Source organism: Microbacterium sp. NPDC055357, assembly GCF_053644835.1.
The window spans coordinates 1-57,671 of record NZ_JBSHLZ010000004.1 but is presented as its reverse complement, the minus strand read 5'-3'; the positions used below and the strand labels follow the sequence as shown (position 1 = coordinate 57,671).

General features: G+C 69.6%; 52 protein-coding genes (1 of these 52 running past the window's edge). 14 read left to right on the top strand and 38 right to left on the bottom strand.

Translation table 11 applies throughout. From position 1 onward, the window contains the following. The 13 genes from ftsZ to ACWICD_RS07155 form a co-directional block, all read right to left on the bottom strand. Nucleotides 1-1,127 carry the 5' portion of a cell division protein FtsZ gene (gene ftsZ, locus ACWICD_RS07215; protein WP_376126219.1) on the bottom strand. The gene continues 28 nt to the left of window position 1, outside the view, so the window shows 1,127 of its 1,155 coding nt (coding positions 1-1,127); its start codon is at nt 1,125-1,127; its stop codon lies off the left edge, out of view. Between the two features lie 167 nt (nt 1,128-1,294). Continuing rightward, nucleotides 1,295-2,239, bottom strand: coding sequence for an FtsQ-type POTRA domain-containing protein (locus ACWICD_RS07210; RefSeq protein WP_454139781.1), 945 nt, complete (start codon nt 2,237-2,239; stop codon nt 1,295-1,297). Nucleotides 2,240-2,241: 2 nt separating this feature from the next. Next, nucleotides 2,242-3,651, bottom strand: coding sequence for a UDP-N-acetylmuramate--L-alanine ligase (gene murC / locus ACWICD_RS07205; RefSeq protein ID WP_454139780.1), 1,410 nt, complete (start codon nt 3,649-3,651; stop codon nt 2,242-2,244). Between the two features lie 55 nt (nt 3,652-3,706). Continuing rightward, entirely contained in the window at nt 3,707-4,795 is a 1,089-nt protein-coding gene (gene murG / locus ACWICD_RS07200; RefSeq protein ID WP_454139779.1) for an undecaprenyldiphospho-muramoylpentapeptide beta-N-acetylglucosaminyltransferase, read from the bottom strand. After that, nucleotides 4,792-6,039 carry a putative lipid II flippase FtsW gene (gene ftsW, locus ACWICD_RS07195; protein WP_376126209.1) on the bottom strand — a complete coding sequence of 416 codons (1,248 nt, stop codon included), beginning with the start codon at nt 6,037-6,039 and terminating at the stop codon, nt 4,792-4,794. The genes murG and ftsW overlap by 4 nt, the downstream gene beginning before the upstream one ends. Beyond that, the gene (gene murD / locus ACWICD_RS07190; protein WP_454139778.1) at nt 5,990-7,540 is read right to left on the bottom strand and encodes a UDP-N-acetylmuramoyl-L-alanine--D-glutamate ligase; all 1,551 of its coding nucleotides are present in this window, start codon (nt 7,538-7,540) and stop codon (nt 5,990-5,992) included. Before murD ends, ftsW begins: the two co-directional genes overlap by 50 nt. Next, nucleotides 7,537-8,646 carry a phospho-N-acetylmuramoyl-pentapeptide-transferase gene (gene mraY, locus ACWICD_RS07185; protein ID WP_454139777.1) on the bottom strand — a complete coding sequence of 370 codons (1,110 nt, stop codon included), beginning with the start codon at nt 8,644-8,646 and terminating at the stop codon, nt 7,537-7,539. Before mraY ends, murD begins: the two co-directional genes overlap by 4 nt. Next, the gene (locus tag ACWICD_RS07180; protein WP_454139776.1) at nt 8,643-10,055 is read right to left on the bottom strand and encodes a UDP-N-acetylmuramoyl-tripeptide--D-alanyl-D-alanine ligase; all 1,413 of its coding nucleotides are present in this window, start codon (nt 10,053-10,055) and stop codon (nt 8,643-8,645) included. Before ACWICD_RS07180 ends, mraY begins: the two co-directional genes overlap by 4 nt. A 26-nt stretch (nt 10,056-10,081) precedes the next feature. Beyond that, on the bottom strand, nt 10,082-11,869 hold the full coding sequence (locus ACWICD_RS07175) for a peptidoglycan D,D-transpeptidase FtsI family protein (protein ID WP_454139775.1): 1,788 nt from the start codon (nt 11,867-11,869) through the stop codon (nt 10,082-10,084). A 4-nt stretch (nt 11,870-11,873) separates the two neighbouring features. Further along, the gene (locus ACWICD_RS07170; protein ID WP_454139774.1) at nt 11,874-12,458 is read right to left on the bottom strand and encodes a hypothetical protein; all 585 of its coding nucleotides are present in this window, start codon (nt 12,456-12,458) and stop codon (nt 11,874-11,876) included. Further along, nucleotides 12,455-13,408, bottom strand: a complete 954-nt coding sequence (rsmH, locus tag ACWICD_RS07165) for a 16S rRNA (cytosine(1402)-N(4))-methyltransferase RsmH (RefSeq protein ID WP_454139773.1) — start codon at nt 13,406-13,408, stop codon at nt 12,455-12,457. Before rsmH ends, ACWICD_RS07170 begins: the two co-directional genes overlap by 4 nt. A gap of 108 nt (nt 13,409-13,516) precedes the next feature. Then, entirely contained in the window at nt 13,517-13,948 is a 432-nt protein-coding gene (gene mraZ / locus ACWICD_RS07160) for a division/cell wall cluster transcriptional repressor MraZ (RefSeq protein ID WP_376126190.1), read from the bottom strand. 199 nt (nt 13,949-14,147) lie between these two features. Beyond that, nucleotides 14,148-14,519: a DUF3040 domain-containing protein gene (locus tag ACWICD_RS07155; protein WP_454139772.1), complete on the bottom strand. Its 372-nt coding sequence runs from the start codon at nt 14,517-14,519 to the stop codon at nt 14,148-14,150. A gap of 64 nt (nt 14,520-14,583) precedes the next feature. Between ACWICD_RS07155 and ACWICD_RS07150 the strand changes: the two genes are divergently transcribed. After that, a complete protein-coding gene (locus ACWICD_RS07150) occupies nt 14,584-15,681 on the top strand; it encodes a polyprenyl synthetase family protein (protein ID WP_454139771.1) in 1,098 nt (365 codons plus the stop codon). Nucleotides 15,682-15,687: 6 nt separating this feature from the next. Here ACWICD_RS07150 and ACWICD_RS07145 read toward each other — a convergent pair whose 3' ends face one another. Next, on the bottom strand, nt 15,688-16,038 hold the full coding sequence (locus tag ACWICD_RS07145) for an Rv2175c family DNA-binding protein (protein WP_376126182.1): 351 nt from the start codon (nt 16,036-16,038) through the stop codon (nt 15,688-15,690). A 142-nt stretch (nt 16,039-16,180) separates the two neighbouring features. Between ACWICD_RS07145 and ACWICD_RS07140 the strand changes: the two genes are divergently transcribed. Both ACWICD_RS07140 and pknB read left to right on the top strand, forming a co-directional pair. Further along, complete coding sequence (locus ACWICD_RS07140; RefSeq protein ID WP_454139770.1) at nt 16,181-17,341, top strand: LysM peptidoglycan-binding domain-containing protein; 1,161 nt, start codon at nt 16,181-16,183, stop codon at nt 17,339-17,341. Between the two features lie 67 nt (nt 17,342-17,408). Continuing rightward, entirely contained in the window at nt 17,409-19,352 is a 1,944-nt protein-coding gene (gene pknB / locus ACWICD_RS07135) for a Stk1 family PASTA domain-containing Ser/Thr kinase (protein WP_454139769.1), read from the top strand. 85 nt (nt 19,353-19,437) lie between these two features. Here the strand turns inward: pknB and ACWICD_RS07130 are convergent, their stop codons facing one another. Genes ACWICD_RS07130 through ACWICD_RS07120 form a run of 3 tightly spaced genes read right to left on the bottom strand, consistent with a single transcriptional unit; the run spans nt 19,438 to nt 22,461 of the window. Further along, the gene (locus ACWICD_RS07130) at nt 19,438-20,775 is read right to left on the bottom strand and encodes a class II 3-deoxy-7-phosphoheptulonate synthase (RefSeq protein ID WP_376126173.1); all 1,338 of its coding nucleotides are present in this window, start codon (nt 20,773-20,775) and stop codon (nt 19,438-19,440) included. Between the two features lie 50 nt (nt 20,776-20,825). Further along, nucleotides 20,826-21,512 carry a lysophospholipid acyltransferase family protein gene (locus ACWICD_RS07125; protein ID WP_454139768.1) on the bottom strand — a complete coding sequence of 229 codons (687 nt, stop codon included), beginning with the start codon at nt 21,510-21,512 and terminating at the stop codon, nt 20,826-20,828. A gap of 4 nt (nt 21,513-21,516) precedes the next feature. After that, complete coding sequence (locus ACWICD_RS07120; protein WP_376126169.1) at nt 21,517-22,461, bottom strand: ROK family glucokinase; 945 nt, start codon at nt 22,459-22,461, stop codon at nt 21,517-21,519. Between the two features lie 104 nt (nt 22,462-22,565). On the opposite strand from ACWICD_RS07120, the gene ACWICD_RS07115 reads away from it, so the two are divergent. Then, nucleotides 22,566-24,392, top strand: coding sequence for an AMP-dependent synthetase/ligase (locus ACWICD_RS07115; RefSeq protein WP_376126166.1), 1,827 nt, complete (start codon nt 22,566-22,568; stop codon nt 24,390-24,392). Between the two features lie 270 nt (nt 24,393-24,662). Here the strand turns inward: ACWICD_RS07115 and ACWICD_RS07110 are convergent, their stop codons facing one another. The 3 genes from ACWICD_RS07110 to ACWICD_RS07100 are packed head-to-tail and all read right to left on the bottom strand — an operon-like array spanning nt 24,663 to nt 30,083. Next, nucleotides 24,663-25,154, bottom strand: coding sequence for a peptide deformylase (locus tag ACWICD_RS07110; RefSeq protein ID WP_376126162.1), 492 nt, complete (start codon nt 25,152-25,154; stop codon nt 24,663-24,665). 1 nt (nt 25,155) lies between these two features. Further along, nucleotides 25,156-26,628, bottom strand: coding sequence for a MinD/ParA family ATP-binding protein (locus ACWICD_RS07105; RefSeq protein ID WP_376126159.1), 1,473 nt, complete (start codon nt 26,626-26,628; stop codon nt 25,156-25,158). A gap of 47 nt (nt 26,629-26,675) precedes the next feature. Next, complete coding sequence (locus ACWICD_RS07100) at nt 26,676-30,083, bottom strand: pyruvate carboxylase (RefSeq protein WP_376126156.1); 3,408 nt, start codon at nt 30,081-30,083, stop codon at nt 26,676-26,678. A 73-nt stretch (nt 30,084-30,156) separates the two neighbouring features. Between ACWICD_RS07100 and ACWICD_RS07095 the strand changes: the two genes are divergently transcribed. After that, complete coding sequence (locus ACWICD_RS07095; RefSeq protein ID WP_376126153.1) at nt 30,157-30,957, top strand: ParA family protein; 801 nt, start codon at nt 30,157-30,159, stop codon at nt 30,955-30,957. Nucleotides 30,958-31,396: 439 nt separating this feature from the next. Here ACWICD_RS07095 and ACWICD_RS07090 read toward each other — a convergent pair whose 3' ends face one another. The 4 genes from ACWICD_RS07090 to ACWICD_RS07075 all read right to left on the bottom strand — a co-directional run bounded on the left by ACWICD_RS07090 (nt 31,397) and on the right by ACWICD_RS07075 (nt 35,097). Further along, complete coding sequence (locus ACWICD_RS07090; protein WP_454139900.1) at nt 31,397-32,635, bottom strand: IS256 family transposase; 1,239 nt, start codon at nt 32,633-32,635, stop codon at nt 31,397-31,399. A 653-nt stretch (nt 32,636-33,288) separates the two neighbouring features. Beyond that, entirely contained in the window at nt 33,289-33,834 is a 546-nt protein-coding gene (locus ACWICD_RS07085) for a MerR family transcriptional regulator (protein WP_376126147.1), read from the bottom strand. 88 nt (nt 33,835-33,922) lie between these two features. Continuing rightward, nucleotides 33,923-34,609, bottom strand: a complete 687-nt coding sequence (gene ftsR, locus ACWICD_RS07080; protein ID WP_376126144.1) for a transcriptional regulator FtsR — start codon at nt 34,607-34,609, stop codon at nt 33,923-33,925. Next, nucleotides 34,609-35,097, bottom strand: coding sequence for an FHA domain-containing protein (locus ACWICD_RS07075; protein ID WP_376126141.1), 489 nt, complete (start codon nt 35,095-35,097; stop codon nt 34,609-34,611). Before ACWICD_RS07075 ends, ftsR begins: the two co-directional genes overlap by 1 nt. A 229-nt stretch (nt 35,098-35,326) precedes the next feature. On the opposite strand from ACWICD_RS07075, the gene ACWICD_RS07070 reads away from it, so the two are divergent. Beyond that, on the top strand, nt 35,327-35,617 hold the full coding sequence (locus ACWICD_RS07070; RefSeq protein WP_376126139.1) for a hypothetical protein: 291 nt from the start codon (nt 35,327-35,329) through the stop codon (nt 35,615-35,617). A gap of 1 nt (nt 35,618) precedes the next feature. Here the strand turns inward: ACWICD_RS07070 and ACWICD_RS07065 are convergent, their stop codons facing one another. Continuing rightward, nucleotides 35,619-36,011, bottom strand: coding sequence for a hypothetical protein (locus ACWICD_RS07065; protein WP_376126136.1), 393 nt, complete (start codon nt 36,009-36,011; stop codon nt 35,619-35,621). 103 nt (nt 36,012-36,114) lie between these two features. On the opposite strand from ACWICD_RS07065, the gene ACWICD_RS07060 reads away from it, so the two are divergent. Beyond that, on the top strand, nt 36,115-36,771 hold the full coding sequence (locus ACWICD_RS07060; protein WP_454139899.1) for a copper resistance protein CopC: 657 nt from the start codon (nt 36,115-36,117) through the stop codon (nt 36,769-36,771). Between the two features lie 10 nt (nt 36,772-36,781). Beyond that, entirely contained in the window at nt 36,782-38,179 is a 1,398-nt protein-coding gene (gene lpdA / locus ACWICD_RS07055; RefSeq protein WP_376126133.1) for a dihydrolipoyl dehydrogenase, read from the top strand. Nucleotides 38,180-38,471: 292 nt separating this feature from the next. Here lpdA and ACWICD_RS07050 read toward each other — a convergent pair whose 3' ends face one another. Then, nucleotides 38,472-39,110, bottom strand: a complete 639-nt coding sequence (locus tag ACWICD_RS07050; protein ID WP_376128096.1) for a CYTH domain-containing protein — start codon at nt 39,108-39,110, stop codon at nt 38,472-38,474. After that, a complete protein-coding gene (locus ACWICD_RS07045) occupies nt 39,094-39,321 on the bottom strand; it encodes a response regulator (protein ID WP_376128098.1) in 228 nt (75 codons plus the stop codon). Before ACWICD_RS07045 ends, ACWICD_RS07050 begins: the two co-directional genes overlap by 17 nt. 67 nt (nt 39,322-39,388) lie before the next feature. Here ACWICD_RS07045 and glgP point away from each other — a divergent pair, with 67 nt between their 5' ends. Beyond that, nucleotides 39,389-41,947 (top strand): alpha-glucan family phosphorylase, encoded by a 2,559-nt coding sequence (glgP, locus tag ACWICD_RS07040; protein WP_454139767.1) that lies wholly within the window; start codon nt 39,389-39,391, stop codon nt 41,945-41,947. Here glgP and ACWICD_RS07035 read toward each other — a convergent pair. The 3 genes from ACWICD_RS07035 to ACWICD_RS07025 form a co-directional block, all read right to left on the bottom strand. Beyond that, nucleotides 41,934-42,998: a YihY/virulence factor BrkB family protein gene (locus ACWICD_RS07035; protein WP_454139766.1), complete on the bottom strand. Its 1,065-nt coding sequence runs from the start codon at nt 42,996-42,998 to the stop codon at nt 41,934-41,936. The two genes, glgP and ACWICD_RS07035, sit on opposite strands and share 14 nt — an antisense overlap. A gap of 29 nt (nt 42,999-43,027) precedes the next feature. Continuing rightward, nucleotides 43,028-43,534, bottom strand: coding sequence for a prepilin peptidase (locus ACWICD_RS07030; RefSeq protein WP_454139765.1), 507 nt, complete (start codon nt 43,532-43,534; stop codon nt 43,028-43,030). Between the two features lie 103 nt (nt 43,535-43,637). Beyond that, nucleotides 43,638-43,937, bottom strand: a complete 300-nt coding sequence (locus tag ACWICD_RS07025) for a DUF1905 domain-containing protein (protein WP_376128105.1) — start codon at nt 43,935-43,937, stop codon at nt 43,638-43,640. A gap of 171 nt (nt 43,938-44,108) precedes the next feature. Between ACWICD_RS07025 and ACWICD_RS07020 the strand changes: the two genes are divergently transcribed. Further along, a complete protein-coding gene (locus tag ACWICD_RS07020; RefSeq protein WP_376128106.1) occupies nt 44,109-44,768 on the top strand; it encodes a hypothetical protein in 660 nt (219 codons plus the stop codon). Here ACWICD_RS07020 and ACWICD_RS07015 read toward each other — a convergent pair. From ACWICD_RS07015 to ACWICD_RS07000, 4 genes are all read right to left on the bottom strand, one after another. After that, entirely contained in the window at nt 44,716-46,062 is a 1,347-nt protein-coding gene (locus ACWICD_RS07015) for an acyltransferase family protein (RefSeq protein ID WP_454139764.1), read from the bottom strand. The genes ACWICD_RS07020 and ACWICD_RS07015 overlap by 53 nt on opposite strands. Nucleotides 46,063-46,172: 110 nt before the next feature. Then, on the bottom strand, nt 46,173-46,841 hold the full coding sequence (locus tag ACWICD_RS07010) for a response regulator (RefSeq protein ID WP_454139763.1): 669 nt from the start codon (nt 46,839-46,841) through the stop codon (nt 46,173-46,175). 1 nt (nt 46,842) lies between these two features. Next, nucleotides 46,843-48,027 carry a sensor histidine kinase gene (locus ACWICD_RS07005; RefSeq protein ID WP_454139762.1) on the bottom strand — a complete coding sequence of 395 codons (1,185 nt, stop codon included), beginning with the start codon at nt 48,025-48,027 and terminating at the stop codon, nt 46,843-46,845. Between the two features lie 123 nt (nt 48,028-48,150). Next, nucleotides 48,151-49,230: a linear amide C-N hydrolase gene (locus tag ACWICD_RS07000; protein ID WP_454136546.1), complete on the bottom strand. Its 1,080-nt coding sequence runs from the start codon at nt 49,228-49,230 to the stop codon at nt 48,151-48,153. Nucleotides 49,231-49,586: 356 nt separating this feature from the next. Here ACWICD_RS07000 and ACWICD_RS06995 point away from each other — a divergent pair, with 356 nt between their 5' ends. After that, nucleotides 49,587-50,453, top strand: a complete 867-nt coding sequence (locus tag ACWICD_RS06995) for an oxygenase MpaB family protein (protein ID WP_376128115.1) — start codon at nt 49,587-49,589, stop codon at nt 50,451-50,453. Next, complete coding sequence (locus ACWICD_RS06990; RefSeq protein WP_454139761.1) at nt 50,450-52,312, top strand: glycerophosphoryl diester phosphodiesterase membrane domain-containing protein; 1,863 nt, start codon at nt 50,450-50,452, stop codon at nt 52,310-52,312. The genes ACWICD_RS06995 and ACWICD_RS06990 overlap by 4 nt, the downstream gene beginning before the upstream one ends. On the opposite strand, the gene ACWICD_RS06985 is transcribed toward ACWICD_RS06990, so the two are convergent. The 3 genes from ACWICD_RS06985 to ACWICD_RS06975 are packed head-to-tail and all read right to left on the bottom strand — an operon-like array spanning nt 52,309 to nt 55,744. After that, complete coding sequence (locus tag ACWICD_RS06985) at nt 52,309-52,704, bottom strand: DUF2809 domain-containing protein (protein ID WP_376128118.1); 396 nt, start codon at nt 52,702-52,704, stop codon at nt 52,309-52,311. The genes ACWICD_RS06990 and ACWICD_RS06985 overlap by 4 nt on opposite strands. 11 nt (nt 52,705-52,715) lie before the next feature. Beyond that, nucleotides 52,716-53,702, bottom strand: a complete 987-nt coding sequence (locus ACWICD_RS06980) for an aldo/keto reductase (protein WP_376128120.1) — start codon at nt 53,700-53,702, stop codon at nt 52,716-52,718. A 23-nt stretch (nt 53,703-53,725) separates the two neighbouring features. After that, complete coding sequence (locus ACWICD_RS06975; protein ID WP_454139760.1) at nt 53,726-55,744, bottom strand: BTAD domain-containing putative transcriptional regulator; 2,019 nt, start codon at nt 55,742-55,744, stop codon at nt 53,726-53,728. Nucleotides 55,745-55,837: 93 nt separating this feature from the next. On the opposite strand from ACWICD_RS06975, the gene ACWICD_RS06970 reads away from it, so the two are divergent. After that, entirely contained in the window at nt 55,838-56,365 is a 528-nt protein-coding gene (locus tag ACWICD_RS06970; protein WP_454139759.1) for a hypothetical protein, read from the top strand. A gap of 62 nt (nt 56,366-56,427) precedes the next feature. After that, nucleotides 56,428-57,018 (top strand): hypothetical protein, encoded by a 591-nt coding sequence (locus tag ACWICD_RS06965; protein WP_376128124.1) that lies wholly within the window; start codon nt 56,428-56,430, stop codon nt 57,016-57,018. 12 nt (nt 57,019-57,030) lie between these two features. Here ACWICD_RS06965 and ACWICD_RS06960 read toward each other — a convergent pair whose 3' ends face one another. Beyond that, on the bottom strand, nt 57,031-57,423 hold the full coding sequence (locus ACWICD_RS06960; protein WP_376128126.1) for a hypothetical protein: 393 nt from the start codon (nt 57,421-57,423) through the stop codon (nt 57,031-57,033). Between the last annotated feature and the right edge of the window lie 248 nt (nt 57,424-57,671).

The following is a 57,671-nucleotide window of genomic DNA, read 5'->3' as shown; positions in this document are numbered from 1 at the left end:
TCGTCGTCGCCGAACGCCGAGTCGTAGGCGTCGGGCACCGAGACGCCGACCGAGACCGGCTCGGCGGGAGCGGGTTCGGGCGTGTCGAGCTCGCGGGCGGCGTCCTGAGCGGGCGTCGCCGGCACGACCGGTGCCGAGAAGTCGCGCGACGCCGTGATCGGCTCGATGCGCGCCTGCGGCTGTCCGCCGTCGAAGCCCGCCGCGATGACCGTGACCCGCACCTCGTCTCCGAGCGTGTCGTCGATGACGGTTCCGAAGATGATGTTGGCCTCGGGGTGTGCCGCCTCTTTGACCAGCTGCGCGGCGTCGTTGATCTCGAAGATCCCGAGATTCGACCCGCCCTGGATCGACAGCAGCACGCCGTGCGCGCCTTCGATGGATGCTTCGAGCAGGGGCGATTCGACCGCGAGCTCGGCGGCCTTGATGGCGCGGTCCGCTCCGCGGGCGGAGCCGATGCCCATGAGGGCGGAGCCCGCTCCCTGCATGACCGACTTGACGTCGGCGAAGTCGAGGTTGATCAGACCGGGCGTCGTGATGAGGTCGGTGATGCCCTGCACACCGGCCAGGAGCACCTGGTCGGCCGTGGCGAACGCCTCGATCATCGAGATGCCGCGGTCGCTGATCTCGAGGAGTCGGTCGTTCGGCACCACGATGAGGGTGTCGACTTCTTCCTTGAGCTTCGCGACGCCGGTCTCCGCCTGCTGCTGCCGGCGGCGACCCTCGAACGAGAACGGCTTCGTCACGACACCGATGGTGAGCGCTCCGATGGACTTCGCGATCTTCGCGACGACCGGCGCACCGCCGGTGCCCGTGCCGCCGCCTTCGCCCGCCGTGACGAAGACCATGTCGGCACCGCGCAAGGCCTCCTCGATCTCCTCGGCGTGGTCTTCCGCCGCCCGGCGACCCACCTCGGGATCGGCGCCCGCGCCGAGTCCGCGCGTGAGTTCACGCCCGACGTCGAGCTTGACGTCCGCGTCGCTCATGAGCAGCGCCTGCGCGTCGGTGTTCACCGCGATGAACTCCACGCCGCGCAGTCCGAGCTCGATCATGCGGTTCACGGCGTTCACGCCGCCCCCGCCCACTCCGACCACCTTGATGACTGCGAGGTAGTTCTGGTTCTGGCTCATGCCGGCCTCCGTCTTTCGAACCAAACCTTCAACCTCATCTAGAGGTTTAAAGAATTGCTCGGTATGCAATTCCTGATTCCGAACGTAGGCGGATGCCGCGCCTCGGGCCGGAGGAGGACGGCGTGTCGCGACATCGCCCGTGAAGTTGCCGTCGGAAGTCGGGATCGTCAGCGGATGACGACGGCGGCCGGCGACGAGACGTCGTATTCGACGACCGTGTCCGGCGGGCGCGCCGCCATCGCCGTCTCGAGCACGACGGCCTTCATCGCAGAGTCATCGGCGCTCCCCCACACGACCATCGCGTTCGAGCCGCCCAGCGACAGGCGCACATCGTCCGGGGAGGTCGCCGTGACGGCCGTGACCTGCGCGCGGATGGATTCGGGGAGCGTGCGCATGACCAGGCCCACGGCCCGGAACGCCGACGAGTCGGCACCGCCCCGCACGGTCAGGACGGGGGCTCCCTCGCCGGGCGAGGGCGCGGTCGACAGCGCCACCCCCGCGGCATCCACGAGGGTGAATCCGGCTGAGGTCTCGATGTAGCCGACCGGTGTGCGCTCGACGATCCGCACGACGAGCTCGTGCGGGGGGCGCGCCTCGAGCGTGTACGTCTCGACGAGCGGGAAGCCCACGAGCGCCGCCTTCACCCGGCTCTCGTCGACCGAGGCGAGAGGTGTGCCGATCTGGCCCGACAGCGCGTCTTCGACAGCGGCGGCATCGAGCTGCGACGCGCCGACGACGGTCACCTGCTCGACGGCGAAGAGGGGACTGTATGCCGCACCGACGGTCGCCGCCGCGAGCAGCACGACCGAGGCCACGGCGCTGATCCACACCGCGCGTCGCCTGCGCTGCCGCGCCGTGAAGCGGCGCACTTCGGCGCGCAGCGCCCGACGGCGCGCCCGCGTGGCGGCCCAGACGTCGCGCACGCCGATGCCGTCGGGCGCGTCGCCCGCCGACTCGCGATCCGACGGCGGCAGGGCGGCAGCATCCGGATCGGGCCCCGCGAACGTGATCGGCACGATGGGTGCCGTCGCATCGGGCTCGGCGCCGGTCGCCGGGCGCTCGGGCCGAGGTGGGGCCGTGCTCGGCTGCGGCAGCGGCGAGGGCCGGCGCATGCCTACTCCGCCGCGGGCGCCGCGCGGCCGAGGGCCTCGAGCACCTGCGGCACGATCAGGTTGACGTTGCCGCACCCGAGCGTCACGATGAAGTCGCCCTCGCGTGCCACGGACGCGGTGTAGTCGGCGGCATCCTGCCAATCGGCGACGAAGTGGACGTGCGCCGGGTCGGCGAAGGCCTCGCTGACGAGGGCGCCCGTGACGCCGGGAACGGGATCCTCCCGCGCGCCGTAGACGTCGAGGACGACGGTGTGGTCGGCGTGGGACTCGAGGACGTCGGCGAACTCCTGGAACATGTCCGCCGTGCGCGAGTAGGTGTGCGGCTGGTGCAGCGCGATGATCCGCCCCCCGCCCGCGACGGTGCGCGCGCCGGCGAGGGCCGCGGCGACCTCGGTGGGGTGGTGCGCGTAGTCGTCGAAGACGCTCACGCCGCGGATGACGCCGTGCAGTTCGAAGCGGCGGGCGGTGCCCGCGAAGCCCTCGACGGCACGCGCCGCGTCGAGCACGTCATGGCCGAGGGCGATGAGCACGGCGACCGCACCGGCGGCGTTGAGCGCGTTGTGAGCACCCGGCACGGTCAGCTGCACGGCCGCCGCCGCGACGCCGTGCCGGATCGTGAAGGCGACCGGACCATCGGTGACGATGTCGGTCACGCGCACGTCGGCGTCCGGTGCCGTGCCGAAGGTCAGCACGTTCGGGTGGGTGATGCGCTCGCGCACCGACACGGCGCCAGGGTCGTCGGACGAGAGCACGACGGCATCGCGCGCCTCGTCGGCGAAGCGGGCGAACGCCGCGTCGAAGGCGTCGCGCGAGCCCCAGTGGTCGAGGTGGTCGGGGTCGACGTTCGTGATGAGGGCGACCGCCGTGTCGTAGAGCAGGAACGTGCCGTCGGACTCGTCGGCCTCGATGACGACGAGATCGTCGGCTCCGCTGCCGCTCGAGACGCCGAGCTGCTCGATGACCCCGCCGTTGACGAACGTCGGGTCGGCGCCCAGCGCCTGCAGCGCCGTGACGATCATGCCGGTCGAGGTCGTCTTTCCGTGCGCTCCGGCGACCGAGACGAGCGGCCGGCCGCCGATGAGCCAGTGCAGGGCCTGCGAGCGGTGGATGACGTGCAGCCCGCGCTCCTTGGCGAGCACGAACTCGGGGTTCTCGGGCCAGATGGCCCCCGTGTGCACGACGGTGTCGACGTCGTCTGCGAGGTTCGCGGCGTCGTGACCCACGTGGACGATCGCTCCGAGCTCGGCGAGCTGGCGCAGCCCGGGGCTGTCGGCACGGTCGGAGCCCGACACGCGGATGCCGCGTTCGAGGAACATGCGGGCCAGCCCGGACATGCCCGAGCCGCCGATGCCGATGAAGTGCGCGGCGTCGATGGTCTCGGGGATCGGAAGGCTCAGGTCGGGTCGGATCATGGCCCGTCAATCCTAAGTCGGGCCCGCAGGCGCCGGCTCTCGCCGCGCGGGACGATCAGGTCAGCGCCTCGTCGACGAGGGCGACGACGTTCTCGGTGCCGCGGCGCGTGCCGATGCGGGATGCCGCCTCGCGCATCTGCTCTCGCGTCGCGCCGTCGGCGAGCAGCGGCACGATCTCCGACCGCACCCGGTCGGGGGTGAACTCGGCGTCCGCGATGAGGCGTGCCGCGCCGGCCCGCACGGCCGAGCCGGCGTTGAGCGCCTGCTCGCCGTTGCCGACGGCGTACGGCACGTACACCGCGGGGATGCCCAGTGCGCTGATCTCGCTCACGGTCGCCGCACCGGCGCGCGCGACGATGAGGTCGGCCATCGCGAAGGCGAGGTCCATGCGGTCGACGTAGCGGCGCAGGGCGTAGCCGGATGCACCGGGATCGGCGAGGTCGGAGCGCTCGCCCGTGACGTGCACGAGCTGCCATCCGGCGTCGAGCACATCGCGCCAGGAACCCTCGAGGGCCGCGTTGAGCCGGGCCGCCCCGAGCGAGCCGCCGAACACGAGGAGCGTCGGCCTGTCGGGCTCGAGCCCGAAATGCGCGGCCGCTTCGACGCGCAGCGCGGAGCGGTCGAGCTCGACGACCTCGCGCCGCAGCGGCATGCCCACGACACGGGCGCGCTTGATGGGCGTGCCCTCGAAGGCGACCCCGACCGACGCCGCCGAGCGGGCGCCGAGGATGTTCGCGAGCCCGGGCCGGGCGTTCGCCTCGTGCACGACGACCGGCACGCGGGCGCGGCGTGCCGCAACGTAGGCCGGTGCCGACGCGTAGCCGCCGAAGCCGACGACGACGTCGACGCCGCGGGCGCGGACGATGTCGCGCACCTGCCCGACGGCGCGGCGGAAGCGCAGCGGGAAAGCCGCGGCATCCCGATTCGGGCGGCGGGGGAAGGGGACCTTGTCGACGAAGACGAGCTCGTACCCGCGCGCCGGCACGAGCCGGGCCTCGAGCCCCTCGCGGGTGCCCAGGACGAGGATCTGCGCGTCGGGCTCGCGCTCGCGCAGGGCGTCGGCGACGGCCAGCAGCGGATTGACGTGACCGGCGGTGCCGCCGCCTGCGAGCAGGTAGGTGCGGGGCGGGGGCGAAGAACTCACCGAGAGATCTTCGCACGCCCCGCTGGGACGACCCGGGATGCCGGGGGCGGCAGCGAGCGGGCGAAGGACAGCAGCACGCCGCAGGCGATGAGCACGGACAGCAGCGAGGTTCCGCCCTGCGACATGAACGGCAGGGGCACGCCGAGCACGGGGAAGACCCGGAGCACGACGCCGATGTTGATGAGCGCCTGCCCGACGATCCACACGGTGATCCCGCCCGCGACGATGCGCACGAAGGGGTCGTCGGTCTTGCGGATGACGTGGAACGCGCCGACCGTGAACAGGGCGAACAGGGCGAGCACGACGATGCACCCGATGAGTCCGAGCTCCTCGCCGACGATCGCGAAGATGTAGTCGTTCGCCGCGGCGGGGAGCCAGTCGTACTTCTCCCGCGAGTTGCCCAGGCCCAGCCCGAAGATGCCGCCGCCCGCGAGGCCCCACATGCCGTGCAGCGGCTGATAGCAGTCGTTGAGGTAGTCGTCGAGGCAGTTCGGGTTGAGGAAGCTCATGAACCGGCGCACGCGGTCGGGGCTCGTGACCGCGAGGAACGCCACGGCGGCCGCCGCACCGATCGCCGGCAGCAGGAAGATCCGCAGCTTGACGCCGGAGAAGAAGAGGGCTCCGAGCACGATCAGCACGAGGATCATGGCGGTGCCGAGGTCGTCTCCGGCCATGACGGTGCCGATGACGAGGATCGAGACGGGCACGAGCGGGATGAACACGTGACGCCAGAGTCCCAGGAGCGTGCGCTTGCGGTACAGCACGTAGCCGACCCACAGGGCCAGGGCCAGCTTGAGGAACTCGGAGGGCTGCGCCTGCACTCCCCCGATCGAGATCCAGTTGCGGTTTCCGTACGCCTCGACGCCCAGGCCCGGCACGAAGACGAGCAGCTGGAAGATCGTCGCCCCGATGAGTGCCGGCCACGCGACGCGCTTCCAGAAGGTGATCGGGAACCGGCTCGCGATGAACATGAGCGGCACGCCGAGCATCGCGAAGATGCCCTGCCGGATCATCGACTCGAAGGGCGATTCCCCGATCGCCGCCGAGTTCGCCGATGTCGCCGAGAGGATCATGACGAGCCCGAAGATCGTCAGCAGCAGGGCCGTCGACGAGATGAGCAGGAACTCGCTCGGAACGGGCGCGAAGACCCTGCCGAGCGACACGCGCGCGGACAGCCCGCGCTTGGAGGGGCGCTCAGGCTCGCTCGGTCGCGGGCCCTTCCGGGTCGACGTCGTGTCCGCCATCGGTCCCCCTCCCGAGCCGTTCTCTCACCGCATCGGCGAAGCGCCGGCCGCGGTCGGCGTAGGACGAGAACTGGTCGAACGACGCGGCGGCGGGGGCGAGTAGGACGACGTCCCCGTCACGCGCGATCTCGGTCGCCAGCTCCACGACCCGCGCCATGATGTCTTCAGTCTGAGCGGCGTCGACCTCGAAGACGGGCACCCCGCTCGCGTGTCGTGAGAACGCCTCGACGACCGACGTGCGCTCCTCGCCGATCACGATCGCGGCCTTGACCGACACGCCGCGCTGCGCGACGAGATCCGAGATGTCCACGCCCTTGAGCACCCCGCCGACGACCCACACGGCGCCCGGATACGCCGCGAGAGAGGATGCCGCCGCATGCGGGTTCGTCGCCTTCGAATCGTCGACCCACGTGATGCCCGCCACCGACGCGACGACCTCGATGCGGTGCGGGTCGAGACGGAAACGGGCGAGAGCGTCGCGGATCGCCGCGGGCGGCACGTCGAGCGAGCGGGCCAGCGCCGCGGCGGCGAGGATGTTCGCCGCCATGTGCGGAGCGGCCAGGCCCATCGCTGCGAGGTCGGCCACCGTCGTCAGCTCGAGCGCGCTCGTGCGGCGGTCCTCGAGGAAGGCACGGTCGACGAGGATGCCGTCGACGACGCCCAGATCGCTGGGGCCGGGGACGCCCAGGTCGAATCCGATGGCGCGCGCCCCCTCGACGACGTCGGCGTCCTCGACCATCTCGCGCGTCGCGACGTCGCTCTTGTTGTAGACGCACGCGACCCGGGTCCGGTCGTAGACCCGCGCCTTCGCGGCGCGGTAGTCCGCCGCCGTGCCGTGCCACTCGAGGTGGTCGTCGGCGAGGTTGAGGCATACGGCGGCGTGCGGCGAGAGCGGCTCCGGCCCCGTCTGCAGCCCGAGATACCACAGCTGGTGGCTGGAGAGTTCGACGACGAGCGCGTCGAAGCCTGCCGGGTCCCGGACGGCGTCGAGCACGGGCGTGCCGATGTTGCCGACGGGAGCGGCCCGCAGCCCACCCGCGACGAGCATCGTCGCGGCGAGCCGGGTCGTCGTGGTCTTGCCGTTCGTGCCCGTCACGAGGATCCAGTCGGAGGCCGAGCCGTCGGAGCGCACGACCTTGTCGCGGACCCGCCAGGCCAGCTCGATGTCGCCCCACAGCGCGATGCCCTGCGCGCGCGTCCACTCGATGAGCGGATGCCGCGGCGAGAAGCCCGGCGAGGCGATGACGAGCTCGGGGGCGAACTCGATGAGCGGCTGCGGGGCGCTGCGCAGCGACCCTTCCCACAACCGCGCCCCGATGACGGGCACGAGCCGTGCGTATTCCTCGTCGGCCTGCTCCGTGAGCACGAGCACGTCGGCACCGAGCTCGGCGAGGGTGTCGGCGACCGAGAAGCCCGTGACCGACAGGCCCAGCACCGCGACGCGCAGTCCCTTCCAGTCGGCGTGCCAGCTCGTGAGGGATGCGAGGCGATCCGCGGTCATGTGCGTGAGAGCCATTCGACGTAGAAGAAGCCGATGCCCGAGACCGCCAGCATCCCCGCGATGATCCACATGCGCACGACGATCGTGATCTCGGACCACCCGCGCATCTCGAGGTGATGGTGGAACGGGCTCATCAGGAAGAGGCGTTTGCCGCGCGTCACCTTGAAGTACAGCCGCTGCAGGATGACCGATCCCGGGCCGATGATGAACACGCCCGCGACGAGCACGGCGAGCAGTTCGGTGCGCGTGAGGATCGCCATCGCGGCGATCACGCCACCGATCGCCATCGATCCGACGTCACCCATGAAGACCTTGGCCTTGGGGGCGTTCCACCACAGGAAGCCGACGAGGGCGCCGACGAACGCGGCCGAGATGATGGCGAGGTCGAAGGGGTTGCGCACCTGGTAGCACGCGGCCCCGAGATCGGGCGAGAGCGCGCCGCCGCCGCAGGCCTGGTTGAACTGCCAGAAGGCGATGAGGCTGTAGGCGCCGACGACGAAGATGCCCGCGCCCGCGGCGAGGCCGTCGAGGCCGTCGGACACGTTGACGCTGTTCGAGAAGGCCACGCCGATGAACGTGATCCACAGCAGGTAGACGATCCAGCCCACGATGAGCCCGAGCGTCATGAAGCCGAGCCAGGGCACGTCGCGGAAGATCGAGACGTACGGGGAGGCGGGCGTCTGGCCCGTGGCATCCGGGAACATCAGCGACGCGACGCCGAACGGCACCGCGACGATGACCTGCCCGAGGATCTTGCGCCACCCGGTCAGTCCGAGACTGCGCTGACGCCGCACCTTCATGTAGTCGTCGATGAAGCCGACGGCGCCGAACCCGACCATCATCCACACGACGAGCCAGCCTGAGATCGTGGGCGGGTTGTTGCCCGTATAGGTTCCGACGAGATAGCCGACGATCGCGCCGACGATGAAGATCGTGCCGCCCATCGTCGCGGTGCCGCGCTTCTCGCCGTGGCTCGGGTTGTGCACGTTGTCGGGCGTGCGGATGACCTGTCCCCAGCCCCACTTGCGGAACAGCCGCAGGAAGACGGGTGTGAGGAACAGTGTGAAGGCCAGCGAGATCGCTGCGGCAGTCAGGAGTGATCTCACGCGAACGATTCTCCCAGACGATCCCCCAGGAACCGCAGACCCGCCGCGTTCGAGGATTTCACCAGCACCCGATCGCCGTCGCGCAGCTCGCCCACGAGGTAGTCGTACGCCTCGTCGGCCGTCGCGAAGAAGACGGCCTCGTCGCTCCAGGAGCCCTCGCCGACGGCGGCGAGGAAGAGTCGCCGCGCCTCGGTGCCGACGACGACGATGCGCGGGATGCGCAGCCGCACGGCGAGCTCTCCGATGCGGTCGTGCTCGTCGCCGGCATGCTCGCCGAGCTCGCTCATGGCGCCGAGGACAGCGACCATTCGCTGGTCCGGTCCCGTGATCTGCGCGAGGGTGCGCAGGGCGGCCGACATCGAGTCGGGACTGGCGTTGTAGGCGTCGTTGATGATGCGGACGCGATCCGAGCCGAGCGGCTGCATGCGCCAGCGCTCGGCGATCTCGACCGCTTCGAGCCGCTCGATGCAGTCCACGAGCGGCACACCGAGGGCTGTCGCCGCAGCGATCGCCGCGAGGGCGTTCATGATGTGGTGCTCGCCGAGAACGCGCAGGCGCAGCGCCGCCGATTCGGCGCCGACGGTCACCGTGCAGGACGTGCCGGACGCCGTCACGTCGAGGTCTGCCGCGCGCACGTCCGCGTCGGGTCCGCGCCCGAACCAGCGCACGGCGATGTCGTGCTCGTGGGCGAGGGGCGCCATCGCTGCGACGCGCGGGTCGTCGCCGTTGAGCACGGCCAGACCGCCCGGGCGCACGGCGCGCACGAGCTCGGACTTCGCGAGGAACGTCGCCTCGATGCCGCCGAAGCCGCCCGCGTGGGCCATCCCGACCATGAGCACGACGCCGACGTCCGGTTCGACCAGGCCCGCGAGCCGCGCGATCTCGCCCGGTCCGCTCGCGCCGAACTCGCAGACGAGGTATCGCGTCGATTCGGTGACCCGCAGCATCGTCAGGGGCGCGCCGACCTCGTTGTTGAAGGAGGCTTTGGGCGAGACCGTCTCGCCCGCCGGCTCGAGGATGCGCGCGAGCATGTTCTTTGTCGTGGTCTTGCCGTTCGAGCCCGTGATCCCGATGACCCGCAGGTCGCCGCGCGAGCGCACGTCGGCCACGACGACCCGCGCGAGGTCGGCGAGTGCGGCGACGGCGTCGGGCACGACGATCTGGGTCACGGCCGCCGCGACGGGACGCTCGACGATCGCGAGCACGGCGCCGCGCTCGACGGCGGCATCGACGAACCGGTGCCCGTCGGTGGATTCGCCGGGCTTGGCGACGAAGATGCCGCCGGGCGCGATGAGGCGCGAGTCGGTGTCCACGGCGCCCGACACGATCGTGTCGACGGTGTCGGATGCCGCGAGGCGGAGGTCGCCGCGGACGGCATCCACCACACGGGCGAGGGTCAGGGCGATCATCGAGTCTCCGGCCGGATCAGCACTGCTCAGCCGAACTTCGGCAGCAGCGTCGGCGTCGTCGTGGACGGCATGACGCGGTAGGTCTTGAGCACCTGCGTCATGGCCTTCTGGAACGCCGTCGCGTTGGCCGCAGACGACTTTACCTTCGTCGGCTCGTCCATCGTGACGACGACGACGTACTCGGGGTCCTCGATGGGCGCCATGCCGATGAGGGTCGTGTAGTAGGCCCCGGCCTTGTAGCCGCCCGTCTCGCTGTCGTGCTTCTCGCCGGTGCCGGTCTTGCCGCCGACGCGGTAGCCGGGCACGCTCAGCTGCCTGGACATGCTGCTCTGCGCGATGACGTTCTCGAGCATGTCGCGCGTCGCCGACGCCGCCTCGGCACTCACGACGCGCGTGGGCTCGGGCGCATCGGGCTCGATGACGGTGCCGTCCGTCGTCGTGCACGATTCGATGAGCGAGAGGGGCATGCGCAGACCGTCGTTCGCGATCGCGGCGTACGCGCCGGCGAGCTCGGGCATCGTCGTCGTGAGCCCCTGACCGAACGACGTGTTGTAGACCGTCTGGTTGTCCCACGATTCCGCGGGATGCAGCGTGCCGCGCTCTTCCTTCTGATAGCCGACGTCGGTGCCCTGGCCGATCCCGAACCTCTCGAAGTAGTCGTGCCGCGTCTGCGCGTCGACGGTCTCGCTGAAGCGGGCGATCCCGGCGTTCGACGAATCCATCAGGACGCCCGCGAGCGTGTAGGTGTAGGCGGGGTGGTTGAACGCATCGTTGACGCGCGCGCCGTTGGCGAAGGTCTCGCGCCCGGATGCGACGACCGTGGAGGTCGTGGTCTGACCGCCGGCATCCACCACCGTCGCCGCCGTGAGTGCCTTGAAGGTCGAGCCCGGCTCGAACGTGCCGCGGAAGATCCGGCTGGCACGGTCGCCTTCTTCGGCCGCCGTCGGCTCGTTGGGATCGACCGTAGGGTATTCGGCCGCCGCGCGGATCTTTCCCGTCTTCGTCTCGACGACGAGGATCGCGCCGCTCTGGGCCTCCATGTTCTGCACCTGCTCGGCGATGAGCTGCTGCAGATACCAGTTGAGGTCGCGGTTGATCGTGAGCTGCAGCGTGCCGCCGTCGACGGCGGCGACCTCGCGCGCCGTGCCCGGGATCGTCACGCCGTCCTTGCCCTGCTGATACGTCAGCGACCCGTCGGTCGCCGCGAGGCACTGGTTCTGCGAGAGCTCGAGCCCCTCGATCGGCTCTCCGTCCGACGTCATGAAGCCCACCAGGTTGCCGCCGACAGCGCCGTCGGGATACGCGCGGGCAGGATGCGGCCCGCACGCGAGATACGGCACACCGGTCTCGGCCAGTGCCCGGTACTGCTGAGTCGACAGCCCCTTGGCCAGCTGCGCGTAGCGCGAGTTCTCGTCGATGGCGAGTGCGTCGCCGACGATGCTCTGCACCTCGTCGAGGTCCTTGTCGATGATGCGCGCGATCTCGTGCGACACCTTCGACCAGGGCTTCGCGGTCGATTCGCCCTCGGCGACCTTCGCGTCGATCTGCGTGATGAGCAGCGGATCGAGCTGACAGTCGTATTCGACGATGCTGCCGGCGAGCGGCTGCCCGGTCTCGTCGACGATCGCGCCCCGGGTGCCGTACAGCGCCTGCGATGCGCGGAACGCCTTGTCCATCGAGTCCGCGATGTGCTCGTCGGCGCTGACCACCTGGATGTCGACGAGCCGCACGAGGAAGCCGCCGAGGACGGCGAGGACGACCGCGAGGGCCACGACGGTGCGGCGGCGCGTGCCGCGCGTGCTCTTCGTGGTCATGTGCTCAGTGTGTGCTCGGGGTGGGCAGTCCGTCGGTGATCGGCGGCGGTGTGTTGGAGACTCCGCCCGTGAGATCCGCGGGGGTCTCGACCGGGACCTGGGCGATCGTGGCATCGGGTGCCGTGATGAGCGGCGTCGAGGTGATGAGCGAGTTCGCGACGGAGCCGCGGTTGAACGCATCGACCGACGAGATCCAGGACGCCGCCTGGCCCGTGCCGAGAACGGCGCCGTCGCTCAGTCGCAGATAGCTGGGCGACTCGTCGATGACCATGCCGAGAGCAGCGGCGTTCGCGGCGAGGTACTGCGGCGAGCTGAGTCCGGCGAGATCGTCGGCGAGGATCTGGCGTTCCCAGGTCAGGTCGCGCTGCTCGCGCGTGAGCGTCGAGATCTCGTACGAGGTCTGCGTCGTGAGGATCGACAGGCCCATCTGCGCCGCGCCGATCAGGAAGGCGCCCAGCACCGCCACGACGCCGTAGACCAGACGGGGCCGGCGCCGGGGCGCCGCCTGTTCGACGACGCGAAGGCCGCGCCGCGGATCCCGGGTCGGCGCGACGGTCGGAAGGGACCACGCCGTGGAGTCGAGACTCATGCGGCCTCCCTCACTCGCTCGGCCGCGCGCAGGCGCACGGGGGTCGCACGCGGGTTGCGCGCACGTTCTTCGTCGGAGGCCAGTTCGGCTCCCTTCACGAGCAGCCGGAACCGCGCAGCGTGCTCGGGCAGCTCGACCGGAAGCCCCGGGGGCGTTTTCGACGTCGACGCGTCGGCGAACTCGCGCTTGACGAGGCGGTCCTCGAGGGACTGGTAGGCCATCACGACGATGCGCCCGCCGACGGGCAGCGTGTCCAGCGCCGCCGGGATGGCGCGCTCGAGCACGGACAGTTCGCGATTGACCTCGATGCGCAGCGCCTGGAAGACGCGCTTGGCGGGGTGGCCGCCCTGTTTGAGTGCCGCGGGGGTGGCGTCCTGCAGGATCTGGACGAGACGCCCCGACCGGTCGAGCGGCGCCTCGGCGCGCGCCGCGATGATGGCGCGCGCGTACCGACCCGCGAGCCTCTCCTCGCCGTAGCGCTCGAAGATGCGTCGCAGGTCTCCCTCGCCGTAGGTCGCGAGGACGTCGGCCGCCGTCGTGCCGCCGGTCTGGTCCATCCGCATGTCCAGGGGCGCGTCCTGCGCGTACGCGAAGCCGCGGTCGGCGACGTCGAGCTGGAGCGACGAGACGCCGAGGTCGAACAGGATGCCGTCGGCCGCGGCGTATCCGGCCGAGGCGACAGCATCCGCTATCCCGTCGTAGACGGTGTGCACGAGCGTCACCCGATCGCCGAAGCGGGCGAGCCGCTCCCCCGCGATGCGCAGCGCGTCGGTGTCGCGGTCGAGGCCGACGAGCCGCAGCCCCGGAAAGCGCTCGAGGAACGCCCCCGAGTGACCGCCCATGCCCAGCGTCGCGTCGACGAAGACGGCGCCGTCACGGTCGAGGGCGGGGGCGAGCAGCTCGACGCAGCGCTCGAGGAGGACCGGGGTGTGGATGTCGCGGAGGCTCATGCTGTCGGGGCCCTGCGGTTCCTGTGTCCTGATCCCCATCCGCTCCGACCTGGCACCGGGGAAGTGCGCCAGGGTGTGAGCGGCTGGGAGTCAGGACACAGGGGCCGGCTAGAACAGGCCCGGAATCACCTCCTGCTCGAGTTCGGCGTAGTTCTCTTCGTTGGCTTCGGCGTAGGTGTTCCAGGCGTCGGCGTTCCAGATCTCGGCGTGCGCGCCGACGCCGGTGACGACGAGTTCCTTCTCGAGGCCCGCGTAGGCGCGCAGCGGCGGCGGGATCGTGATGCGGTTCTGACTGTCGGGCTTCTCGGCGCTCGCGCCGGAGAGGAACATGCGCAGGAAGTCACGGGCCTGCTTGTTGGCCAGCGGCGCTTCGCGGATGCGCTCGTGGACGCGTTCGAACTCCTGCGTGCTGAAGACGTAGAGGCAGCGGTCCTGCCCGCGGGTCACGACGACGCCCGAGCCGAGGTCGTCGCGGAACTTCGCCGGAAGGATGACGCGGCCTTTGTCGTCGAGCTTGGGAGTGTGCGTGCCGAGAAGCATCGGTCCACTCCTCCCCTGTCTGTCCGGCCCCCGCTGGAGTATCCACCACTTTACTCCACTTCACTCCACTTCACCATCGTTTTCACGTCGAGGACTCCCCCGAGCCCCATTCCGCGCACGAAAGCGCACGAAAAAAGCACCGACCCGAAGGTCGGTGCTTTCGTCGGTGGCGCGGAAGCCCGCGCTCAGGTGGAGCGGATCAGTGCTCGCCCTGCCTCTTGTCCCAGCGGTCGCTCATGCGGTCCATGAACGACCCGCCGGCTGCCTGCGGCGACGGACGGGACGCCCGCTCGGGCGTCGGCTTGCCGAGTCCGCGAGTCGGCGTCACGGCGAGGATCACGCCGCCGAGCATCACGACGAACCCGATGATGCCGACGACGAGGAGCGAGGGGACGGCGACGCCGACGAGCAGGCCGCCGAGCCCCAGCAGGACGAGGATCGTCCCGTAGACGATGTTGCGGTAACTGAGCGTGCGTCCATCGCTCGATGCGCTCACGACGTCGGCGTCGTTGTGCATGAGATGGCGTTCCATCTCGTCGAGCAGGCGCTGCTCCTGTTCGGAGAGTGGCATGCATCCCCCTTGGCTGCTGGTCTTCGATGATTCTACGCGTCGCGTCAATCACTAGGCTAGGCCCGTGCAACACACCTCCGAGCCGATCGAGGCGGTTTCCCAGCGACTCGACACGTTCTTGGCGGCACAACGCGCCGCTTCCGCCCCTCTCGGCGATGAGGCGGGCCTCTTCGTCGAGGCGGCCCGCGCGGCTGCGAGCGGTGGAAAGCGCCTGCGCGGCCGGTTCTGCATCGCGGGGTGGAGGGCTGTGGAGGATGCCCGCAGGCCGGGGACTCCGATCCCGGATGCCGTCGCTTCGGCAGCCGCATCGCTCGAGCTGTTCCACGCTGCGGCACTCGTGCACGACGACATCATCGACAACTCGGACACTCGGCGTGGGCGCCCCGCGGCGCACCGCGCGCTCGAGGAGCTGCACCGCGCGGCGGCATGGGCGGGAGATGCCGCGAGCTTCGGGCGGTCGGGGGCGATCCTGCTCGGCGACCTGCTCGTGGCGTGGAGCGACGACCTGTTCGAAGAAGGACTCGATGAGCTCTCGGTCCCGGAGCGTGCACGCGCCGCCCGCCGCGAGTACGCCACGATGCGCCGCGAAGTGACGATCGGCCAGTTCCTCGACATCGCCGAAGAATCCGCCTTCGTCGTCGAGCCCGACGATCAGCACGCCGAGCGAGCTCTGCGCGTGGCATCCTTCAAATCGGCCCGCTACTCGATCCAGCAGCCGCTCGCGATCGGCGCGGCACTCGCGGGCGCAGACGCCGATCAGCTCGCGGCGCTCGTCGCCTTCGGTCATCCCGCCGGCATGGCGTTCCAGCTGCGCGACGACGTGCTCGGCGTGTTCGGAGACGAAGCCGAGACCGGCAAGCCCTCGGGCGACGATCTGCGCGAGGGCAAGCGGACCGTCCTGATCGCTTTCGCCCGCGAAGCCCTTTCGCCGACGGCTCGGCGCATCATGGACGAACTGCTCGGCGACCCGACGCTCGACGCGGATCAGATCGCATCGCTGCAGCGCACGATCCGCGAGACGGGAGCACTCGACCGCCTCGAGGGGCTCATCGCGGACTACGTCGGCCAGGCGCGACGGGCCCTCTCCGGCGCGCGCCTCGACAACGCCGCGGTCTCGTCGCTGCGCGACCTCGCCCACGCGGCGGCCGTGCGCACGACCTGATCCGCGCTACGCCAGCGTCAGGGCCACACGCCGGACGTCGCCCTTGCGGCCGGCGCGCAGCGCTTCGATGGGCGCGAGCCCAATGGAATCCTCGTAGGTCAGGAGCCAGTCGATCATCTCGTCGTCGTCGAAGCCGGCGTCGTGCAGCACGAAGACCGTGCCGCGCAGCGACGGCACCGGCTGGCCGTCGATGAGGAACACCGACGGAACCTTGAGGCCGCCCTCGCGACGCGACCCGATCAGGTGGAAGTCTTCGAGGAGGCGCCGCACACGTCCGAGCGGTTCGCCGATCACCTCGACGAGGTCGGGCAGTGAGAGCCAGTCGGTCGGGATGCGCGGCGCGGTGTCAGCGTTCACGCCCCCATGATCGCACCTCTGCACGATCACGGTCGACACCACTTGAATCACAGCAGGCACATCAGCCCCTCGAGATGACACCAGTTGACAGCCGATTACATCCGTGACAGCGTTTTGGCGTCGATGAAGGGACCCGAAACCTGTGGACACCGCCGTCAAACCCCTCCGTGATCCGCGACCGCACGTCGTGCCCGTCGCCGTGGCGGGATCCCTCGCCGTGATCCTGTCCTCGACCCCGGCGGCCGCCGTCGAACGCTCGTCCGAGCACTCTTCTTCTCCGTCGACGCGCACGCTCCCGGCGTCCGCGCTGCCGGCCGCGCGCTCCGCTGCCGTCGCACCGCCGACCCACACCGTGACGGCGGGCGACACCGTGAGCGGCATCGCCTCGCGCCACGGCCTGCGCACCGACGACGTGCTGGCGTTGAACGGACTGACCTGGAACTCGGTCATCCAGCCCGGTCAGGTGCTGCGCCTCAGCGGCGGGGCCGCCCCCGCGCCCACCACTCCCCACGGCACGTACGTCGTGCAGGCGGGCGACACGATCGTCGGCATCGCCGCCCGGCACGCGGTCACGACGCAGGCCATGCTCACCGCCAACAGACTCGACTGGTCGTCGATCATCTACCCCGGCCAGAAGCTCAGTCTCCCGGGCGCAGCGCCGGCCCCGGCCGCGCCGGCCCCGACCCCGGCACCGGCTCCCGCTCCCGCTCCCGCGGGAAGCCACACGGTGATCGGCGGCGACACCATCACGAGCATCGCCGCGCACCATGGCGTCTCGGTGCAGGGCATGCTCGATGCCAACGGGCTCGACCGGTCCGCGATCATCTATCCGGGTCAGCAGCTCGCACTTCCCGGCGCGCCCGTGCTGGCGGCATCCGTCTCGGCGGTCGTGGCGGGACTCGACGCCGAGCAGACGGCGAACGCCCGCATCATCGTCCAGGTCGGGCGTGAGCTGGGCGTACCCGATCGCGGCATCGCGATCGCGCTCGGCACGGCGATGGTCGAGTCATGGATCCGCAACCTCGACTGGGGCGACCGGGATTCGCTCGGTCTGTTCCAGCAGCGACCGAGCATGGGATGGGGCACGGCCGAGCAGATCCGCGACCCGCATCGTGCGGCGCGGGTGTTCTACGGTGGGGCGCACGACCCGAACGGATCCGCGACGCGGGGGCTCCTCGACATCCCCGGATGGCAGGACATGACGTTCGCCGATGCCGCCCAGGCGGTGCAGATCTCGGCGTTCCCGGATCGTTACGCGCTCTGGGAGCAGCCCGCGTACGCGTGGCTGGCAGCCCTCGGGTGACCTGCGACACCGGGTCAGAGGTGCGCCGCTGCCCGGGGACGCGCTCCGCGCTCCGTAGACTTTGCGCGTGAGCACGAGCCAGCAGACGGACCCGTTGATCGGGCGTCTCGTCGACGGCCGGTACCGGGTGCGTGCCCGCATCGCTCGCGGCGGTATGGCGACCGTGTACGTCGCGACCGATCTGCGGCTCGAGCGGCGCATCGCCCTCAAGATCATGCACGGGCACCTCAGCGACGACACCGTGTTCCAGAGCCGGTTCATCCAAGAGGCTCGCGCCGCCGCGCGGCTCGCCGACCCGCACGTCGTGAACGTCTTCGATCAGGGCCAGGACGGCGACATGGCGTATCTCGTCATGGAATACCTGCCCGGCATCACGCTGCGCGAGCTCATCCGCGAGCAGCGGCGGCTCACGGTGCCCCAGGCGATCACGATCATGGATGCCGTGCTGTCGGGCCTGGCTGCCGCCCACCGCGCCGGCATCGTGCACCGCGACGTCAAGCCCGAGAACGTCCTGCTCGCCGAGGACGGGCGGGTCAAGATCGGCGACTTCGGCCTGGCCCGCGCGACGACGGCGAACACCGCGAGTGGCGCGCAGCTGCTCGGCACGATCGCGTACCTGGCACCGGAGCTCGTCACGCGCGGCACGGCCGACGCCCGCAGCGACATCTACGCCCTCGGCATCGTGCTCTACGAGCTGCTCACGGGCGAGCAGCCGTACAAGGGCGAGCAGCCGATGCAGATCGCGTACCAGCACGCGACGGACTCCGTCCCCCGGCCGAGCGTGAAGAACCCCGGCGTCCCCGAACCGCTCGACGAGCTCGTGCTGTGGGCGACGGCGCGCGAGCCCGACGATCGTCCCGTCGACGCGAGCGAGATGCTCGATCGGCTGCGCGAGATCGAGCGCGAGCTCGGCATCTCGCCGCAGGTCGCGCGGGCGACCGCCGCCGTCGGCATCGTGCGCGACGAGGGCCTCGCGTCGGGCGAGCTGACCCAGGTGCTGCCGACGACGGGTGCTATGCAGACGGCGTCGGTGGAAGACACCGACCACGGCAGCCGGTTGCGCCGCGCCGCGCGGCGTCGTACGACGCGCGGCGTATGGATCGCGGTTCTCGTCGTGCTGCTGGCCGCCCTCGCCGGCGGCACGGGCTGGTGGTTCGGCTCGGGTCCGGGCTCGCTGGTCGCGGTGCCGGCCGTGTCAGGGACCTTCGCCGATGCGCAGGCACAGCTCGCCGAGCATCGGCTGATCGCGGTCGAACGCGGCGAGGCGAGCCGCGACGTGCCCGCAGGTCAGGTCATCCGCACCAACCCCGAGGCCGGGCAGCGCGTCGACCGTGATGCCGAGGTCGCCGTGTACATCTCGCTCGGTCCCGCTCAGGCGACGGTCCCCGCTCTCATCGGCTCGACCGAGGCCGATGCCCGCGAGACGCTGTCGAGTCTGTATATCGAGCCCGGCGAAGAGAACACCGAGTTCTTCACCGACGCCGCGGCCGGCACCGTCGTGGGTGTCATGGTCCAGCCCGCCGGCGGCGGCGACGGCATCCCGTGCGGCGACGGATGCACCGTGCACGAGGGCGATGCCGCGACGCTGTGGGTCTCGCTCGGACCCCTGCCGAACGTCGTCGGCGAGTCGGCGGAGCGAGCACGCAGCATCCTCACCGATGCCGGTCTCGCGGTCGACGAAGCCGTCGCCGAAGAGTCCAGCGAAGAGATTCCGCGCGGCGATGTCATCCGCACGAGCGAACGCGAGGGCGAAGGATGGTGGCAGCCGGGCGACCGCATCTCGCTGGTCGTCTCGACGGGACCGCCGCTGTTCGAAGTGCCCGGCGTCATCGGCGCAACGCGTGACGCGGCGGCGCAGACCCTGCGCGATGCGGGCTTCGAGGTGAACTACTCGGCTCTGTGGAACGTCTGGCCCGATGCCCTGACCGAAGTGACGTCCCAGGATCCCGCCGGGGGTGAGCTGCGCGAGCGCGGCACCGCCGTCACCATCCAGATCACCGTCACCGGCTGACTTTTCCGCGAGACTGCAACGGGAGGCCGAGACTGCGGGGTTACCCCGCTGTCTCGGCGTGCCGTTGCAGTCTCGCGGTCAGGGGTCAGCGCTTCTCGAGCTCTTCGGCGACGAGGAAGGCCAGCTCGAGGGACTGCATGTGGTTGAGGCGCGGATCGCAGAGCGACTCGTAGCGCGTCGCCAGCGTCGCCTCGTCGATCATCTCGGAGCCGCCGAGGCACTCCGTGACGTCGTCGCCGGTCAGCTCGACGTGGATGCCGCCGGGGAAGGTTCCCACGGCACGGTGGGCCTCGAAGAACCCGCGCACCTCGTCGACGACATCGTCGAAGCGGCGGGTCTTGTAGCCGGTCGGCGTCGTGATGCCATTGCCGTGCATCGGGTCGGTCACCCACAGCGGCGTCGCTCCCGAGTCCTTCACGGCCTCGAGCAGCGGCGGCAGCGCGTCGCGGATCTTTCCTGCGCCCATCCTCGTGATGAAGGTCAGACGACCCGGCTCGCGCTCGGGGTCGAGCTTGTCGATGAGGGCGAGCGCCGTCTCGGGCGTCGTGGTCGGCCCGAGCTTGACGCCGATGGGATTGCGGATGCGCGAGAAGTAGTCGACGTGCGCACCGTCGAGGTCGCGCGTGCGCTCGCCGATCCACAGGAAGTGCGCCGACGTGTTGTAGGGCGTGTCCGTGCGCGAGTCGATGCGCGTGAGGGGTCGTTCGTAATCCATCAGCAGACCCTCGTGGCCCGTGAAGAACTCGACGCGACGCAGCTCGTCGAAGTCGGCTCCCGCGGCCTCCATGAAGTTGATGGCGCGGTCGATCTCGTTCGCGAGGCGCTCGTAGCGCTGGTTTGCGGGGTTCTTCGCGAACCCCTTGTTCCACGAGTGCACTTCACGCAGATCGGCGAAGCCACCCTGCGTGAACGCGCGGATGAGGTTCAGCGTCGAAGCGGCCGTGTGGTAGCCCTTCATCAGACGCTCCGGGTCGGCCCGGCGCGACCCTTCGGTGAAGTCGAAGCCGTTGACGATGTCGCCGCGGTACGCCGGAAGCGTCACGTCGCCGCGCGTCTCGGTGTCGCTCGAGCGGGGCTTGGCGAACTGGCCCGCCATGCGTCCCATCTTCACGACCGGCATCGACGCGCCGTACGTGAGCACGACGGCCATCTGCAGCACCGTCTTGATGCGGTTGCGGATCTGGTCGGCGGTCGCTCCTGCGAACGTCTCGGCGCAGTCCCCGCCCTGCAGCAGGAACGCCTTTCCGGATGCTGCGCGGGCGAGCCGGTCGCGCAGATTGTCGACCTCGCCGGCGAACACGAGCGGCGGCAAGGTCGAGAGCTCGGCGGACACGGCCGCGACAGCGTCGGCGTCATACCAGGTGGGCTGCTGCTTGATGGGCAGAGTCCGCCAGTGATCGAGCGCGTCGAGGTGCTGAAGCATCCCCCGAGTCTATCCGCGGACGACCGACGCGAGAGCCAGGTGACGAGCCGTCAGGAACGGCTCTTGAGCCGGTCCTTGACGGTCGAGGCGTACACGTCTTCGTACTCCTGCTCCCCCAGGCGCTGCAGCGCCACCATGATCTCGTCCGTGATCGAACGCAGGATGTAGCGGTCGCTCTCCATCCCGGCGAAACGCGAGAAGTCCAGCGGCTCGCCGATGACGATGCCCACGCGCGCGACGCGCGGTACGCGGGTGCCGATCGGCATCATCGTGTCGGTGTCGACCATGACGACGGGCACGACGGGCACGTGCGCCTCGAGCGCCATCCGGGCGATGCCCGTGCGGCCGCGGTAGAGCTTGCCGTCGGGGCTGCGCGTGCCCTCGGGGTAGATGCCGAGCAGGTCGCCGCGGCCGAGCACCTGAAGACCGGTGTTGAGGGACGCCTCCGAGGCCTTGCCGCCCGACCTGTCGATCGGCAGCTGGCCGGTCGCCTTGAAGAACATGCGCGTGGCCCACCCCTTCAGGCCCTTGCCGGTGAAGTAGTCGCTCTTGGCGAGGAACGACACGGGCCGGTCGATCATGAGGGGAAGGAAAACGGAGTCGACGAACGACAGGTGGTTGCTGGCGAGGATCGCGGCGCCCTGCGACGGGACGTTGCGTCGCCCGACGATCCAGGGGCGGAAGATCGCTTTGACGATCGGCCCGATCGCGACGTACTTCATGAGCCAGTAGAACACCCGGCTACCCCTCCTTCCGGGCACGCGCGGCGAGGTCGGCGACACCGATGACTCCCGCATCGTTTCCCAGCCGCGCGATCGCGAAATCCGCGACGGGGCGCTCGCCGACCGCGGGCACGGAACTCTCGTAGGCGGGGCGGACGAGTTCGAGAAGGTGCTCGCCGAGCTCGGCGACTCCCCCGCCGATGACGAAGAGCTCGGGATCGAGTACGGCCTGGAATCCGCCGCACGCTTCACCGAGTGCCGTCGCGACACGTCGCAGCGCCTCGAGTGCTCCCGGATCGCCCGCGAGCACGAGACGCGAGACGGCCGGTCCGGGGATCTCGCCGCGCTCGTCGCGGACCGCCGCGAGGGCGGCGCCGATGCCACCGGCATCCGCGATCTCATTCGCCTCGCGCTGCAGCGCACGGCCCGACGCGTACTGCTCGAGGCACCCCCGCTGACCGCAGCCGCACAGGCGGCCGTCACGCATGAAGCGGATGTGGCCGAGCTCTCCCCCGATGCCGTGGCCCCCGCGGAAGAGCTCGTCGCCGAGCACGACGGCTCCGCCGACGCCGGTTCCCATCGTCAGCATCACCATGTGGTCGACGCCGCGGCCCGCGCCGAAGCGGAACTCCGCCCACCCCGCCGCGTTCGCATCGTTCTCGATCGTGACGGGACGGGGGATGCCGCTCTCCAAGGTCGCCTTGAGCGGTTCGTCGCGCCACGCGATGTTCGGCGCGTGGATGACGGTCGCCCGCTCGCGGTCGATGAATCCCGCTGCCGCCACGCCGACGGCCGCCACATCGTGGGACGCGATGAAATGATTCGCCATGTCGATGACGGCTCGGGCGAGTGCATCGGTGTCGACGGGTGTGTCCACGCGGACGGAATCGATGATGCGCCCCTCGTCGTCGACGACGCCACCGGCGATCTTCGTCCCGCCGATGTCGATCCCGACTGTGAGCACGTGGTGTCCCTCATCCCGCCGTGCGTGTGCGACGGCGACAAGAAGTCTAGACTCGATCCCACCCGAAGCCGATGTCGTTCCGCACCGGTACCGAAGGAGTTGCCGTGGTCCAATTCGAAGTTCCCGCAATCGTCCCCGCAGACCCGCAGGCAAACGTCAGCGACCTGCTCGTCGAGCGCGTCAAGCTCACCCCGAACCGGCCGCTGTTCGCCGTTCCCGACGGTGAGGGCTGGCGTGACATCACGGCAGCCGAGTTCCATGCCCAGGTCATCGCACTCGCGAAGGGCTTCGTCGCGGGGGGCATCGAGCCCGGCGACAAGATCGGATTCGTCGCTCGCACGACGTACGAGTGGACCCTCGTCGACATGGCCCTCTTCTTCGCGGGTGCCGTCATGGTGCCGATCTACGAGACGAGTTCGCCCGCGCAGATCGCGTGGAACCTCTCGGACTCGGGCGCCGTCGCCTGCATCGTGGAGTCCCCGGACCACAGCGCACGACTCGACGAGGTGCGCGCCGACGTCCCGCTCGTGCGATCGGTCTGGGCCATGCACAAGGGCGACCTCGACAAGCTCGTCGCCGATGGTGCATCCGTCACCGATGACGAGATCGAACGCCGTCGCAACCTCGCGAACGGGTCGGACATCGCGACGCTCATCTACACGTCCGGCTCGACTGGACGCCCCAAGGGGTGCGTGCTGACGCACAGCAACTTCGTCGAGCTCTCGCGCAACTCCGCCAAGGCGCTGCACGAGGTCGTCGAGACGCCGGGCGCCTCGACGCTGCTGTTCATCACGACGGCACACGTGTTCGCACGCTTCATCTCGATCCTGGACATCCACGCCGGTGTGAAGACCGGCCACCAGCCCGACACGAAGCAGCTCCTGCCGGCGCTCGGCTCCTTCCAGCCGACCTTCCTCCTCGCCGTCCCGCGCGTGTTCGAGAAGGTGTACAACTCCGCCGAGCAGAAGGCCGAAGCGGGGGGCAAGGGCAAGATCTTCCGCGCCGCCGCCCACGCCGCCGTCGAGCACTCCACGCTCCTGCAGGACGGCAAGAAGGTGCCGCTCGGCCTCAAGATCAAGTTCGCGCTGTTCGACAAGCTCGTCTACAGCAAGCTGCGCACCGCGATGGGCGGGCGCGTCGAATACGCCGTCTCGGGATCGGCCCCGCTCGGGCCGCGCCTGGGTCACTTCTTCCACAGCCTCGGCGTCACGATCCTCGAGGGCTACGGCCTGACCGAGACGACGGCGCCCGCGACGGTCAACCTCGCGAACAAGTCGAAGATCGGCACCGTCGGCCCCGTGCTTCCCGGGATCGGCGTCCGGCTCGGGGAAGACGGTGAAGTCGAGGTGCGTGGCATCAACGTCTTCAAGGAGTACTGGCGCAACCCCGAGGCGACGGCCGAGTCGTTCGACGGCGACTGGTTCAAGACCGGCGACATCGGTTCGTTCGACGACGAGGGCTTCCTCACGATCACGGGCCGCAAGAAGGAGATCCTCGTCACGGCCGGTGGCAAGAACGTCGCCCCCGCTGCGCTGGAAGACCCGATCCGGGCGAACCCGATCGTCGGGCAGGTCGTCGCTCTCGGCGACCAGAAGCCCTTCATCGCGGCGCTCATCACGCTCGACTCCGAGATGCTGCCGACCTGGCTTGCGAACAACAACCTGCCGGGTGACATGTCCCTCGCGGATGCCGCCGCGCATCCCGCCGTCCGCGCCGAAGTGCAGCGTGCGATCGACGAGGCCAACGCGTCGGTGTCGCGTGCCGAATCGATCCGCAAGTTCACGATCCTCGCGACGGAGTGGACCGAGGCGAGCGGTCACCTCACTCCCAAGATGAGCATCAAGCGCAACGTCATCCTCGACGACTTCGCCGCCGAGATCGACAAGATCTACGACGTTCCCGTCAACACGACGAACGTTTCGCTGGGCTGACGCGCAGGACCGGGTGCGCCGCGGCTCACCCGGTCCTCAGCGCGCGCTCCCCGGTCATCGAGTAGCGCCGCACCGCCCACCCGGTGGTCCAGTAGCGCCCCCACCCGTCGCCCCCCGGTCATCGAGTAGCGCCGCAGGCGCGTATCGAGATGCGGACCGGAGCAGTCGCAGCTCGATACCCCGGGATCTCGATACGCGCGCTTCGCGCGCTACTCGACATTGATCCGAGCCGCATCAACGCGCGCTACGCGCGCATCGATCCTGCTCGCATCAAAACCAGTCCGACTCCCGGATCTGGCGCATCGCGACACGGCGGGTCTCGGCCGGAAGACGATCGAGGAAGAGCATGCCGTCGAGGTGGTCGGTCTCGTGCTGAAGGGCCTGGGCGAGCAGCCCCTCCCCCTCGATCACGACGTCGTTGCCCTCGAGGTCGGTGCCGACGACCTTGGCCCGCGGGTGGCGCAGGGCCTCGTGCCACAGACCCGGCACGGACAGGCAGCCCTCGGCGACCAGCTCGGGTTCACCGTCGACCTCGACGAGCACGGGGTTGAGCACGTAGCCGATGTCGCCGTCGATGTTGTAGCTGAACGCGCGGACTCCCACGCCGATCTGGCAGGCGGCGACCCCGGCGCGACCGGGCAGTGCGACGGTGTCGAGCAGGTCCTGCACGAGCGAGCGGATGCCGTCATCGACGACGTCGACGGGCGCACCCGGCGCCCGCAGAACGGGGTCGCCGAAGACGCGGATCGGACGGACCGCCATGTCAGGCGGCCGCCGCGAGCGAGCGGAGTCCCTCGACCACCTTCGCGGCGAGCTCACGGGCGGCGAGACGGGTCGCAGGCTGCAGATCTCGGAACGCGATGGCGCTGCCGGCGGCGACGTGCGCGTCGTACGGCATCCGCACGACGGCGCGCACGCGCGAGCGGAAGTGCGCCTCGAGCTCGTCGGGCCGCACGAGTGGAGCACCGGGGCGGGCGTTGTTGAGCACGACGACCGCGCCGCGCACCTGCTCGGCGTAGCCGTTCGTCTCGAGCCAGGTGAGCGTCTCGGACGCCAGTCGCGCCTCGTCGACGCTCAGCCCGGTGACGATGACGAGCTGATCGGCGAGCCCGAGTGTCGCCTCCATGACCGAGTGGACGACGCCGGTTCCGGTGTCGGTGAGCACGATCGAGTAGTAGTGCGCGGCGATCGAGGCGACGTCGTTGTAGTCGTCATCGCTGAACGCTACGGACACGCGCGGGTCGCTGTCCGACGCGAGGACGTCCAGGCGAGTCTCATCGCGCGCGACGATGCCGGAGAGGTCGTTGTAGCCGACGACCTCGGCATGCGTGCGCACGAGATCGCGCACGGTCTTGCCGCTCGTGCGACCGATGCGCTCGGCGAGCGTTCCCCGGTCGGGGTTCGCGTCGACGGCGATGACGCGGTCATCGCGAGCGTCGGCGAGCGCCATGCCCAGCAGTGTCGTGATCGTCGTCTTGCCGACGCCGCCCTTGCGCGACATCACCGGCACGAAGCGGGCACCGCCGTTCAGCGGCGCCGAGATGCGACGGTCGAGCTCCTTGCGCGCCCGTGCGCGCTTGCCGTCACCGAGGTTGATGCGCCTGCCCGACAGCGAATAGACGAGGTGCTGCCACGCGCCTTCGGGCTCGGGGCGCACGACGTGGTGCGGGTCGAGCAGACGATCCGCCGTCAGCAGATCGGCGCTCTCACGATCGGCTTCGAACTCGCCGATCCGCTTCGAGGTCAACGCGACATCAGCGCGCGACGGCACACGCTCGAGGGCGTGACCGCGCGCAGGACGCGGTGAATCGGGATGCTGCGCCTCCCAGCGCGTCGTCGGGATCGACGACGTCACGGGTTGCGCGGCCTCGGCGGGCGTCTCATCGGAGTGAGCTGTCATGGCATCCTCCACCTCTTCGGCGTCGGTGATGTCTTCGGACGGCGACGCCGCGGCGGGCGAAGCCGAGTCGGCGACGATCTCGGCTTCGGCGGTCTCGAGCGGAACCTCGTCGTCGGTGCGCGCGTCGACCAGTGCCGCGTACCCGAGTTCGATGGGCACCTCGTCGCCGATGACGTCGTCTTCGTCGTCGTCTTCGGCCGCCACGGCGAACGACAGGTTCACCTGCGCCGTGGCGCCGTTGAGGATCCCGATCCCGGCGGTGTCGAGGCTGCCCGCGTCGGAGAGGACGCCGTTCAGGGCATCTTCGTCAGGTTGGTCGGGGCGATCAGACGTCACTGCGGGTCTCTCCAAAGGCGGGTGTCGAGCGTGTACGGCCCTCCAGGTTACTGCGCGGGGCGGATGACGACCAAAAGGTCGCCCGCCTCGACCTGCTGCGTCGCGCCGATCGCGAGTCGCTCGATGACGCCGTCGACGGGAGCCGTGATCGCCGCTTCCATCTTCATCGCCTCGATCGAGGCGAGCGACTGACCGGCCTTGACGGTGTCGCCGACGGTCGCCTTGACCGTCACGACGCCGGCGAACGGCGCGGCCACCTGACCCGGCTTGCTCGTGTCCGCCTTCTCGGCCTGGCGCGTCTCGACCGCGATGCTGCGATCACGGACATATACGGGGCGGAGCTGACCGTTGAGGGTCGTCATGACGGTCCGGATGCCCTTGGCGTCGGCCTCGCCGATTGCCTCGAGACCCACATACAGCTGCACGCCGGGATCGATCTCGGCGACGTGCTCTTCGCCCGGCTTGAGTCCGTAGAGGTAGTCGGGAGTCCCGAGCGCCGACAGGTCGCCGTACGCCTGGCGGTTCTTCTCGAACTCCTTGGCCGGGGCGGGGAAGAGCAGTCGGTTGAGCGTGCGCTGACGCGTCGGGGCGTCGCCCGCGAGTCCCTCGCGCTCTTCGTCCGTGAGGGGAGGCACGCTGATCGACACCTCGCGACCTTCGAGGACCTTGGTGCGGAAGGGCTCGGGCCAGCCGCCGGGCAGATCGCCGAGTTCGCCCGCCATGAACCCGACGACCGAGTCGGGGATGTCGTAGCTCTGCGGGTTCTCGGCGAAATCGGCCGGATCGGCCTTGGCCGCCACGAGAGCGAGAGCGAGGTCGCCCACGACCTTCGACGACGGGGTTACCTTGGGGATGCGGCCGAGAATCCGGTCCGCCGCCGCGTACATGTCCTCGATGAGCTCGAAATCGTCGGCCAGACCCAGCGCGATCGCCTGCTGGCGCAGGTTCGACAGCTGGCCTCCCGGGATCTCGTGGTGGTACACCCGACCCGTCGGCGACGGCAGACCGGACTCGAACGGGCGGTACAGCTGGCGCACGCCCTCCCAGTAGGGCTCGAGATCGCTCACGGCCTGAAGATCGATTCCGGTGTCCCGGTCGGTGTGCGCCAGGGCGGCGACGAGCGACGACAGTGACGGCTGGCTCGTCGTGCCGGACAGCGGCGCGGCAGCGGCGTCGACGGCGTCGACCCCGGCCGCGCTGGCGGCGAGGAGCGTCGCAAGCTGGCCGCCCGCCGTGTCGTGCGTGTGCAGGTGCACCGGCAGGTCGAACCGATCGCGCAGCGCTGTGACGAGCTTGGCCGCCGCGGCGGGACGCAAAAGGCCCGCCATGTCCTTGATCGCCAGCACGTGCGCGCCGGATTCGACGATCTGCTCGGCCAGACGCAGGTAGTAGTCGAGCGTATACAGGCGCTCAGCGGGGTCGAGAAGGTCGGCCGTGTAGCAGACCGCGACTTCGGCGACCGCCGTGCCCGTCTCGAGAACGGCCGCGATCGCGGGGCGCATCTGGTCGACGTCGTTGAGTGCGTCGAAGATGCGGAAGACGTCGACACCGGTCGCGGCGGCCTCGCGCACGAACGCGTCGGTGACCTCGACCGGTCGCGGCGTGTATCCGACCGTGTTGCGTCCGCGCAGCAGCATCTGGATCGGGATGTTGGGGATCGCCTCGCGCACAGCCGCGAGCCGTTCCCACGGGTCCTCGGCGAGGAACCGGAGCGCGACATCGTAGGTCGCGCCGCCCCACGCCTCGACCGACAGCAGCTCGGGTGTCATGCGGGCGACGTGCGGGCCGATGCGCACCAGGTCGCGCGTTCGCACGCGCGTGGCGAGGAGGGACTGGTGGGCGTCGCGGTACGTGGTCTCGGTGACCGCGAGCGGTGTCTGTTCGCGCAGCGCACGGGCGAAGCCCGCGGGGCCCAGGTCGCGTAGGCGCTCGAGCGTTCCGGCCGGTGCCGGGGCGGTGAGGTCGATGTCGGGAAGCTTGCTGCCGGGCGACACGGAGACCGGCTTCTCACCGTACGGCCGGTTGACCGTGACATCGGCGAGCCAATTGATCAGTTTCGTCGCGCGGTCGCGCGACGGGTGGCTCGTGAGCAGCCCCGGACGCTCTTCGATGAACGCCGTGCTGAGGTCGCCCGCGACGAAGGCGTCGTCATCGAGCACTGCGCGCAGGAACGGGATGTTCGTCGCGACACCGCGGATGCGGAACTCCGCCAGCGCGCGTCGCGCGCGGGCGACGGCGGCGGGGAAGTCGCGTCCGCGGCACGTCAGCTTGGCGAGCATCGAATCGAAGTGCGGGCTGATTTGGGATCCCGCGGCCGTGGTACCGCCGTCGAGACGGATGCCGGCGCCACCGGGCGACCGATAGGTGGTGATGCGCCCCGTGTCGGGGCGGAATCCCTGCGACGGATCCTCCGTCGTGATGCGGCACTGCAGCGCCGCACCGCGCAGCACGATGTTGCTCTGCTGCAGACCGAGATCTTCGAGGGTCTCCCCCGCGGCGATCCGGATCTGCGACTGCACGAGGTCGACATCCGTGACCTCTTCCGTCACGGTGTGCTCGACCTGGATGCGGGGGTTCATCTCGATGAAGACATGCTGGCCGGCGCGTTCGCCGGCCGTATCGACGAGGAATTCCACCGTGCCGGCGTTGCTGTAGCCGATGGATTCGGCAAAGGCGACGGCATCCCGGTGGATCCGCGTGCGCAGCTCGTCATCGAGGTTCGGGGCGGGCGCGATTTCGATCACCTTCTGGTGACGACGCTGCACCGAGCAGTCCCGCTCGAACAGGTGCACCGTGTGACCCGTGGCATCCGCGAGGATCTGCACCTCGATGTGGCGCGGGCGTACGACGGCCTGCTCGAGGAAAACCCGGGCGTCACCGAACGCGGCGCCGGCTTCGCGCATCGCCTCGGCGATGGCCGGGGGCAGGTCGCCCGCTGTCTCGACGCGACGCATGCCGCGGCCGCCGCCGCCGGCGACCGCCTTGACGAAGATGGGGAAGCCGATGTCGTCTGCCTGGGCGACGAGTGCGTCGACATCGTCTGACGCGGGGGTGGACTTCAGCACCGGTACGCCCGCGGCGATCGCGTGCTCCTTGGCGGTGACCTTGTTGCCGGCCATCTCGAGCGCCTTCGACGGGGGCCCGATGAACGTGATGCCGTTCTCGGCCGCGCGGGCGGCGAGTTCGGGGTTCTCGGAGAGGAACCCGTAGCCCGGGTAGATCGCGTCCGCACCGGATTCGAGAGCGACGCGGATGATCTCGTCGACGTCGAGATATGCCCGGACGGGGTGACCCTGTTCGCCGATGACGTAGGACTCGTCCGCCTTCTGGCGGTGGAGTGATCCGCGGTCTTCGTAGGGGAAAACCGCGACCGTGCGCGCCCCCAGCTCGTATGCCGCGCGGAACGCCCTGATGGCGATTTCACCGCGGTTGGCGACCAGAATCTTTCGGAACATGTGCACCTCGCAGAGCGGCCACGACGATGGGCCAAGTGTGCTCTCAGCCTAGGGGACGGTAACGTAGTCGCTTGTGCACGTACTCTCGGTGAGCTCCCTCAAGGGCGGCGTCGGCAAGACGACCGTTACACTCGGGCTCGCCTCGGCGGCCTTCGCACGGGGAGTGCGCACTCTCGTGGTCGATCTCGACCCGCAATCCGACGTCTCGACGGGTATGGACATCCAGGTCGCCGGGCGACTCAATGTCGCCGATGTGCTGGCCAATCCCAAGGAGAAGGTCGTTCGTCAGGCGATCACGTCGAGCGGCTGGGCGAAGGTGCACCCCGGCACGATCGACGTGATGATCGGCAGCCCGTCCGCGATCAACTTCGACGGCCCGCATCCGAGCGTCCGCGACGTGTGGAAGCTCGAGGAGGCGCTCGCCACGATCGAGCCCGACTACGATCTCGTGCTCATCGACTGCGCCCCCTCGCTCAACGCGCTCACGCGCACGGCCTGGGCCGCCAGCGACCGCGTCATCGTCGTGACCGAGCCCGGCCTCTTCTCGGTCGCGGCAGCCGATCGCGCCCTGCGCGCGATCGAAGAGATCCGGCGGGGGCTCTCCCCCCGTCTGCAGCCGCTCGGCATCGTCGTGAACCGCGTGCGCCCGCAGTCGATCGAGCACCAGTTCCGCATCAAAGAGCTGCGCGACATGTTCGGTCCGCTCGTGCTTTCGCCGCAATTGCCCGAGCGCACGTCGCTGCAGCAGGCGCAGGGTGCGGCCAAGCCGTTGCACATCTGGCCCGGGGACTCCGCTCAGGAGCTCGCGGCCGACTTCGATGCGCTGCTCGACCGCATCATGCGGACGGGGCGTATCCCCACGCCGACCGCGTGACGCGCTGACGACCCTTCGACAAGCTCAGGGACCGCGTTCCGGCACACTCCAGGGCCCGCCTTCGGCAGGCTCGGGAACCGACGCTTCGGCAGATTCAGGGACCGCTTTCCGGCACGCTCCAGGGCCGGCCGTTCGGCAGGCTCAGGGACCGCCCTCGACAAGTTCAGGGACCGCCTTCCGTTACGCTCCAGGGCCTGCCGTTCGGCAAGCTCAGGGACCGACCCTTCGACAGGCTCAGGGACCGACCCTTCGACAGGCTCAGGGACCGGCCCTTCGACAGGCTCGGGGACCGCCTTCCGTTACGCTCAACGGCCGGCCGTTCGGCAAGCTCAGGGACCGACCCTTCGACACGCTCAGGGACCGCCTTCCGTTACGCTCCAGGGCCGACCCTTCGACAGGGGGCCTGTCAGATAAACGGTGGATCTGATCTGGCGCATGGTTAGTTGATTCGGCCTTCGAACGTGATCGCGAACGCGTTCAGCGCCGGCTTCCACCTCGTCACCCAGCGTGCCCGGCCGCGCCCTGTCGGGTCAAGCGACCGGGTCACGAGGTAGAGGCACTTCAGCGCGGCGGCGTCGTTCGGGAAGTGCCCGCGGGCTCTCACCGCCCTCCGGTAGCGGGCGTTGAGGGACTCGATCGCGTTCGTTGAACAGATGATGCGTCTGATCTCGACGTCGTAGTCCAGGAACGGGATGAACTCCGGCCACGCGTTCTCCCAGAGCTGCCGGATCGCGGGGTACTTCGTGCACCATTTCTCCGCGAACTCCTCGAACCTCGCCCTCGACGCGGGCTCGGACGGCGCCGTGTACACGGGCCTGAGGTCGCGGGCGAGCTCGTCCCAGTGCGCGCGGGACGCGTACTTGAACGTGTTCCGGATCAGGTGGATGATGCACGTCTGCACGGTCGCGAGCGGCCATGCCGTGGTGATCGATTCCGGCAGCCCCTTGAGCCCGTCGCAGACGACGATGCAGACGTCTTCGACGCCCCGGTTTTTGATCTCGGTGAGCACGCCGAGCCAGAACTTCGCGCCCTCGCCGCCGTCGCCGGCCCAGATGCCGAGGATGTCGCGTTCCCCGGCAGTGGTGACGCCGACAGCGACATAGAACGGCTTCTTGCGGACCTGCCCGTCACGGACCTTCACCACGATCGCGTCGATGAACACCACCAGGTAGACGCGATCCAACGGACGGTTGGACCACTCCGTCATCTCCTCGATCACCTTGTCAGTGATCTTCGAGATCGTATCCTTCGACACCGACGCACCATAGACGTCGTCGAAGTGCGCCGCGACCTCACCAGTCGTCAGCCCGCGCGCTGTCAGCGACAGGACGATCTCGTCGATCCCGCCCAACCTGCGTTGCCGCTTGCGGACGATCTTCGGCTGGAACGACCCGTCCCGATCCCGCGGCACCTCGATCTGCACCGCGCCGACCTCGGTGAGCACCGTCTTGGACCGCGTCCCGTTCCGGGCATTCTCACCCGTGCTGGGCTGGTGCTTGTCATACCCGAGGTGCTCGGTCATCTCCGCCTCAAGCGCGGCCTCCAACACCGTCTTCGTCAGACTCCCGAGCAACCCGCCCGGGCCGACCAGGCTGACGCCCTGCTCCTTCGCCTGCGCGAGCAACTGCTCCGCGATCTGCTGCTGATCGATGATCTCTCCCGTCACAGGATCGATCATCTCGATGACATCGGTCATCGCCCTTCCTTTCGGTCAGGCCAGACCAGATCCACCGTTATTCGGACAGTCCCCATCGGAGCCGGCGGTTGCAATGGGTGGCTGCGCCCTGGCGAGCTCCTCCGCGTTCGAGAAGTTCAGGAGCCGAGTGTGGCGGAGTGTGGCGTCTCCTCCGCGAGACCCGCATCGGGTCTGGCAGGAGCGCGGGGCGCGGGCCGGTGAGAAGGGCAAACCGAGCGGAGGCGACGCCTCACGACCCTTCGACAGGCTCAGGGACCGCCCTTCGACAGGCGCAGGGACCACCCTTCGACAGGCTCAGCGCCGGGCCGCTGGCGACGACCCTTCGACAAGCTCAGGGACCGGGGCGGCCAGCGACGCCCTCCGACAAGCTCAGGGACCGGGGCGGCCAGCGACGACCCTCCGACAAGCTCAGGGACCGGGGCGGCCAGCGACGCCCCTCCGACAAGCTCAGGGACCGGGGGCGACCCTTCGGCGAGCTCAGGGACCGCCCTTTGGCAGGGTCAGCGCCGGGCGGCTGGCGACAACCCTTCGGCAGGCTCAGCGCCGGGCGGCTGGCGACGACCCTTCGACAAGCTCAGGGACCGGGGCAGCCGGGGCGATCCTTCGAGGGGCTCAGGGACGAGCCTTCGACGAGGTCAGGCCGTGCGGGCGGCGCGACGCGCGGCGAGCTCGTCTTGGATGTCGGGCACCTGCGGGTCGAACTCGACGAGCGTCGATTCGACTTCGCGCAGCACCTTGCCCACAGCGATGCCGAAGACGCCCTGTCCGCGGCTGACGAGGTCGATGACCTCGTCATTGGACGTGCACAGGTACACCGACGCACCGTCGCTCATGAGGGTCGTACCGGCGAGGTCGCGGATGCCGGCGGCACGCAGCTGATCCACGGCCGTGCGGATCTGCTGAAGCGAGATGCCGGTGTCGAGAAGTCGCTTGACGAGCTTCAGCACGAGGATGTCGCGGAACCCGTACAGACGCTGCGAGCCGGAGCCGGATGCCCCGCGCACGGTCGGCTCGACGAGCTCGGTGCGCGCCCAGTAATCGAGCTGGCGGTAGGTGATTCCCGCTGCGCGTGCCGCGACGGCTCCCTTGTAGCCGGCCTCGTCGTCCATCTGCGGAAGGCCATCGGTGAAGAGGAGGTCGGCGACGAATGTCGGCTCGCCTGCCGTTTCTCGAGCGGTCATACGCTGATCCTCCCCATCGGACTCCTCCACGCTAGATCAGCGCGACGCCCCGAGCAATGACATCCGCTCTGGCGTGTCGCGCCGCGGCTCAACCGAGCAGCCGGTCCAGCGCCGTGCGGACGAAGATGGCGCGCACGTCTTCGAGTCGCTTGGCCAGCTCCGGAGCGACCTCTGCGGCACGGCCGCGCGAACCGGCATCCGTCCGTCGCAGCAGCGGTGCGAGCGCCGACTCGACGAGGGCGACATCGCGCTCCGAGCTCTGGCGCAGGGCCCGAACGTGACGGGGCTCGATGCCGTGACGATCCAGCGCGACGAGTGCGCGCAGCAGCGCGACGGTCTGATCGGTGTAGCTCTCGGAACCTGCGATGATCCCCGTGCTGATCGCGTCGTTGAGCAGCTGGGGGGCGGCTCCGGCCGTCGCGAGGAGCTCTTCGCGGCGGAATCGTCGCGGAGCCGGGACGATCGACGGGACCGACGCCGGCTGCACGGGCTCACGGCCCGCGTCGAGGTCGGCGAGATACTCGCGGATGACGCTGTGCGGCATGAAGTGGTCGCGCTGCAGAGTCAGCGCCAGGCGCAGCCGCTCGACGTCGGCGGGAGAGAATTTGCGGTAGCCCGACTCGGTCCGCGTGGGCGTGATGATGCCCTGCACTTCGAGGAAGCGCAGCTTGCTCGCCGACAGTCCGGGGAATTCGGGGGCGAGTCGCGCAAGCACCTGACCGATGCTGAGCAGACCCGCGGACGTAGACCGTTCGCGGGGGGCGGGAGCCGCCATCAGTCGTCCGCCGCCTGAACCAGGTCGGCGGGTGAGACGAAGAAGTTCAGACGGAACTTGCCGATGCGCACTTCGGCGCCGTTGCGCAGCGTCGCGCGGTCGGCCCGCTCCCCGTTGACATAGGTGCCGTTGAGGGAGCGCTGATCGACGAGCTCGAACGATGTGTCGCTGCGCGTGATCTCGGCGTGCCGACGCGACACCGTGACGTCGTCGAAGAAGATGTCGGCCTCGGGGTGGCGTCCGACGGTGGTCACATCCGTGTCGAGCAGGTAGCGTGCACCCGCCGTGGGACCCGAGCGCACGAGGAAGAGCGCGGCTCCCGAAGGGAGCGCGTCGATCGCATCGAGTTCAGGACCGGACAGGTCACTGCCGAACGGCACGAACGAGAGGTCGGAATCGTGGCCGAACGTCTGCGTCGTATCGTGCGCTCGCTCGGCACCCGCGCCACGGCGGATGTCGTCCGGTTCGGGTCGACGGTTGTCCTCCACGGTGCTCCTCCTTCTGCGCAAAGCCTATCCGATCGGTCCCTCCGTGAAACAGCCGGATCCGCCGATCCGTCGACGGCGATCCGCCGAAGTGTTTCGCAGTGTTTCGCGCGGGATGTCTCGAGCGCTCGGGCGGCCTAACGTGGCTGATCGAACCTACTGACAGGAGCCCACCGTGTCGAGTCCGCACTTTCGCACATCACCCGCCCCGGCGCGTGAGGCTGCGACGTGCATGTGCGCGTTCGACGGTGTCTGCTCCTCGTTCGCCCGAGGCCACGCGCTGCACCTGATCCAGGCGCGCCTCGCATCGGCGACTCCCACCGAGTGGTCCGACGCGATCGTCGAGCAGACGGATGCCGCAGAGGGCACCGTCGTCGTGCGCACGCTCGACGGCGAGGCCATCGAGCTGTGGAACGGCTCCGGCGCGGCCGATGCCGTCGCCGTCGGAACGCCGGTCGCCGTGCACGCGCGCTACGACGTCCTGGCGGTCGGACGCCGTCAGTTCAACGTGCTGCGAGGCTGATTCAGGCCATCGCGTTCTTCATGGCCATGCACGCGTCCATGCACGCCTGACAGGCCTGCGCGCACATCCGGCAGACCTCGCTGGCATCCGCGTGCGACGCGCACTCGTCCATGCACATGCGGCACATCTCGATGCACGCGTCGAGCATCGCCATCATCGCCGTGGCGTTCATCCCCTGCATGCGCAGCATCGAGCGCATCATCGTGTTGCACATGTCGGCGCAGTTCATGCTCGTCGTGGCGCACGACATCAGCTGGGTCGCGCACACCGTGCACGCCTGCTCGCATGCGGCGCACGCGTCCATGCACGCCTGCATGAGGGACATGTCCATCGTGTCCATGCCGGGCATCTTCATCATGTCCTTCGACATGGCATCCATCATCATGGCGTCCATCACGGGCCTCCTCGTCACGGCTGAGGCGGGCGTGGTCCCGCCTTGCCGTCATGCTAAGCGGACAGCGCCCGCACAGTAAGGGGTTGGCTAGGCTCGAACCGTGATGACACAGGTTTCCCACCGCGTCTCCCGCGGTCTCCTCGCCCTCTTCGCGGTGCTGCTGGTCGCGGCATCCGCTCTCATCGCCTCTCCCGCGGCGGCGCACGACCGGCTCATCGGGTCGGATCCCGCCGCCGGCGCGACCGTCGACGAGTCCCCCGCCCAGCTGACGCTCACCTTCAGCGGAGTGATCTCACCCGACGCCGGGGCGTCGGAGGTCCAGGTGACGGATGCCGCGGGCACACAGCTCGCCGGAGACCCGGTCGCCGCCGACAACACCCTCACGGTGCCGCTCGTCGCGCAGGGCGAGGGCGCGGTCACCGTGCTGTGGAAGGTCGTCTCGAGCGACGGCCACCCCATCTCGGGCGAGTACGGCTTCACCGTGGCGGCGGCCGCGCCCGAACCGGCACCGGAGCCGACCGAGACGGCCGAGACGAGCCCCACGACCGAGCCGAGCGCGCCGGTCGAGACCGCGGAGCCGGCCGAGACGGAGACGCCGGTCACCGAGGCCCCCTCGGATGCCGCCGACATGACCCCGTGGATCATCGCGGGCATCGTCGTGCTCCTGGCGGTGGTCGCCGGGATCATCTACCTCGTCGCCTCGCGAGCCCGTCGCGCGAAGGCCGCTCAGGCCGACTCCGCGAACACCTCCGAGCGTTAGGCTGGAACACATGCCTCACTACGACGTCGTCATCCTCGGCGCGGGCCCCGGCGGCTACGTCGCGGCCGTCCGCAGCGCTCAGCTCGGCCTCTCGGTCGCGATCATCGAAGAGAAGTACTGGGGCGGTGTCTGCCTCAACGTGGGATGCATCCCCTCGAAGGCACTCCTGCGCAATGCCGACCTGGCGCACACCTTCACCCACAAGGCCGAGCTGTTCGGCATCTCGGGCGACGTGCACTTCGACTTCGGCACCGCGTGGGATCGCAGCCGCAAGGTCGCCGACACGCACGTCAAGGGCATCCACTTCTTGATGAAGAAGAACAAGGTGACCGAGTACGAAGGCCGCGGATCGTTCACCGGGCCGAAGGCGATCACGGTCACGACGTCCGACGGCGCGACCGAGGAGATCACGTTCGACAACGCGATCATCGCGACCGGATCGACCGTCCGTCTGCTGCCCGGCGTCACCCTGAGCGACAACGTCGTGACCTATGAGGAGCAGATCCTCACGCGCGACCTGCCGTCGTCGATCGTCGTCGTCGGCGCCGGCGCGATCGGCATGGAGTTCGCGTTCGTTCTCGCCAACTACGGCGTCAAGGTCACGATCATCGAATTCCTCGACCGTGCGCTGCCCAATGAGGACGCCGACGTCTCGAAGGAGATCGCGCGCCAGTACAAGAAGCTCGGCGTCGACATCCTCACCTCGACCAAGGTCGAGACCGTCGTCGACGCGGGCGACAAGGTCACCGTCACCTACACGGGCAAGGACGGCGCGCAGGGCTCGATCGAGGCCGACAAGGTGCTCATGTCGATCGGCTTCGCCGCCCGGGTCGAGGGCTTCGGGCTCGAGAACACCGGTGTCAAGCTCACCGAGCGCGGCGCGATCGACATCGACGATCACATGCGCACCTCGGTCCCCCACATCTACGCGATCGGCGACGTCACGGCCAAGCTGCAGCTCGCACACGTCGCCGAGGCGCAGGCCGTCGTCGCGGCCGAGACGATCGGCAAGGCCGAGACGATGACGCTCGGCGACTACCGGATGATGCCGCGCGCCACGTTCTGCTCACCGCAGGTCGCGTCGTTCGGACTGACCGAAGAGCAGGCCCGTGCCGCCGGCCACGAGATCAAGGTCGCGAAGTTCCCGTTCTCGGCCAACGGCAAGGCGAACGGCCTCGGCGAGCCCGTCGGCTTCGTCAAGCTCATCGCCGACGCCGAGCACCTCGAGCTGCTCGGCGGCCACATGATCGGCCCCGATGTGTCCGAGCTTCTTCCCGAGCTGACGCTCGCACAGAAGTGGGACCTGACGGCGCTCGAGGCGGCACGCAACGTGCACACGCACCCGACGCTGTCCGAGGCCGTTCAGGAGGCCTTCCACGGCCTCGCCGGTCACATGATCAATATGTGACGCGACCCGGATCAATGCTGCGCAGCAGCGTTGATGCGGGTCGGGTCAGATCGAGTAGCCGGCGCAGCCGGCGTATCGAGATCTTCACCCGGATCAATGCTGCGCAGCAGCGTTGATGCGGGTCGGGTCAGATCGAGTAGCCGGCGCAGCCGGCGTATCGAGATCTTCACCCGGATCAATGCTGCGCAGCAGCGTTGACGCGGGTCGGGTCAGATCGAGTAGCCGGCGCAGCCGGCGTATCGAGATCTTCACCCGGGTCGAAGGGCCCGGCTTTGCCGGGCCCTTCTCCGTGTCACTCCCCGAGGGCCCTCGCGAGTTTCGATGCGGATGCCGCGGGCACACCGCCGACGGCGCTGATCGCCGATCCGGCGGCGGCGAACAGCGCCGCCCGCGCGTCGGCGTCGGTCGATGCGGCGGGTCCGAGCTCGACCTCCCATTCGCGCCAGCGGCGCACCGTGCCGGAGCGTTCGTCGGTCGCCACGACGCGGTCGTCGACGAACTCGGCCACGATGCCGCCCTCTTCGTCGAGCAGGAGATACGGCGTCCGGGTGTTGAGGATCCGCGCGATGAGCTGCAGCGGCGCCTCCGTCACCGCCGCGACGGCGGAGCGCACAGCCGACGGCACGACGTCGTCGTCGGGGCCCAGCGGCCAGCCGAGCTCGACCCGTGCGAGCCCTTCCCGCGGGCCCTTCAGATGCCACCCGGCATCCGGACCGCCCGTGCGCCGACGCACGGCGACACCCGCGCGTGCGAGTTCGAGCCCTGTGCTGTCGAAGTACCGGGCGTCCAGGTCACGACGCGGTGCCTCCTCGACACGCGCGATTCCCGGCACGCCCTCCCACTCGGGCAGCGGCGCGGCGTCGTCGACGTCGAACGTCAGCTCGATCTCGACCGAGCGGATCGGCTCGTCGGGATCAGTCGTCCCGGCCATCGGGATCGGGGTCGATGTCCTCGGTCGCCTCGACGTACACGAAACGGACCTCGGTGGGACCGTCGTCGTCGCCCGTGTGCGTCTCGTCGCCCTCGCGGCGATAGATGAGCTGCCCCTCACCATAGGGGGCGATGTACGTGTCGGTGACGCCCTCCTCGAGCGGAAGGATCTGCCCGTCGAGCGGGCCGCCATGCAGTCTCGCAAGTGCCATGGCCCGAGCCTACCCCCGCATCCCCCGGTCGATCCGGCCGCGCGGCCGCCCTGCATAGACTCGAGGCGTGAAGGCCATCCGAACGTTCACCGTCCGCCCCGTCCTCGCTCCCCCGCTCGCCGCCCTCGATCGGCTCGCCGCCAACTGGCGCTGGTCGTGGAGCCGCTCGACGCACGCGCTGTTCGCCTCGATGGACCCCGGGCTGTGGTCACGGGTCGGCGAGAACCCCGTCCGCATGCTCGGCGCCCTCGGCCAGCACCGCCTCGACGATCTCGCGTGCGACGACGCCTTCGTCGCACGCGTGCACGCCGAAGACGCCCGGCTCACGGCGTACCTTTCCGGCGACCGGTGGTTCCAGCGGATCGAAGGCCCCGTGCCCGAGCACATCGCGTACTTCTCGCCCGAGTTCGGCGTCGACGGCTCGTTGCCGCAGTACTCGGGTGGTCTCGGCATCCTCGCCGGCGATCATCTGAAGAGCGCGTCCGATCTCGGTGTCCCCCTCACCGGCATCGGGCTCTTCTATCGCGCGGGGTACTTCCGCCAGTCGATCGGCGACGACGGCTGGCAGCGCGAGAGCTACCCCGTGCTCGACCCGTACGGGCTCGGGCTGACCCTGCTGCGCGACGAGTCCGACTCCCCCGTCGAGATCGCGCTCGATCTGCCCGACGGCCGTCGCCTGCACGCGCGCGTGTGGATCGCCGATATCGGACGCGTGCCGCTGCTGCTGCTGGACTCCGAGACACCGTCGAACACCGACGAGCTGCGCCGCGTCACCGACCGGCTGTACGGCGGGGGCGGTGAGCACCGCCTGCTGCAGGAGCTGCTGCTCGGTGTCGGCGGCGTGCGGGCGGTACGCCGGTGGAGCACCCTCACCGGGCGTGCGCAGCCGGACGTCTTCCACACGAATGAGGGGCACGCCGGGTTCCAGGGCCTGGAGCGCATCGCCGAACTGGCATCGCACGACGGGCTGTCGTTCGGCGAGGCCCTCGTTCAGGTGCGTGCGTCGACCGTCTTCACGACGCACACGCCCGTGCCCGCCGGGATCGATCGCTTCCCGCGCGACCTCATCAAGGCCTACCTCGACGGCGGGCTGTTCGCCGGACTCGACGTCGAGCGTGCGCTCGCACTCGGCATCGAGGATCACGACGGCGGCGATCCGCACGTGTTCAACATGGCCGTCCTGGGTCTGCGCCTCGGTCAGCATGCCAACGGCGTCTCACGCCTTCACGGCGAAGTGAGCCGGGGGATGTTCGGCGCGCTGTGGCCCGGCGTCGACACGGCTGAGGTGCCCATCACCTCGATCACGAACGGCGTGCACGCTCCGACCTGGGTGCACCCCGCGATCAAGTCGCTGAGCGAACGGGTCTTCGGCGACGCGCACGCCGACGCCCATGATTGGAACGACCGCGACCGGGTGTCCGACGACGAGCTGTGGAGCATCCGCGCCCAGATGAAGGGCGAACTCGTCGCCGAGGCGCGCCGCCGGGTCGCGGCATCCGTCGTCGAAGGCGGCTCCGGCGCGGTTCCGGCATGGGTCGACACGCTGCTGGACCCCGCGGTGCTGACGATCGGCTTCGCCCGCCGCGTTCCGACCTACAAACGGCTGACGCTCATGCTGCGCGACACCGAACGGCTCACCCGCCTGCTGACGGACCCCGAGCGCCCCGTGCAGATCGTCATCGGCGGCAAGTCGCATCCCGCAGACGACTCCGGCAAGCTCCTCATCCAGGAGCTCGTGCGCTTCTCGCAGAACCCGCGCGTGCGAGGGCGCATCGTGTTCCTCCCCGATTACGACATCACCCTCGCCAAGAGCCTGTATCCGGGATGCGATGTCTGGCTCAACAACCCGCTGCGCCCCCTCGAGGCGTGCGGCACGAGCGGGATGAAGGCGGCGCTCAACGGCGCGCTGAACCTGTCGATCCTCGACGGCTGGTGGGACGAATGGCACGACGGCCGCAACGGCTGGGCGATCCCCACCGCCGACACGGCGTCCGACGACGAGGAGCGCGACGACGCCGAAGCCGCGGCGCTGTACGACCTCATCGAGCACCAGCTCGTGCCGACGTTCTACGACCAGGAGGGCGGCGCGCCGCGCGCATGGCTCGAGATGGTGCGGCACACCATGACCGACCTCGGCCAGAAGGCCACGAGCGACCGCATGGTGCGCGACTACGTCACGCGCCTGTATCTGCCGGCATCCGTCAACGACCGCGCGCTGCGCACCGACGACTTCGCGCAGGCGAGGGGCCTCGCCGCCTACGTCGCGCGCGTGCGGGAGTGCTGGGCGGGCGTGCGGATCGACGCCGTCGACGGCTCGGGCATCCCGCAGCATGCGCGGGCCGGCGACACCCTCGAGGTGCGCGCCCGCGTGCGACTGGATGCCCTCTCGCCCGAGGACGTCGCGGTCGAGCTCGTATACGGTCCGACCGATGACGACGGCGCGTTCACGCCCGAGCCCGCCGTGCAGCGGCTCGCTCCGAGCGGCGACGCCGCCGACGGGGTGACGACGTTCGCGGGTTCACTGCCGCTCGAGGTGACGGGCAGGTTCGGCTACACCGTGCGCGTCGTGCCGACGCATCCGCGGTTCGTCTCGCCCGTCGAGCTCGGACTCGTCACGTACGCCTGACGTCGTCCTTCGCGGCTTCTTCGCGCTGCTTCTTGTCTGCCTCGGCGCGCTCCTTCTCGACGGCCTCGCGCGCATTGCGAAGCTCGTCCGTCGCGACGTGCACGGCGTCTTCGGCACGCTGCACGCGACGCAGTGTCAGCGACGGCGCGCCGTGACGCTGGCGCACGCGGTCGGCGTCTTCGCGCGATGCGACGATCATGTACGAGCTCGCGATGAGGATGGCCTGCGTCGAGAGGTTCAGCCACAGCAGCAGCGCGATGAGCGACGCGAAGGTCGCCAGCAGCGGGTTCGACGACGCTCCCCCGACGAACCACGACGACAGCTGCTGCAGCACCGTGAGAGCCACGCCACCGAGGGCCGCGCCCGTCAGCAGCACGCGCCGGCTCGGGCGTACGCCGGACAGCACGCGGAACAGCACAGCCACCACGGTCGCGTCCAAGAGGAACACGATCAGGATGCTGCCGGCCCGGGCGACGAAGACCGCGAGGGGGTCGTCCTCGGTCAGTCCGACCCACCCCGTCACCATGCCGATGCCGACATCGGTGAGGACCATTGCCGCCGCGGCGGCGGCGAGGGCTGCGCCGATCCCGATCGCGAGGGCGAGGTTGCGCAGAATCACCCAGATGAACAGCACGTCGTCGTGAACGATGTCGGCGAGTGTGCGCAGCGCCGTTCGCAGCGAGCCGATCGCGCCGATCGCGGCGCCGATGAGCCCCGCGAGCGAGAGGATGCCGGCGATCGTGAGCCCCGCGGGCGCCTGGATGTCGTCGGGGTCGACGATCGAGCCGACGAGCCCGGGGATCGCGGCATCGACGGCGTCGATGAGCGCCTGCCACGCCGCGGGGTTGCCCGCGAGCCACAGCGCGGCGACCGAGAACCCGAGCAGCACCCCCGCGAAGACGCTGAACAGGGTCCGGTAGGTGACGCTGTCGGCGAGCATCGGTCCGCGATGCTCGCTGTAGTGCAGGAACGCGCGCACGGCCCGCAGTGAGAGCGCCCACGCCGTGACGCGCGCGACGAGGCCCGGACGAGGCGCTGCGGGAGTGTTCATGTCGTCAGGCTATCGACGGGCTTCCCTGCTCACGCACCCGTTGACACGAGCCCCGCGCTCAGGGCAGGACCCGCGAGGATTCCGACCCATGCGCCGGCGAGCATGAACGGACCGAACGGGATGCGCGTGCGTCGATCCGCCCGTCGCAGTGCGAGCATCGCGGTGCCGAACACCCCGCCGAGGATGAAGCCGGCGAGTGAGCCCACCGCGACGGCATCCCATCCGACCCAGCCGAGCACGAGTCCCACGACGCCGGCGAGCTTGACGTCACCCCCGCCCATGCCGCGCGGACTGATCAGGCGCAGCACGAGATAGAAGGCGAACATTCCCGCCATCGCGAGCAGCGCGCCGATCAGCAGACGCCCGTCGGCACCCAGCAGGCACGCCAGCGCCAGCAGCCCGATCGTGATCGGGTAGGCCGGCAGCACGATGATGTTCGGAAGCCGGTGCGTGCGGATGTCGATGACGCTGAGGGAAACGCTCAGCGCCGCGAACAGAACGAACACGACGCTGAGCGTGAGGTTCACCGCAGACACACGTGCATCCCGTGACGGACTGTGCGCGATCCCAGAGCGGCCCGGCCTCCCCCTCCCTTGATCATGAGAGATTTCTCATGTCTCGTCAAGTTCCCCGTGTTCTTCAGGCATCGAGGATGTCCAGACTCACCCGGACCGTCATGCCGTCGACGATGCCTTCCGCCTCGCGCACGGACTTCTTCAGGGGCAGGACGTAGGCGCCCCGTTCGACGTCGGGGAAGATCGAGGTGCGCCAGCGGGAGCCGCCGATCTGCGCCTCGACGCGCACCGACCCGAAGCCGCGCACCGGTCGCGGGATCTCGCGGATGTCGGCGGACAGCGCCTCGGGAAGGCCCGCGAAGAACCAGTCCTGCTGCTGCCGGGCATGCCAGAGGAAGACCTCTCCGTCGAAGTCGACGATCACTGCTGTCTCCTCTTCGCTCGAGCTCCGGTGCCCCAGCATGCCACCCCCGCTTCCTCCGCCGGCACCCCCTGTGGACAACCGCCGAGCCACGAGCCGCGGGGCGGAATGCGGCTATGGTGGCCGAACACAGGGCCGGAGGCGACCGGCAGCGTCGACGGAGGGAACGCAGCGGTGAACGGCAGTCGACGCGTGCGCGACACGGTGGCCCTGCTGGCAGGGCTTGCCGTCGTCGCGGTCATCATCTGGCTCGATGTGGCCTCAGGCATCTGGCAGGACCTCGTGGTGCTGTCAGGCCTCGCCGCGGGGCTCGTGACGTTCCTGCTCACCGTGCTGGTGCTCGACCGTGTCGTCGCCCGCTCCACGGCCCGGCGCTGGGCGCCGGTCAACCGTCTCGCCTTCTCGGAGTTCCTGCACGATCTCGCCGATGACGAGCACAGCGAGATCTCGCGCGGTCGCATCGTGACGCGGGCACTGCCGACACTGAGCACGACGCCGTCCTCCCCCGACTACGCCGACGACCTGCATCTCCTGCGTGAGAGCATCGTCGACGAGCGGGCACGGCTGGCGGACTCCCTCAGCCGCTGGGCCCCGTTCCTCGCCTCCAGCGGCGACAACGCGGCCATCCTGCTGCACCTCGCCGACATCGCTCTCGCACTCGACACGGTCCGGGATGCCGCGCTGCAGGCGGAGGAATCGCTCACGAGCGCCGACCACGACCTCGTGATGCACGAGATCGACGCGTGCAACGACCGGCTGGGCGCTCTCGCGGCCGAGCTGGTCAGCCGTCTCGCGACGCCCGAGCGCCCGCGGCGATCACTCGCGAGGACGTGACGGCGCCCGGCGCCCTCCGGCCGTTCGCGCGCCGGCCCCCGGCGCGGGCGGCGTAGACGCCGAAACCGACCAGAGCGGCGCCGATGATCCACGCCGCGAGCGAGCCGGTGCCGGCGAGGATCACGACGATGCCCAGCGCCGAGACGGCCGCGATCCCGAATGCCGCCCATCCCGTGCGCCGGGATGTGCGCGAGGGTCGGCGCTCGAACACGCCTGCGGCGCGGGCGACGACGGCGGTCGCCACTCCCGCCGCGACGAGCCACAGGGGCCGGGAGGCCCACCAGTCCGCGGAGACGGGGGCGGGAAGGTCGATCGGCAGGAGCAGCAGCACCCCGGCGAGGGCGAGGAGCACGAGCATGTGCCACGCGTACACCGTCATGGCGTGCGCGCCGACGGCTCGCGTCGCACGCGCGATCGGCGCGCGCGCATGCCACGCCCGCAGGCGGGGGCGCAGCAGTTCGAACGCGCACAGTTGCACGACACCGAGCAGAACGAGCGCGCCGGTGGGCGGGTTGAGCGCGTCGAAGAGATCCGCCGAATAGAGGCCGGCCGATGTCGTGAGGGCGAGAACCGCGAGAGCCGCCGAGCCGAGCCGGAGGATGCGGCCTCGACCGAGCGAGGACAGTCGCCCGTCGGCGACGAAGTATCCGAGCTGCTGCACGAGCATCCAGACGAAGAGCAGGTTCGCCAGGCCCACGGCTTCGACACCCGTCGCGATGCGCGTCAGGTCCACGGCGAGAACGGCCGCGGCGAGCAGGCCCACGGTGAGCGCCGGCGCACGCTCGTGGCACGCGACGGCGATCGGCACGAGCAGCGTGCACAGAAGATAGACGGCGAGGAACCAGAGCGGCTGGCTGATGCGGAACCCGGCTTCGGCGACGACGGCAGGGTCGACGCCGACGATCGTGAGGATCGCGAGGAACACCCCGGTCGCGACGAGCGCCGCGAGCGCCGGAATCGTCAGTCGCCGCACGCGTCCGACGATGTACGTGCCCGCTCGCTCTCCCCCGGCACGCCTGCGGGTCCAGTCGGCGAACGACGAGAATCCGCCGAGCACGAAGAAGAGCGGCATGACCTGCACGACCCAGGTCGTCGCGGCGAAGCCGTCCCACATCGACATGGCGTTCTCGAAGACGGGCGCACCGTCCGGCGCGCTGACGCCGACCATCATGGCGTGCAGCGCGACGACGATCACCAGACACGCGGCGCGCGCGACATCGACGGCCGAATCCCGCGCGACCAGGGGCGGGCGATCCGTGGCGGGCAGAGCCCGACGAGCGGTGAGCAGAGACATGCGAGACCTTCCGGCGACGCGTCCACGACGCCGCACGAGAATCGTCTCGCCAAGGTTTCGCACGCGGCATCCATCCCCGGTGCGAATCACACCCCCTACCGGGGTAGGGGTCAGGACGCCGGTTCGACCAGTCCCGCGTCGAAGGCGAGGATGACGGCCTGGACGCGATCGCGCACGTCGAGCTTCGAGAAGATGCGGCTCACGTGGCTCTTGACGGTCTGTTCGGCGATGAACAGCTCGGCGGCGATCTCGGCGTTGGAGCGTCCGTGACCGATGAGCACGAGGATCTCGCGCTCGCGCTCGGTGAGGTCGTTCAGGCGCAGCGCGTGACGGTTGATGGGCGGCCGCTGGGCCGCGAAGCGCTCGAGCAGGCGCCTCGTGACCCGCGGCGAGAGCAGCGCGTCTCCCGCGGCGACGACCCGCACCGCGGCGATGAGGTCGGCCGGAGTGGCATCTTTGAGCAGGAATCCGCTCGCTCCCGCGGCGAGCGCGTCGTGGATGTACTCGTCCGCATCGAACGTCGTGAGCATCATGACGAGCGGGCGATGTCCGTGCGTGTGCTCATCGCGCAGGACGCGTGTCGCTTCGAGGCCGCCGACCCCCGGCATCCGCACGTCCATCAACACGATGTCGGGCCGCAGCCGCCGCGCCAGGGTGATCGTTTCCTCTCCGTCGGCGGCCTGTCCGACGACGGAGATGTCGGGCTGCGCGTCGAGGATCGCGGCGAACCCCGCCCGCACCATCGACTGGTCGTCGGCGATGAGTACCGAGATCGGCATGTCAGTCGTCCTTCCTGGCGGGAAGCCGCGCGATCACCGCGAAGCCGCCCTCGGGCGTGGGTCCTGCCGCGAGCTCGCCGCCCGCGAGTTCGACGCGCTCGCGCATTCCGCGAAGCCCGTGTCCTCCCCCGTCCGTGACGGGTGGGCGGATGCCGGGGGTCGGCGTGTTCCGCACCTCGATCGCGATCCTGCCCGCACTGTCGCGGTCGAGGCGCACGAACGTCTCGGCGCCGGGCGCGTGCCGCGCGATGTTGCTCAGCGACTCCTGCACGACGCGGTACACGGTGAGTCCGGTGAGTGGGTCGTCGGGACCGTCGAGCAGGTTGCCCCGGGTCGTCAGCGGACCGCCGTGCGGGGGCCGTGCGAGCAGCTCGGCCAGTTCGCGCAGCCCGGGCTGGGGCGCCGACTCGGCCGGGTCGTCCTCGCGCAGCACGCTCAGCAGCTGCCGCATCTCGCTCATCGCGGTGCGTGCTGTCGTGGCGAGCTCGTCGAACTCGTCGGCGGCGGTGGGCGCGAGGTCGGGCAGGCGGTACCGTGCGCTCGCGGCCTGCACCTGGATCGCCGACATCCCGTGCGCGACGATGTCGTGCAGCTCGCGCGCGATGCGCGTGCGCTCCTCGGCGAGCTGGCGGCGAGCGGTCTCGGCCGCCGACACTTCGCGTTCGACCGCGAGCAGACGTCGTGCTTCGCGGGCGCTTCGCAGCAGCATCCCGCCGCCCAGCGCGAGCACGCCCAGCGAGGCGAACACGACGAGGTCCGCGACGATCGGTCCGGTCTGGACATCGCCATGGTCGCGCACCGCCACGATCACGAGCAGGCCGACGACACCGGCGCCCCATGCGACGGCGCCGACGACGCGGGGGGCGGTGGTGCCGACCACGCCCAGGGTGAGGGCGACGGCGACCATTGCGGCGACACTCGCCGGCCACGGCGCGGCTGCCGGAGGCACGCTCACGATCGCGAAGGCGAGCACCGCGGCGACGGACAGCGTCGCGGCGAGGCGTGGCCGCACGAACGCGAGGGGGATGGCTGCTCCGAGCGCGGCGGCAAGGGCGATCGCCAGCGGAGCGTCGATCGCGTAGACCGTCGCGCCGAGCGCGGAATCGACGGCGAGCACGGTGAGACCGGCCGCGAGCGCAGCGGTGGTGATGACCGCTCTGGTCGCCCTTCGCCCTCCGGATCCCACCCGCCCATCGTAGGCGCGAGCTCTGGCGATGCGAGGAGAATGCCCCGTGGCCGTTCGCTGCCTCGGCCACGGGGCATGTGTCATGAGCGCGTGGTCCCCGCGCTGGATGAGTGTTCTCGTCGTCTACTTCTTCGTGCCGACCAGGTCCTGGACGGCCTTTTCGACTGCGGCGAACTCGTCCTGCTTCTTCGCGACGAGCTCGAGCGCGGAGACACCCGCGGCCAGCAGCTCGTGACCGAGCTCGCCGACATCCTTGAACTGGTGGCTCGCGTCTCCGACCAGGCCGCCTTCCAGCGCGAGACGGCTCACCAGGTCGAGCTTGAGCACCTTCGTGCCCTCGCGGAAGCTCAGGTCGTCGAAGTCGACCCAGACGATGTTCGGTCGAGTCGTCGACTCGAAGGCGTAGCGCCGGTTGGTCAGATCGAGCACCACCTGCCACAGGGTCTGCGAAGCGTCGGGCTTGCCCGGCTCCGGAGTGCGGAAGGGCTGAGCCGCGTTGCGGATGATGCTGAACATGGCCGCCATCGCCTCGAGCTGCGTCTTGGGCTGCTCCTGGTGCGCCACGTAGTAGGAGGCGCGCGCGAAGCGGTCGCTCGCCAGGGTCGATCCGGGCAGCGGCTGGGTGCCGCCCAGACCCGTGATCTCTTTGGCGAGCTCGAGCTGCTTGTCGAACGTCGGCGAGTTCGTCATGACCTGGTAGTCGCGGCTGTGGTAGACCGTCGGAGTGCCGTCGGTGTACTCGATGATCGCCGAGTCGCCGGTGGCGTCGTTGATGGCGAGGTGCAGGGTCGGCACGAGGTGACCGGTCGGATCGAACAGCTGCGCGATCGCGACCTGCGACTGGTTCGTCCATTCGACCGCTTCCGCGACGGTGGCGAAGTTGTCGAGGTAGTACTGCAGCCAGACGGCTTGACTCAGCTGTGTGTCCGTCGGGCCGGGCGTGCCGTAGTCGGACTCGGCGAGCCACAGAATGTGTCCCGCGAAACCCTCCTCGTTCATCCCGTCGCAGGCGATCAGATCGAAGGCCGTGGCCACGACGCTGCCGTACTTGGCGGTCCAGGTGAGGTCGCCGTTCACGCCGTCGGTGCGCTCGAGTCCGCGCGGCAGCTTCCAGAGGTTGGAGAGGAGGTCCATGTGGAAATCCATGTTCCGGCCGACGATGACCGATCCGTTGGCATCGGGCCATACAACTCGTGTGCACATGCGCTTGACGTGTCCAATCATTTTCAGTCACCGGCGCGGCTGTGGCCGGCGCGAAACGGTGCGGCAGAGAACCATCGACGCCGGGATACCTCTGCATCGCGGCGCCGTTCGGGGTCAACCATGGCCGATGGCAGACATGAGAGCAAGCTCATTCGACCGTGTTCTGGCGACGGCCGAAATGGGGTGAGACGTGGGTGTTCGGCGGGTGACGGGGAGGGTGCCGGGCGGGTTACGGGAGGGCGCGATACGGCCGCGCGTGGCAGCGTCCGCCGAGAGCGGACTCTAGGCTGAGAACCGCGCGCCCGCACGCGAGGGGGAACCGCAGACGGCGCGTCGAGACACGAGATCAGGGGATCATGACCACGACAGACAGCGGCGCGCCCGCGACACGAGGATCAGCAGCATCCGAGGGCGACGGCTATTTCGCACCCGGCAGCGTCAGCCGGCGCGTCTTCGCCGACCCGTCGTCCAAGCTCGGCGGTGTCGCCGGCATCCTCCTGCAGTCGCTCAACCCCATGATGATGCGACTGTTCGAGGCGGCCAGCGGCTATTCCAGCGACATCGAGGGCCGCGGCGAGCGCACGGGCCGCTACGTCGACACGACGATCTTCGGCGACAAGGCGCACGCCGATGCCGCGGCGGAGGCCGTCCGGCGACTGCACGCACGTGCCGTGTGGACCGATCCCGAGACGGGGAACGAGCTGCGCGCCGACCACGAGCCGTGGCTCGCGTGGACGCACAATGCGCTCGTCTACGGCGTGCTGCGTGCCGCCCAGGAGTTCGGTCCCGATCTCACGCCCGCTGAGCAGGACGAGTTCGTCTCGGAGCAGCGCATCGCGGCCGGCCTGCAGGGTGTCACGGACCCCGCGCTCCTCCCCGCCACGCGCGCCGAACTCGAGGCCTACATCGACGGCAACAAGGACTGGATGGCGCTGACCCTGCCGGCGGCGCGTCTCTCGCGGTCGCTGCGCAAGCCGTCGCTCAAGGGCAACCCGGCCGCCGTCTTCGTGTCGGTCAACGTGCAGGACGCGATCCTCTCGCTCCTGCCCGAGTGGGCGCTGCTGCTGTTCGGCATCGAAGGGCGCCCCATGAACCTGCGCGCCGCCGCGCGGACGACCCGGCGCATCATCGCGAGCGCACGCAAGCGCCGGTCGACCGAGCAGCTCGTCGGTGAGGCGACACAGCGCGTGCAGACCCACCCGTATCGCAAAGTGCGCCGGTGACCGTTCGCGTCACGCAGACGCCGGGCTTCTGGGCAGCATCCGCTTCTCTGTTCGTCGGCGGTCTGCGCCTCGTGCGCTCCGGCGGCGCGAAGCTCGCTGCGGTCGTCCTCGTCACGCAGCTGGTCATCCTCGGGATCTCGCTGCCGCTCGTGCACTGGCTCTTCCGCGAGGCGCTGCGCGCGGCGGGGATGACCGGCCTCGACCTCGGTCAGCTGCAGATCACGGGCGGCCTGCCGTTCTCACTGGGCCTCATCGTCATCATCTGCACGCTGGCGTTCTGGATCGTCGCGCTGCAGTTCACCGTGCTCATCGTGGCGGTCGACCAGGTCACCGCGCGAGGGTCGCTGTCACTCCGGGGTCTCGGGGGTGAGCTGGTCCGGCTGGCGAAGAAGCTCGTCCGGCCCTCGTCGCTCGCGCTGCTGGGCTACCTGTTCGTCGTGCTTCCGCTGAGCGGATTCGGCTTCCTCTCGGCGCTCACTCACGGCATCGCGGTGCCGCGGTTCGTCACCGGCGAGCTGAGCAAGTCGGCCACCGGCAGCACGATCCTCATCGTCTTCTTCGTGGGCCTGGCCGTCGCGAACCTGCTGCTGGCAGCGAGCCTGCCTCTGTTCGCGCTCACCGATGCGACGGGCGGACGCGCGCTGCGCGGAAGCCTGCGGCTGACGTGGGGCGTGCGGGGGCTCTCCCTCGCCCTCGCCATCGTCGGCGCGATGATCGTCGCCTCTGCCGCCGGCGCGGCGCTCACGGTCGTGGCGATCCTGCCGACCCTCGTGACGGATGCCGCCGCGCCGGCCCTCTCCCCCGCCGTGGCGGCGTTCAGCCTCGGCGCTGTGCGCGTCGCCGGCGCCGTCCTCGCGGGTGTCGTCGCGGCGTGGATCGCGGGCATCCTCGTCGTCTTCGTGCGGCGCCACCGCGACAGGGTCCCGGCGCAGTGGCTGGGGATGGACCGAACGACGGCGGATGCCACGGGCTCTGTCCCCCACGAGCATTCGCGCGGTGCGGCGACCGTCGTGGTCTCCGTCTCGGTTCTTGCCGCCGTCGCCCTCGGCCTCGCGAGCCTGGGTCCCATGCAGCGGATCTCCGAGGCGCCGCAGACCCTGTCGCTGGCGCACCGCGGGTTCACGCCGGGCGGGATCGAGAACACCCTCGAATCACTCGATGCGGCAGCCGAGGCGGGTGTGGACATGGTCGAGGTCGATTTCATGCAGACGGCCGACAGAGGGTTCGTCGCGATGCACGACGCGACGCTCGGTCGCCTGGCGGGCGAGGACGTCGCGGTCAAAGACCTCACGACGCCGCAACTGCAGGCACTCACGCTGCGGGATGCGCTCGGGCACACCAGCACCATCCCGACGGTCGCCGAATATGTCACGCGCGCCGACGAGCTCGACCTGCCGCTCCTCATCGAGATCAAGCTGGGCGGGGGCGAGACCGACGATCACGTCGACCTGCTCGTCGCCGAGCTCGAGGAGCTCGGCCTGCTCGAGCGCAACATCTACCACTCGCTCGATGCGGCCAGTGTCGCGCGTCTCAAAACGCTGCGGCCCGACCTCACGGTGGGCTACACGATGGCGTTCGCCGGAGACGAGGCGCCGGACACCCCCGCGGACTTCATCGTCGTGGAACAGTGGACCGCGAGTGAAGCGGTCCAGGCGTCAGCCGAGCGCAAGGGCTACGGCTTCTGGGTCTGGACGGTGAACGACGACGCCGGCATCCGAGAGCACTTCCGGCGGGGAGCCGGAGGCATCATCAGCGACGTGCCCGATCGGGTGGTCGAGATCCGTGCCGAGATGGCAGAGGAGACAGGCCTCGCGGGCAGGCTTCTCGACGCGATGCGCGGCTTCATCACGGTCGGCTAGGTTCGCCGTCTCACGCGGGCTGTCGCGCGCGCTACGACGAGGTCGATCACCACCGCCACGACGATGGCCGCGACGTAGACGACGAGGTCGCGCGCGTCGAAGACAGTGCCGAGCACGAGCATCACCGGCGGGAATTCGGCGCCGAGCGCGAGCGGAACGCCCGTCAGCTGGAAGAGCTCGACCGCGACGCACCAGGCCGCCGCAAGGCCCGCTGCCGCGAGTGGATGCCAGCGCGGGGCGAGGACCATGACGAAGGCGTAGGCGGCGACGGCATACAGGGCATCGCCCGCGATGTCCGTCGCGGGGATGTCGGGGAGCAGCGTGTGTACGGCGAGTCCCGTCGCGACGACCGCGGCGAGCGCGACGGCGGCAGCGATCCGGCGACGCCTCACGCGACGACGACTCACCACAGCGGGTGGATGGAGGCGCGCAGCATCCGGTCGTAGACATCACGGACGGCACGGTCGAACTCGCTGAGATCCGTGTCCAGCAGGTCGGCCGCGCCCGCGTTCGCCCGGGCCTGGGCGACGTTGCGCGCCCCCGGTATGACGCTGGTGACGCCCTCCAGTCCGGCGATCCATGCGAGCGTCGTGGCGGGCAGCGTCGCCCCCTCGGGGACGGCTGCGGCGAGCTCGCTCACGGCGATAAGACCCTTCTCGAAGTCCACGCCCGAGAACGTCTCGCCGCGGTCGAACGCCTCCCCGTGCCTGTTGAAGGTGCGGTGGTCATCGGAGGCGAAGGTCGTCTCGCGCGTGTACCGCCCGGACAGCAGGCCCGATGCCAGCGGCACGCGGGCGAACACCGCGACACCGGCGGACGCCGCGGCCGGAAGGACCTCGTCGAGAGGCTTGAGCCGGAACGGGTTCAGGATGATCTGCACGTTCGTGATGTTCGGGCGTGCGATCGCCGCGAGCGCCTGCGCGCACGTTTCGACCGAGACCCCGTACGCGTCGATGACGCCGTCGTCGACCAGCGCGTCGAGCTCGTCGAACGTCACGTCATCTTCGATGACGGCCGTCGGCGGGCAGTGCAGCTGCACGAGGTCGAGCGTGTCGACGCCGAGATTCCGACGCGAGCGCTCGGCCCAGGCGCGGAAGTTCTCTCTCGTGTAGTTCTCGGGCTCCTGCGCGAGCCGGCGCCCCATCTTGGTGGCCACGGTGATTGCATGACCGGGTCGCTCGGCGAGGAAATCGCCGATGATCGACTCGCTGCGTCCGTCGCCATAGACATCGGCGGTGTCGAACAGGGTCACCCCTGCGTCGGCGGCTGCCGCGAGTACGCCGCGCGCATCGTCCTGCGAGACATCACCCCAGTCGGCACCCAACTGCCACGTGCCCAGACCGATCGCCGACACCTGACGGCCGGTGCCGCCCAATGCGCGCTGCTGCATGGTGCTCCTCTGGTTATCGAGCCTCAGCCCGAGGTATCGAGCGGAATATTCAGCTCGTTCATCCTCTGCCGGTAACTGTGCCCGGCAGCGGTGGCCTGACCGTGGGCGCCCAGCGCGGTCAGCGCGTCGATCAGGCCCTCATGGGCGCGCTGGTCGTAGCCGTCGATGGCCAGGATGCGGCGGTAGCACTCGAGCCTGGTGAGCTCATCCCCGAGTTCCTGTGACGCTTCGGCAAGGCTGTGTGCGGCGGCGAAGAACGCGCCGTCCACTTCGCTGCGCAGCTCCACCGCCCACGATTCCTCGGGTTCCTCGGCGAGCGCATCGCCGCGGTGCAGGTCCAGCGCCGCGCGCAAACGGTCCACGGCAGTGGGGGTGAGCGGCTGCGTGGCGAGCGCCTGCGCCGTCTCTGTGAGGAAGCGCTCGACGTCGATGTCGATCCGTTCGACGCACAGCCGCACGACCGACCCTTGGGTCTGCACGTATGTGTCGCCAGGGAACTGCCCGAGCGGGTCCAGGGCGCGTCGCACCGTCGTGGCCGCCACCGAGAATCGGTTGGCCACCTTCTGCGGTGCCTCGTCCGGCCATAGCAGCTGCATGAGGCTGTCACGGTTGATCGCGATTCCGCGCCGGGCGACCAGGATCTTCAAAAGCTGACGTGCTTTGCGCGATTGCCAGCGAGCCGGGGTGCCGTCGTGCGCGATGACGTCGAACGTCCCCAGAACCTCGATCCTCGGTGCGGGAGGCGGCGCGGCGAGGTGCTCAGCAGGTCGAGGCGGCGCGCCCGATGCGGTTCGGGATGCCAGGAGCCCCGCCGCAGCCCGCTCGATGCCGTGCAGTGTGAGTGCCCTACCGGTGGCGGCGGCCTCCGATGCCAGCACGAATGCCTCCTGCAGGCTGTCGGCGTCGCCGCGGTCTGCCAGGATCGCGGCCAGCTCGACCTGCGCTTCGGCAAGCCACGGGTGCGCACCGATCCTTCCCGTCACCTCGATCGCCCGACGGTAATGCCGGATCGCTCCCTCTGTGTCTCCCTGAGCCAGGGCGACGAGCGCGAGCGGGCGGGATCCGGTTCCCCAACATGTGACGCCGAGGCCGATCGTGGCGAGCCGCTCTTCGTACGGACGCAGAGCATCACCGGCGGCGGCAGCGATCTCGGTCTCTCCCAACTCGACCGCCGAGACGGCGAGGATGCACGCGGTGGCGAGCCAATTGCGGTCCTGGGGGAATTCCGAGAACGGCGGAAGAGAGGCCACCAGCGAGCGGGCTGCACTTCTGCGTCCTTGACGTAGCCACATCCACGCCAGTGACACCGCCCAGACCGGTTCGTGAGGAACGCTCTGCCTGGCGTGCAGGAACGCCGGCTCGAGTTCGACGACGCGTCCTTGCATCCATCGGATGATCGCGAGCTGAGCGACCCACACGCTCCGCGCGTCAGGGTCGCCGCTGTCCAGCGCAATCTGCAGCGCCCGATCGGCGATCTGCTCTGCGCGGCCCGCTTGACCGTCGATCGTTGCGCGCAAACATCGAAACCACGCGGCGTGGCGTTCGTCCGCCAACCAGGGAAACGCGCTCACGAGCGCGCCGGTCTCGCTGAGCGCCGCATCCACCTCGGCGATGAGGCCGAGATCGGCGAGCGCGCTGAGATGAAGGAAGTAGGCGGTGGGCACAAACTCCGACTCCCCCGCTACCTCGGCGATGCGCAGTGCCTCACGGGTGTCGGCGAGGCGCTGGGGAACCCGGTCGGGCGAAACGTCCACGACGGTGGAGGCAACCAGCGCCCATGCGCGCGAGACATCGTCGCCGGCCCGTTCTGCTTCGTGTGCCGCATCCTCGGCCGCGCGCCGGGCTGCGAGGGGGTCGGTCGATATCAGCGCCGAGGCGAGGATGCTCTGCAGACGAGTGCGCACGGCGGGCTCGTCTACCTGCGGCTGTGCCAGCAACTCGGTCACATGGCCGGCCTGTTCGATCGGATCCCGACCGGAGAAAGCGAGAGCGAACCGCGTCGTCGAGGGCATAGCGCCACCATAGCTGGCGTTAAAGCCCACCCTAAGAACCCTTTAGACACGCCGACCTATGGTGATCAGATCACCCGGAGGAAAGAACTGTCGATGTCACCACGCGCGCTGCGAATCGCGGCAATGTCGCTCGTCACCGCTCTGGTCTTGGTCGGCTGCGCCACCGGTCAGCCGTCCGAGGCGACGGACACTTCCGATGCCCCCGCGCCGCAGAATTCCTCGATCGAGCCCGCTGCTGCGGCGAAGAAAGACGTCGGCCAGACGGACCGGGTCGAGCAGGCGGATTCCTGCGATTGGGACTCCGCTCCCCTGACACCCCCTGGAGCTACGGCGCCATCCGACAAGGCGGGTGACCTGCAGTCTCTGATCGTCGGAGCATGGCAGCACACGCACTACGACGACGGCAGCGGTTTCGAGCCCGTCGAACAGGACATTCGCTTCGTCTTCCCCACGAACACTCAGCTCCTTTACTGCCAGGACGTTACCGGCATCACTGATCGCGCAGAGAACCGCGCGGCGATCACGTGGGAGGGCGAGCGGATGATCCTTCCCGGGCAAGCACCCGGTTACATCGTCACGGAGTGGGACGCCGATTCGATGGTGTGGACCAACCGAATGGACGACTCCTCGTACCTTCTCCAGCGGCGATAGCGCCCACGCACCAGCAGACTCCATCGACCAGCGTCCGAACTCCGACGGAAAGAGCCGCGCACATGACGACCGACAGCCTCGTGAACACTCCGCGCAGAATGCCCCGCGCAAGCGGGCGGATGCGGGGGCTCACGGCGCTCCTCGCCGGGGCGGCGGCCTCGCTCCTGATGCTCAGCGGATGTGCGGGCAACGCAGAAGGTGAGACGGAGAGTTCCGACGCAGCGGCAGCGCCACAATCTGACACTGCCCCGGCCGATCAGGATCCTGGCCAAGAGTCAGAGTCCACGGATGCCGGGACGGCGACGGTCTCCATGGGCGGCCGGGAGTTCTCGTTCACCCTCACACTCTGTGGGGTGTATCAGGACAGCGAGGTCGAACTCGCCGGCCCCGGCGGAGAGGCAGGATCCGACCAGCCCAGCTTCCTCGACGGCGGGCTCATGCAGATGGACGCCGATGTGCTCGGCGAGTTTCGCATCCACATCGGAACCGACCGCCCCTTCGATTCGACCGATGAATTCGTCGCGCTCGGCGCCTCGACGGGAGACGGCCTCACCGTGGTCAGGGAAGGCGATGGATACGTCGCCACCGGGAACAGCTGGGATGACCAGGGCACGGATCTCGGCACCGGCACAGTGCGTTTCACCTGCCGGTGAGTCGCACCCGCCTCAGTCGGTGTTGTGGCGGTCGGCGCAGATGATCTCGCCGTCGCCGTAGACGACGGTGGCGTCTTCGCCGGCGGCGATGATGGCCTCCAGCGCAAGGCACGGAGTCTTGGCGGTCGGGTCACCGACGGATCCGTCCATCGTGACCCGCAGGGTCGAACCCACCCATTCCGCAGTCCCGTTCTTACTACTGAACGTGATCTCGACCGCTTGGATCACCGCGTCATCGGATGAGCCGAAGGCGCGCCCGTCGTCTCCATCGGCGTCCGAACCCGAAGCAGCATCCGTGATGACGTCGAGAGCCTCGTCGGCTGAGGTCTGGCTGGTCCCGCCTTGGTCCGTACTCTGCGCGGAGTCGGGGTCGGGGTCCGCGGCGCACGCGGTCGTGACCCACATCAGGCTGAGGATCACCGCCGCGCTTCCTGCGCGAAGAGCGTGTGAGAGTCGCAAGAGATCTCCTGTCTGTAGGTCCGCAGCCGGCGATGAGCCCGGCTGCACAGGAGCCTAGGAGCGGCTCTGTGAGTTTCCTTAAACTCGTGATCTCCTCGGCTAGGGCGTGTCTGACAAATTGTTCGAGAGTGGGCTGAGAGTCTGGACGCGTGTCGCGGTTCCAGTTGCTTTCGGATGCTCAGTGGTCGTTGATC

Bases quoted from the DNA above. Each gene is read 5' to 3' on its own strand.
- ACWICD_RS07210 (WP_454139781.1), bottom strand. From the start codon at position 2,239: ATGCGCCGGCCCTCGCCGCTGCCGCAGCCGAGCACGGCCCCACCTCGG.
- murC (WP_454139780.1), bottom strand. From the start codon at position 3,651: ATGATCCGACCCGACCTGAGCCTTCCGATCCCCGAGACCATCGACGCC.
- ftsW (WP_376126209.1), bottom strand. From the start codon at position 6,039: ATGGCGGACACGACGTCGACCCGGAAGGGCCCGCGACCGAGCGAGCCT.
- murD (WP_454139778.1), bottom strand. From the start codon at position 7,540: ATGACCGCGGATCGCCTCGCATCCCTCACGAGCTGGCACGCCGACTGG.
- ACWICD_RS07180 (WP_454139776.1), bottom strand. From the start codon at position 10,055: ATGATCGCCCTGACCCTCGCCCGTGTGGTGGATGCCGTCCGCGGCGAC.
- ACWICD_RS07175 (WP_454139775.1), bottom strand. From the start codon at position 11,869: ATGACCACGAAGAGCACGCGCGGCACGCGCCGCCGCACCGTCGTGGCC.
- ACWICD_RS07170 (WP_454139774.1), bottom strand. From the start codon at position 12,458: ATGAGTCTCGACTCCACGGCGTGGTCCCTTCCGACCGTCGCGCCGACC.
- rsmH (WP_454139773.1), bottom strand. From the start codon at position 13,408: ATGAGCCTCCGCGACATCCACACCCCGGTCCTCCTCGAGCGCTGCGTC.
- mraZ (WP_376126190.1), bottom strand. From the start codon at position 13,948: ATGCTTCTCGGCACGCACACTCCCAAGCTCGACGACAAAGGCCGCGTC.
- ACWICD_RS07155 (WP_454139772.1), bottom strand. From the start codon at position 14,519: ATGCCACTCTCCGAACAGGAGCAGCGCCTGCTCGACGAGATGGAACGC.
- ACWICD_RS07130 (WP_376126173.1), bottom strand. From the start codon at position 20,775: ATGCTTCAGCACCTCGACGCGCTCGATCACTGGCGGACTCTGCCCATC.
- ACWICD_RS07110 (WP_376126162.1), bottom strand. From the start codon at position 25,154: ATGGCGGTCCGTCCGATCCGCGTCTTCGGCGACCCCGTTCTGCGGGCG.
- ACWICD_RS07100 (WP_376126156.1), bottom strand. From the start codon at position 30,083: ATGTTCCGAAAGATTCTGGTCGCCAACCGCGGTGAAATCGCCATCAGG.
- ACWICD_RS07090 (WP_454139900.1), bottom strand. From the start codon at position 32,635: ATGATCGATCCTGTGACGGGAGAGATCATCGATCAGCAGCAGATCGCG.
- ACWICD_RS07085 (WP_376126147.1), bottom strand. From the start codon at position 33,834: ATGACCGCTCGAGAAACGGCAGGCGAGCCGACATTCGTCGCCGACCTC.
- ftsR (WP_376126144.1), bottom strand. From the start codon at position 34,609: ATGGCGGCTCCCGCCCCCCGCGAACGGTCTACGTCCGCGGGTCTGCTC.
- ACWICD_RS07070 (WP_376126139.1), top strand. From the start codon at position 35,327: ATGTGCGCGTTCGACGGTGTCTGCTCCTCGTTCGCCCGAGGCCACGCG.
- ACWICD_RS07065 (WP_376126136.1), bottom strand. From the start codon at position 36,011: ATGGACGCCATGATGATGGATGCCATGTCGAAGGACATGATGAAGATG.
- ACWICD_RS07060 (WP_454139899.1), top strand. From the start codon at position 36,115: ATGACACAGGTTTCCCACCGCGTCTCCCGCGGTCTCCTCGCCCTCTTC.
- lpdA (WP_376126133.1), top strand. From the start codon at position 36,782: ATGCCTCACTACGACGTCGTCATCCTCGGCGCGGGCCCCGGCGGCTAC.
- ACWICD_RS07050 (WP_376128096.1), bottom strand. From the start codon at position 39,110: ATGGCCGGGACGACTGATCCCGACGAGCCGATCCGCTCGGTCGAGATC.
- ACWICD_RS07045 (WP_376128098.1), bottom strand. From the start codon at position 39,321: ATGGCACTTGCGAGACTGCATGGCGGCCCGCTCGACGGGCAGATCCTT.
- ACWICD_RS07035 (WP_454139766.1), bottom strand. From the start codon at position 42,998: ATGAACACTCCCGCAGCGCCTCGTCCGGGCCTCGTCGCGCGCGTCACG.
- ACWICD_RS07015 (WP_454139764.1), bottom strand. From the start codon at position 46,062: ATGTCTCTGCTCACCGCTCGTCGGGCTCTGCCCGCCACGGATCGCCCG.
- ACWICD_RS07010 (WP_454139763.1), bottom strand. From the start codon at position 46,841: ATGCCGATCTCGGTACTCATCGCCGACGACCAGTCGATGGTGCGGGCG.
- ACWICD_RS07000 (WP_454136546.1), bottom strand. From the start codon at position 49,230: ATGTGCACACGAGTTGTATGGCCCGATGCCAACGGATCGGTCATCGTC.
- ACWICD_RS06995 (WP_376128115.1), top strand. From the start codon at position 49,587: ATGACCACGACAGACAGCGGCGCGCCCGCGACACGAGGATCAGCAGCA.
- ACWICD_RS06980 (WP_376128120.1), bottom strand. From the start codon at position 53,702: ATGCAGCAGCGCGCATTGGGCGGCACCGGCCGTCAGGTGTCGGCGATC.
- ACWICD_RS06970 (WP_454139759.1), top strand. From the start codon at position 55,838: ATGTCGCTCGTCACCGCTCTGGTCTTGGTCGGCTGCGCCACCGGTCAG.
- ACWICD_RS06965 (WP_376128124.1), top strand. From the start codon at position 56,428: ATGACGACCGACAGCCTCGTGAACACTCCGCGCAGAATGCCCCGCGCA.
- ACWICD_RS06960 (WP_376128126.1), bottom strand. From the start codon at position 57,423: ATGTGGGTCACGACCGCGTGCGCCGCGGACCCCGACCCCGACTCCGCG.